Genomic DNA, 57,671 nt, shown 5'->3' on the forward strand with positions numbered 1-57,671 from the left:
TTCGACGCGCGAGCCTATGTTGGCGGTCGGCACCGGCGTCAGGTCGACAGTCAGCATGTCCATCGACACGCGGCCCACGATCCGCGTGCGCACGCCATCGACGATCACCGGCGTGCCTTCCGGCGCGACACGCGGATAGCCGTCCGCGTAACCGCATGCAACCACGCCGATGCGCATCGGCCCGCGCGCGGTGAACATCGAACCGTAGCCCACCGTGCTGCCTTCGCTGAGCGTTTGCACGGCGATCAGTTCCGATGCGAGTGTCATCGCGGGTTGCAGGCCCGTGCCCTCGATCGCGGCCGTCACGCCGGAAGGCGACGCGCCATACAGCATGATGCCCGGACGCACCCAGTCGAAATGCGCTTCCGGATGCCACAGCGTCGCGGCCGAATTCGACAGACTGCGCGCACCGGCGATGCCCTGCGCGCCGCGTTCGAACGCGTCCAACTGATGCGCGATGCCGCGTTCGCCATCGGCATCGGAGAAATGCGTCATCAGCGTGATCTGGCCGACGCCCTGGCAGGCGCGGGCGCGCTCCCACGCCGCGCGGAATTTTTCGACCGTGTAGCCGAGCCGGTTCATGCCGGTGTTCATCTTCAACTGGATGTTGACCGGTTTCGACAGACGCGCCATTTCGAGCATGCGCAGTTGCTCGTCCGAATGCAGCGCCGTGGTCAAACTGTAGCGGTCGATCACGTCGATATCGGTCGGACGAAAAAAGCCTTCCAGCAAAAGAATCGGGCCTGCCCAGCCCAATTCACGCAACTTCACCGCTTCTTCGAGGTCCAGCAATCCAAAGCCGTCGGTAGCGCGCAAACCCGGGAACACACGCGCGAGGCCATGCCCATATGCATTGGCCTTGACAACGGCCCAGATCTTCGATTTCGGCGCATAGCGCCTCGCGACAGCAAGGTTGTTGGCGAGTGCGGCGGTATGAATCGTGGCGGAAAGGGGGCGCGGCATGAGATTTTTTCGTAAAGACACTTGCGAATCAGCGGCTTACACGGCGTTTTCAGCGCTCGGCGGCCCGCTGGGCGGTGCGATCAAGGATTCTGCTAGTCTGAATCCACCTATTTTCATGATATAAAGCCGTGCGCACAACCCATTTCGATCGGCATAAGCCCGGACGCATTGCAAACGGCCGGGGCGGACAGACCGCAGCGAGGACAGCATCGCATCAGATGAAAAAAGGTTTTTACACCATCATGGCCGCGCAGTTTTTTTCGTCGCTGGCCGACAATGCGCTTCTGATCGCCGCTATCGCACTGCTGAAAGATCTTCACGCTCCGAACTGGATGACGCCGCTGCTCAAGCTGTTTTTTGTGCTGTCGTACGTCGTTCTTGCGGCCTTCGTCGGTGCCTTCGCCGACTCGCGCCCGAAGGGACACGTGATGTTCATCACCAACACGATCAAGGTGGTCGGTTGCCTGACGATGCTCAGCGGCGCGCATCCGCTGATAGCGTACGGCATCGTCGGCTTCGGCGCGGCGGCGTACTCGCCCGCCAAATACGGCATTCTCACCGAACTATTGCCACCTGACCGGCTCGTCGCCGCGAACGGATGGATCGAAGGCACCACCGTCGGCTCGATCATTCTCGGCACGGTGCTCGGCGGCGCGTTAATCAGCCCGCATATCGCCGCGCCGATTCTGAGATGGCATGTCCCCACCGTGAACACGCCCGCGGAAGCCGCGATGCTCGTGATCATGGGCATTTACGTGGTCGCCGCGCTGTTCAATCTGCGCATTCCCGATACCGGCGCGCGCTACCCGCGACAGGAGCACGGGCCGATCCGCCTGATCACCGATTTCGCCGACTGCTTCCTCGTGCTGTGGCGCGACAAGCTCGGACAGATTTCGCTCGCCGTGACGACGCTGTTCTGGGGCGCGGGCGCGACGCTGCAATTCATCGTGCTGAAGTGGGCCGAAGTGTCCCTGAACATGTCGCTGTCCGAGGCGGCGATCCTGCAGGCGGTGGTCGCGGTCGGCGTCGCGGGCGGCGCGATTCTGGCCGCCTCGCGCGTGCCGTTGAAGAAGTCCCTGTCCGTATTGCCGGTCGGCATCATGATGGGCCTCTCCGTGATGCTGATGGCGTTCTACACGCGCGATCTGTTTCCTCCGCACTGGGGCGTCTATTTCGGCCGCATGCACGTGCCGGCCTATCTGATCTTCGCGTATATCTTCCTGATGTTCGTGGGCGGGCTGTCGGGCTTTTTCGTCGTGCCGATGAATGCGCTGCTGCAGCATCGCGGGCATGTGCTGCTGTCGGCGGGCCATTCGATCGCCGTGCAGAATTTCAACGAGAATCTGTCCGTGCTCGTGATGCTGTGCCTGTACGCGGTGCTCGTGTGGCTCGACGTGCCGGTCACCGTGGTGATCGTGCTATTCGGCACCTTCGTGTGCGTGATGATGTGGCTCGTGATGCGGCGCCATCAGGCGAACCAGCGCGCGTTCGACTCGGTCGCGCTGATCGGCGAAGCGAAGCACTGACGAGCCGCACCGGACCGGCCGCGCCACACCGCGGCGCGCCCTCCTTCTTCCTCGCTTGACCATGACTCGACCGATTCCCAACGTGCTGACGATCGCCGGTTCCGATTCCGGCGGCGGCGCCGGCATCCAGGCCGATCTGAAGGCCTTCTCCGCGCTCGGCGCCTATGGCGCGAGTGTCATCACCGCACTGACCGCGCAGAACACGCGCGGCGTCACCGCGATTCACGCACCGGACCCGCGCTTCGTCACCGCTCAACTCGACGCGGTGTTCGACGACATCCGCATCGACGCGGTGAAGATCGGCATGCTCGCGAATGCGCCGATCGCGCGCGCGGTCGCCGACGCGTTGCGGCGCCACCGGCCGAAGCACATCGTGCTCGACACGGTGATGATCTCGAAGAGCAATCACGCGCTATTGCTGCCCGATGCGGTCGCAGTGGTACGCGACGAACTGCTGCCGCTCGCCGATCTGCTGACGCCGAATCTGCCGGAAGCGGCGGCGTTGCTCGGCACGCAGCCCGCCGGCGATGAAGCCGGCATGGTCGAGCAAGGCGAAGCGCTGCGCGCGCTCGGCGCGCGCGCGGTGCTGATGAAGGGCGGACATCTGGCCGCGGCCGATAGCCCCGACTGGCTCGTACAGGAGAGCGGCACGCTGCGCCTCGGTGGTCCGCGGGTACCGGTGAAGAACACGCATGGAACGGGCTGCACGCTGTCGTCGGCGATTGCGGCGCTGATTCCACAACGAGACGATCTGGCTGGCGCCGTAGCCGATGCGAAGATTTATCTGACGGGCGCGTTGCAGGCGAGCGAGCGGCTCGAGGTCGGCCACGGCGTGGGGCCGGTGCATCACTTTCATCGGTGGTGGTGAGCAGCGTCTCGGTCCGAACCGTCGCCGCTTCTGGCGACATTATTGCTTTGCGTAACGCCGCGCGTGATCGGGCCAGTCGTCGGGCACGATAAAGCCGCGCGAGCGTTCGAGCAGATGGCCCGAGTTGTCGTCGACGAATGCGGCGACCATCGTCGGGCCGTGTTGAAGTGATGTCTGCGCTGCGAGCGTGCTTGCGTCTACGCAGCCCGCATCGTCCGCGCCCGCTTGCGCCTGATATCGCGGCGCGAGCCATTCGAGCCGCGGCAACGCCCGCCACCTCTTCGCATGCGCCGCTGCAAAAGCCGGCCAGTCGCGACGCGTGACCCACCAGCCGCGACCATGCGCGGGGTCGAGTTCGGCGCGATCGAGGGGCTCATCGCCATGCCGGTAAAACAGCCAGCCTTTGACGAACATCTGCGGCGTCCACGCACCCGCGTAGCCCGTCGATGCAAATTCCGCGTGCGCGCTCAGCGGCAACTGATGATGGAGCAGATGCGCGAGCTTCAGATCGAAGCGATCCTTCAGATTGGGACCGACGTAATCGGCGAGACGCGCCGTCTCTGCGCCAAGCGCGTCGCCCCCATGCGTATCGCCCGCATGCAGATAGCACTTCACCGCGAGTTCCCAATGCAGTCGCGAACCTTGGCGCGTGCGCACGAGAAAATCGCATTCGCCGAGCGTGAGGCCGGCATGCCGCAATGGCACACCGGCTGCAATCAATTGCGCCGCCGGTCCATGCTGCAGGAAAAAACCAAGCAGGCGTTCGGCGTATCGGCCTAGTCGTGTGACGCGCGTTGCCGCGAGATCGCGATGCAGCGCCTCTGGGGCCGCGTCGATCACACGCAGCCAGGCGACCGTGGCCTGCAAGTCGTGAGGTGTGCCGAAGGGGTCGGCGAGCGCGCCTGTCGGCGGCTGGGGGCGCAACAGATCGGGACTGAGCAACAGCCATGCGAGATCGCGGACGGCGGGATCGAGCAGCGCATCGGCCGACAGATCGCCGCGCCCCCACAGTAACGCATCGAAAAACGCGGCGCGGCTGACAGACGCTGCGGGCATCCTCGCCGCCGGTCCGTCGGACATCGTCACTTTGATTCTTTCGACGGCGCGCCGCCGTTCGCAAGCCACGTCTCGCGGGCGAGGCACAGGTCCGCCCACGCCTTGGCCTTGTCGGGCAGGCTGCGCAGCAGATAGGCCGGGTGATAGGTGACGATCACCGGCACGCCCTCGTACGCATGCACGCGGCCGCGCAGCGACGAAATGCTCGCCTCGGTCTTGAGCAGGCTCTGCGCGGCGAAACGGCCGAGCGCGACGATCAGCTTCGGCTTCACCAGCGACACCTGACGCTTCAGATACGGCTCGCAACGCGCGAGTTCGTCCGGCTGCGGATTGCGGTTGCCGGGAGGGCGGCACTTGATCACGTTCGCGATATACACGTTGGTGCCGCGCGCAAGCGCGAGCGAGCGCAGCATGTTGTCGAGCAGCTTGCCAGCCTGGCCGACGAACGGCTCGCCCTGACGGTCCTCGTTCTCGCCGGGTGCTTCGCCGATCAGCATCCAGTCGGCCCCGCGATCACCGACGCCGAACACCGTGTTCGTGCGCTTCTCGCACAGCCGGCACGCTTCGCATCCGGCGACGCGCTCGGCGAGCGCGTCCCAGTCGAGCGTGTGGATGGCCGGCAGCGCAGGCGGGTCGCGGCGCGCTTCGACGGGTTCGGGGGCCGGCGCGTCTCTATCGTCGAACCACGCGAAGTCGTCGTCGGGCGCGGCGTCGAAAGTTGGCGGCGCCGGTACGTCGGCGGATGCACGCGTCGGTTCGTGCGAGGGCGGAGGCTCAGGCTCCGCGCGACGCTCGTCGCGAGCGTCTTCCCGCATGGATTGCAACGGCTCGTCCGCTTGCGTCGCCACTGCGCGACGCACCCACATCGGCGCGAGTCCGAATTCTTCGAGCACCGATTCATGCAGCGCCATCTGCGCCCTCCGTGGCAAACGATAGACGCATCACGATCGCGTCTTCCCGGCTGCGATGCCGCGCCGGATAATAATTTTTGCGCCGGCCGATCGACGCGAAGCCGAAGCGCTCGTACAACCGGATCGCCCGGTGATTCGACGGCCGCACTTCGAGCAGCAACCCCTCGAGCTTTTCCGCGCGCGTGATGCGCACCGCCTCACGCAGCAGGGCAAGGCCGGCGCCGGCGCCTTGCGCTTGCGGCGTGACGCACAGATTGAGCAGATGCATTTCATCGACGACCGGCATCAGCACGCAGTAGCCGATCAGCGTCCCCGTCACGTGACGCAGACAGACGCCGAAATAGCCGTTGCGCAACGAGTCGCCGAAATTGCCGCGGCTCCACGGAAACTCATACGCCAGCTTCTCGATCGCGGCGACTTCGTCCAGGTCGCTTTCGGTCATCGGCGACATGTAGCGGTCCGTGAGCAGCACGCCGCTCATCGACGCGCCTCGTCGGCGGAACGTCGGCCGGACGCGCCGTCGGACGTGCGCGGCGCGGACTGCTCGGCGGCGTGGTCCGCTTTGGCCGCGTTGACCGATCTCGCCGCTTTGTCGGCCATGCGCTCGGCGGTCGTCTGCGCGACCTTGTCGCGCACGTACTCGGGTGCGGCCTGGTCGGCGCGCACCGTGCGGCCCGCGTGAAACGCGCGCAGCGCCGCATACGCGAGCGGCAGCGCATGCGGTAGCGCTTCGCCATCGACGCTGCGCGCGGCCGCGACCGCCGGCAAGCGCTCGCCGAACGCGGCAGCCGCGTTGCCGGCGAGGGTGAACGGCACGTCGGGCAGCACCAGCCGCCCGGGCGCATCGAGCGACGCCGGGCGCACCGTGCGCCATTCGCGTTGCGCGTCGTCCCACGCGTAGTCGGCCCAGTAGATTTCGTCCATGCGCGCGTCGAGTGCGGCGAGCACGCGCGTCGTCGACGGATCGCGCAGGCGGGCGCTCTCGGCGCACACGAGCAGCGTGCCGATCGGCACGACCGGCAGGTTCAGGCCGAACGCGAGGCCTTGGGCAACGCCAGTCGCCGTGCGCAGGCCGGTGAAGGACCCCGGTCCGGCGCCGAACGCAATCGCGTCGCAGTCCGCGAGCGCGAGGCGAGCTTCGTCGAACAGTTCGCGGATTGCCGGCAGCAGGCGTGTGCTGGACACCGCGCCGGTCTGTTCGTGACGGACCCAGACGCGGGCTTCGGCGGCGGACTGACCGACGGCATCGGCGGACGCGGACACGAGCGCCGCCGAACAGAATTCGGTCGATGTATCGAGGGCAAGGAGCACTGTTTGAGTCATGGACCGTATTGTAATCGGCGCGCCGCGCGTGAATGGTGGTTTGCGCGTGGTCTGCGGGTCGTCTGCGAGGATGCGCGGCCCGGCTTCGCGGCCGCCACCGTTTGGAATGAGCCCTCGGTCCCACGACGGCAGTCAATTGTTATGATTTTCGGCCGATCTCATCTTTCCCGCGACGCGGGCCAAACGACCATGACCGACATCAACTCCCAGTTCGCGCAAGCCCAGGAAGACGTCAAGCAATTGCCCGAGCGTCCCGGCAACCTGACGCTGCTGCGTCTGTATGCGCTCTTCAAGCAGGCGAGCGAGGGCGACGTGCACGGCGACAAGCCAGGCTTCACCGACATCGTCGGCAAATACAAGTACGATGCGTGGGCCGCGCTGAAGGGCACGGCGCAGGACGCTGCGAAGCAACAATACGTCGAGCTCGTCGAATCGCTGAAGAGCGGCGCCGCGGCCTGACATTCCGACGCGCGATCATCTGCGGACTTGACCGTCCGGCAACGCTGTGACGGTCTCCCGGCGGCTTCGACGTCGAGGTTCCGGGCCGCCGCTTTGGCCGCCCCGCTTCATCCCGCACTTTTTTCATCGGAATTGTCCGAATAGTGGCGCAGTGCAACAAACCCCGCTATAATGCCGCCTGCGCTTCACTGCTTTGCCCGTTTTTCCAGCGGTCCTCGCGGCGCAGCGTGCCATAGCGTTTGCTCCAATCCAGTTTAGAACCTGTCCCCTTCTGCCTAGCCCCCTACGGGCTCAAGTCCCAGGCTGGCGACCCGCCATGTTGGCATGTCGCATCCGATACAGCTTCTAACGAAAAACTCGCCTTCATTGTCGCGAGTTGCCCCCGTTTTTCGATTTGCTCGCTGCTTTTTTGCTCGCTGAATCCGACGACTTGGGTATGCCGATTGGCGTTGACGTTTTCATCCAATGAACCTCCCAGGATCGTATTCAAGGATTCTCATGACTTTGAGCAACACCCCCAGCAGCCCGTTGAACGCCATCGCCGACGAAGCACTCGGTCTTACGCCCGCCGCTCCCGGAGCCGCCGCGCAAGCTGACGCCAAGCCGACCTTCGCGTCGCTCGGTCTGTCCGCGGAAGTCGTCTCCGCGCTGACCGCCGCCGGCTACGAGCACCCGACGCCGGTGCAGCAACGCGCGGTGCCGGCCGGTATCGCCGGCCGCGATCTGCTGGTTTCGAGCCCGACCGGCTCGGGCAAGACCGCCGCGTTCATGCTGCCCGCCATCGAGCGCTTCGCGCAGCTGCAAAAGGCCCAGGCAGGCCAGCCGCGCGAACCGCGCCCGGCCGACGGTGGCCGCGGCCGCCGGCCGCAGCCGGTCGCGCGTCCGACCATGCTGGTGCTGACCCCGACCCGCGAACTCGCGATGCAGGTCACGACCGCCGCCGCAACGTACGGCAAGCACCTGAAGCGCCTGCGCACCGTCAGCATTCTCGGCGGCGTCGCTTATGGCCAGCAGCTGATGCTGCTCGCCAAGAACCCTGAAATCCTCGTCGCGACGCCGGGCCGTCTGATCGACCACCTCGAGCGCGGCCGCATCGACCTGTCCCAACTGCAGATCCTGGTGCTCGACGAAGCCGACCGCATGCTCGACATGGGCTTCATCGACGACATCGACACGATCGTCGCGGAAACGCCAGCCTCGCGTCAGACCATGCTGTTCTCGGCCACGCTCGACGGCAAGATCGGCTCGCTGACCGGCCGTCTGCTGAAGGACCCCGAGCGCATCGAGATCGTGCAGCGCATGGAGCAGCGCACCAATATCGCGCAAACGGTCCACTACGTCGACGACCGCGACCACAAGGACCGTCTGCTCGACCATCTGCTGCGTGACGCCGGCCTCGACCAGGCTATCGTCTTCACGGCAACGAAGATGGACGCCGACCAGCTGGCCGGCCGTCTGGCCGACGCTGGTTTCGAATCGGCCGCGCTGCATGGCGACCTGCCGCAAGGTGCGCGTAACCGCACGATCCGCGCGCTGCGCGAGCGTCGCGTACGCGTGCTGGTCGCGACCGACGTCGCCGCTCGCGGAATCGACATCCCCGGCATCACGCACGTGTTCAACTACGATCTGCCGAAGTTCGCCGAAGACTACGTGCACCGTATCGGCCGTACCGGCCGCGCGGGCCGCTCGGGTGTTGCGGTGAGCCTCGTGCATCACGCCGAACAGGGCGCGCTCAAGCGCATCGAGCGCTTCGTGCGCACGCCGCTGCCGGTCAACGTCGTCGAAGGGTTCGAGCCGCGCAAGGCGCCACCTTCGGGCAATGGCCGTCCCGGCTTCGGCGGCCGCGGCCGTCCGGGCGGTAACGGTCGCCGCTTTGGCAGCGGTTCGGGCAAGCCGGGCGGCTTCGGCGGCTCGCGCAATGGCAACGGCAACGGCAACGGCAACGGCAACGGCAATGGCAACGGCGGCGGCTGGGGCAACAAGTCGGCCGGCGGTTCGCGTGACGGGTATGGTTCACGTGAAGGCTTCGGCGGCGGTTCGCGCGACGGTTACGCCTCGCGTGAGGGCTACGGCGCGCGCCGCAACGACGGTCCGCGTTCGGCACGCCGCGGCAGCTGATCGCGCGCAGCAGCCTGACAGCCTCGGACGGCTTCACGCCGTCCGGCAGTCGACAGGAAATGAAAACCGGTGCTCAGGCACCGGTTTTTTTTCGCCCGTTGGTTGCCAGCCCTCAATTTCACGATGTGGAAAAATTTTTTGCGTCGTAAAAAATCATGCTGCAAAGCACAAGAAGACGTGTTGCAACAGGGAAAATATCGTTTCACATCACGACATGTCGGATTCAACCTATTGATTTAATTGAAAAACAAATATTGGAAAAACGCTTGGCGGCGTCTATTGCGACCTCATCGATTTGCCTAGACTCTTATATAAGACTTCACGAAACAGAACGCCTCTTCGGGCGCTGCGCTTCGAGAAGAAAGAGTCACCCATCCTCCATAACTGGCATCGAAGGAGCACATCATGACCATGACCCGCGAACAGCAAGTGCAGCAACTGAAGCAGCAATGGGAAACGGACCCGCGTTGGAAGGGCGTCAAGCGCACCTACTCGGCTGAAGACGTGGTGCGTCTGCGCGGCTCGGTGCAGCCCGAGCACACGCTCGCAAAGCGCGGCGCGGAAAAGCTGTGGGCCGCCGTGAACAACGAGCCGTTCGTCAACTCGCTCGGCGCGCTGACCGGCAACCAGGCGATGCAGCAGGTGAAGGCAGGCCTCAAGGCAATCTATCTGTCGGGCTGGCAGGTGGCCGGCGATGCGAACGTCGCCGGCGAAATGTACCCGGACCAGTCGCTGTATCCGGCTAATTCGGTGCCGCTCGTCGTCAAGCGCATCAACAACACGCTGACGCGCGCCGATCAGATCCAGTGGTCGGAAGGCAAGAATCCTGGCGATGAAGGCTATGTCGACTACTTCGCGCCGATCGTGGCCGATGCGGAAGCCGGCTTTGGCGGCGTGCTCAATGCGTTCGAACTGATGAAGGCGATGATCGAAGCGGGCGCCTCGGGCGTGCACTTCGAAGATCAGCTGGCATCGGTCAAGAAGTGCGGCCATATGGGCGGCAAGGTGCTCGTGCCGACCCGCGAAGCCGTCGCGAAGCTGACCGCCGCGCGTCTGGCCGCCGACGTCTCGGGCGTGCCGACCGTGCTGCTCGCCCGCACCGACGCGGAAGCCGCCGACCTCGTCACGTCGGACATCGACGACAACGATCGTCCGTTCCTGACCGGCGAGCGCACCGTGGAAGGCTTCTACCGCACGAAGCCGGGCCTCGAGCAGGCGATCTCGCGCGGTCTCGCGTATGCCCCGTACGCCGACATGATCTGGTGTGAAACCGGCAAGCCGGACCTCGAGTTCGCGAAGAAATTCGCCGACGCGATCCACAAGGAGTACCCGGACCAATTGCTGGCGTACAACTGCTCGCCGTCGTTCAACTGGAAGAAGAACCTCGACGACGCGACCATCGCCAAGTTCCAGCGCGAACTCGGCGCGATGGGCTACAAATTCCAGTTCATCACGCTGGCCGGCTTCCACGCGTTGAACTACTCGATGTTCAACCTCGCGTATGGCTATGCGCGCAACCAGATGACCGCGTTCGTCGAGATGCAGCAGGCGGAGTTCGCGGCGGCCGAAAAGGGCTTCACCGCGGTCAAGCACCAGCGCGAAGTCGGCACCGGCTACTTCGACGCCGTGACGCAGACGGTCGAGCGGGAAGCATCGACGACCGCCCTGCACGGTTCGACGGAAAACGAGCAGTTCTTCGACAAGAAGGTCGCCTGAGATCAGCCGGTCGGGTTGTGCAGTCCCTTGGCCTGAACGCAGGAACGATCGGCAAACGTCGAGCGGCACCGCAGAGTGCCGCCGGCACAGGGAGGGCCGCGCCGTCCCGGACTGGCAGGAGCGTCACCGCGAATGCCGACGGCCGGACAGTCTGAGAGAAGCCAGCACGCGGCATGCGTGAGGCGAACCTGAACGCGCCGGTCTCACCGCCGGCGCGCTTTTTTTCGAAAGCGCGGTGCGCCGACACGCAACCGTCAGCGCGCCGTTTCAGCGATAAACGATCACGGGAATCTTCGTATGGGTGAGCACACGCTGCGTTTCACTGCCGATCAGCAGGCTGCCGAGCCCGCGCCGCCCATGTGATGCCATGAAGATCACGTCGCAGCCGCCCTGCTCGGCCGCTTCGATGATGCCGAGATACGGCGCCGGATGGACGCTCGTGCGGCTCTCGACACTGACGCCCACGCGGTGCGCCGCATGCTCGACTTCGCGCAGATGCACGCGCGCTTCGCGCTCGCTGCGTTGCAGGAACTCGCCGGGCGGTTCGACCGCGACGTCGGAGAACGGCGAGTACGGATATTGCGGCAGACACGCGTACGCGGTGACACGCGCGCCGACGGCCTGTGCGAGGCCGATCGCGCCCGCTATCGCCTTGCGTGACAGGTCTGAACCATCGGTCGGAACCAGAATGTGCCTGAACATCATGCCCTCCGTCGCCGGCTGCGCGCGGCGCGGCGTCAGCGTCCAACAAAGCGCGGGGTGCAGGCCGCTCGAAACGATTGTAGTGCGTGCGGATGGGGGTAGAGATCAGCTTCGCGCCTGCCTGGAGATAGGCGCCTCAGTCCCAGTAACCGGGTTCGCCGTAGGTATGCTTGAGAAAGTCCAGAAACAGCCGCACCCGCAGCGGCAAATGACGGCGCTGCGGGAACACTGCGTGAATGCCGATCGGCGGCGCGGCAAACTCGTCGAGCACGCTGACGAGACGGCCCGCGGCGATCTCCGCGCCGACCTCCCACCACGAGCGCCACGCGAGTCCGTGCCCGGCAAGACACCATTCGTGCAGCACCGCGCCGTCGGAGCACTCCATCGTTCCGGACACCTTGATCGACACCACCTTGCCGTCCTGCTGGAACATCCAGCCGCGCTGCTGATTGGCGCTCGCGCCGAGCGCGAGGCAGTTGTGGCGCGCGAGATCGGCGAGGCTGTGCGGCGCGCCGCGCCGGCTCAGATACGCGGGCGACGCGACGCATACGCGCCGGTTTTCGGCGAGCTTGAGCGACACCAGCGACGAATCGGGCAACTCGCCGAGCCGCACCGCGCAATCGAATCCTTCGTTGACGAGGTCGACGAGGCGATCGGACAGATCGAGCGTAATCGATACGTCCGGATGCGCGACCGTGAAGGCCGGCACCAGCGGCGCCACATGCCGGCGCCCGAAGCCGGCCGGCGCCGACAGCTGCAGATGGCCGCTTGCCTTCACGCCGCCGGCCGATACGCTCGCCTCGGCGTTCTGCATGTCGTGAAGGATGCGCTGGCAGTCTTCGAGAAACGCCGAACCTTCGAAGGTCAGCGTGATCTTGCGCGTCGTGCGCACGAGCAGCTTGGCGCCGAGGCGCTCTTCGAGCGCGTCGATGCGCCGGCCAATGATCGCGGGCGCGACACCCTCGGCGAGCGCCGCGGCGGACAGGCTTCCCTTGGCCGCGACGGTGGCGAAGGTCTCGATCTGCTTGAAACGGTCCATGGACGAGACGCGCCTTGGCGACGCGCAAAAGTGAGGGTCGCGCGTGAGATTAGGGATATGAAAGTAAAAGATCAAGTGATCTCTAGCCTATTTTTTAGCAACTAAGGTCACCAATACAATGAGCCCCGACCTCTGACAGGAGCGCATGGCAATGTCGGCCACAACAGCACCTTCCCCGCGAGCAGTCATTTTCGACGCCTACGGCACGTTGTTCGACGTGCATTCGGTGATCGCCGCCGCGGAACAACTGTTCCCCGGCCACGGCGACGCGCTGTCGCAGCTGTGGCGCCAGAAGCAGATCGAATACACGCAACTGCGCACGCTCGCCGCACGCACCGACCTGCCCGGCGAGCACTACCGCCCGTTCTGGGACATCACGCTCGACGCACTGCGCTTCGCCGCAAAAAGGCTGCAGCTCACGCTCGGCCGCGCGGCCGAAAAACGTCTGATGGACGAATATGCGTGCCTGTCCGCGTTTCCCGATGCGGTGCCCGTGCTGCGCGCATTGCGCGAGTCCACCGCCGCGCCGCGCATGGGGCTTGCGATTCTGTCGAACGGCAATCCGCAGATGCTCGACATCGCGCTCAGGAGCGCCGGCATGAACGCCCTCTTCGATCACGTGCTGTCAGTCGACGCGGTACGCGCGTACAAACCCTCACCCGCCGCGTATGCGCTCGGCCCCGACGCGTTCGGCGTGTCCGCCCGCGAAATCGTGTTCGTGTCGTCGAACGGCTGGGATGTGGCGGGGGCGACATGGTTCGGCTTCACGACCTTCTGGCTGAACCGGCAGAACCTGCCCGTCGAGGAACTCGGCGTGACGCCGCATGGCACCGGCGGCGGCATGAACGATCTGCTGGGCTTTGTGCAGACGCTCGCGGCGGCGTCTCAAGCGACCGGCGGCCGTCGCACGGAAACTCGTGGCAGCGGCAGTCGCAAGCGCGCCCGCCCGCGCGTATGACGGCGGCCCTCGTCTCCGGCAACCCACTCACCCTTTTTCAACCTTCGCATTTCTCAATCTGACCGACCAAGGAGAAAACATGGCTCATTCGCTGTCGCTGCCGCAGGGCATGGAAATCACCGGCGAGATCAAGCCCGGCTTTGAAGCGATCCTCACGCGCGACGCGCTGGAACTCGTCGCGGCGTTGCATCGCACGTTCGAGCCGCGCCGCCAGCAGTTGCTGCAAGCCCGCGTCGAACGCACGAAACGGCTCGACGCCGGCGAGCGGCCCGGCTTCCTCGCCGCCACGAAGAGCGTGCGCGAAGGCGATTGGAAAATCGCACCGCTGCCGCAGGACCTGCAATGCCGGCGCGTCGAGATCACCGGTCCCGTCGAGCGCAAGATGATCATCAACGCGCTCAATTCGGGCGCGGACTCCTACATGACGGACTTCGAGGATTCGAATGCGCCGAGCTGGGACAACCAGATCACCGGGCATATCAATCTGAAGGACGCGGTGCGCCGCACGATCTCGCTCGAACAGAATGGCAAGTCGTACCGGCTCAACGACAAGACAGCCACGCTGATCGTGCGTCCGCGCGGCTGGCACCTCGACGAGAAGCACGTGAAAGTCGACGGCAAGCGCGTGTCGGGAGGCATCGTCGATTTCGCGCTGTACATGGCGCACAACGCGAAGGAACTGATCGCGCGCGGTTCGGGCCCGTACTTCTATCTGCCGAAGATGGAGAGCCATCTCGAGGCTCGTCTGTGGAACGACATCTTCGTCGCCGCGCAGGAAGCGCTCGGCGTTCCGCGCGGCACGATTCGCGCGACGGTGCTGATCGAGACGATCGTCGCCGCATTCGAAATGGACGAGATCCTGTACGAGCTGCGCGAACATAGCTCGGGCCTGAACGCCGGTCGCTGGGACTACATCTTCTCGGCGATCAAGAAGTTCAAGAGCGACCGGGACTTCTGCCTCGCCGACCGCTCTCAGATCACGATGACCTCGCCGTTCATGCGCGCGTACGCGTTGCTGCTGCTGAAGACCTGCCATCGCCGCAACGCGCCGGCGATCGGCGGCATGAGCGCGCTGATTCCGATCAAGAACGATCCGGCGGCGAACGACAAGGCGATGGCCGGCGTGCGTGCGGACAAGGCGCGCGACGCGCGCGACGGCTACGACGGCGGGTGGGTCGCCCATCCGGGCCTCGTGCCGCTCGCGATGGAAGAGTTCGTCAAGGTGCTGGGCGACAGGCCAAATCAGATCGGCAAGCAGCGCGACGACGTGCTCGTCACCGCGACCGATCTGCTCGACTTCCGCCCGGAAACGCCGATCACGGAAGCGGGTCTGCGCAACAACATCAACGTCGGCATTCACTACCTCGGTTCGTGGCTCGCCGGCAATGGCTGCGTGCCGATTCACAACCTGATGGAAGATGCCGCCACGGCCGAGATTTCGCGCTCGCAGGTCTGGCAATGGATCCGCTCGCCGAAGGGCAAACTCGACGACGGCCGCAAGGTGACGGTCGAACTGGTGCGCGAGCTCGCGGTGCAGGAACTGCACAAGGTCAAACAGACGGTTGGCGGCGATACAAAGCCGTATGAGCGTGCCGCTCAGATCTTCGAGCAGATGTCGACCGCGGAGCAGTTCACCGAGTTTCTGACGCTGCCGCTTTACGAAGAAATTTGATGGTGCTGATCATGAGGTGCGAGCGCGTCAGGCGCGATCGAGCCACATGATCGCATCGAGTCAAGCTCAATGACGGCGCGCCGGGGACGGCCTCGCGCGCCGTTTGTTTGCGTGTGCCCGGTCAGCGCGTGCGCCGATGTTCGATCCAATCTCCCGAGCGGATTTCGGGCAGCCCTTTGACCGCGTTCGGTGCGACCGGATAGAAGCGGCAGTTCACGACGTTGTCATCCACTTTGACCATCACCTCGCGCGCCAGAAAACGATCCTCGACGCCCGGATACACGGCCTCGATTTCGTCGAGCACCGCAACGAGCGCATCGTCGATTTCATAGACCTCGCCGCGCACGTCGATGCCAGCCTCGTCGGCGACGAGGCCGGGATAGTCGCCAAAATCGAACAGATGACCGCGCACGGTGGTGCTGCCGAGCAGGCTCGGCGCCGGAAGGTCGTTGCGCGCGGCGGCTTCTCTGATGTCATTCGCTTCACCGGCACGCAGCGTGCCGTAGACAAAGACGGTCTGCATCGTTGTCGAGTCTCCCTGGTCTGAGGTGGTGTTGGTGGCTCGGGAATCAGCCCATTATGCAACGCAGACCCGTTGGCAACACCAACGGGGCACGCTCTAAAATGGCTCAAGCCCACGACGGCGACAGGCAGTGACACACTTCGCCGCCCCTTCGCACCGTTATCCGACCGACCTTGCCATGACCTCGTCCGCCGACTCCGACCTGTCGAGCCGCGTGCGTTTCGCCGATATACCGCCGGAGTTCGCGCCGAACGACACGCATCCGATCCGCGTGCGCGCGCGGCCGATGCCGGCCGGCTCGCACATCGCGCGCCATACGCATGCGTGGGCGCAGGTCGCCTATGCGTCGCGCGGCGTGCTGCGCGTCGCGACGACGGGCACGACGTGGATGGTGCCGCCGTCGCGCGCGATCTGGCTGCCCCCGCACGTGACGCACGAAGTAATCGCCGTCGAGGATGCGTTCCTGCGCACACTGTACATCACCGAGAGCACGGCGCCGCCCGCACTCGATACGCCGCGCGTCGTCGAAGTATCGAACCTGTTGCGCGAGGTGATCGCCGCGCTCGATATGCCTGGTCTGTCCGCCGCGCGCGAGCAGCTGCTCGGCTCGCTCGCGCTCGACGAACTGACGCGCTCCGAGCCGCTGCCCCTGTCCGTTCCGATGCCGGGTGAAAAGCGGCTGCGCGCGCTCTGCGAGGCCGTGATCGCCGATCCGACGCATGGCGAGTCGCTCGAACAGTGGGCGTCGATGGTGGGTGCGAGCACGCGTACGATCGCGCGACTGTTTCGCCAGGAACTGGGGGTGAGTTTTTCGCAGTGGCGTCAACAGGCGATTCTCGCGCGCGCCATTCCGCTGTTAAGCCAGGGACGGCCGCTGTCGCACGTTGCGCAGGAATTGGGTTATCAGAGCCAGAGCGCCTTTTCGGCGATGTTCCGGCGAGCGTTCGGCGCGAGTCCACGCGCGTTTATCGAGCGAGGCGCCGAGCATCGCGCGGGCAACGGCGAGCATGACGATACGCACGAGGATGATGAAACGGCGCAGGAACAAGCTAGTTCGGTAGATGTGGGGCAGCGGTGAATGGCGATGACGAGCGGCGCGCGAAGCGCGTTCGACGCAGACCCGCCTCAAACTCGCCGCGCCAGATGACGGATTGCGCCTAGCTGCGCGAGCCGCGGCCCGGCGAGCCGATAGCCCTTGCGTTGATACAGCCGCGCCGCCGGATTGTCGACGAACACGCGCAACTGCAACTCGCGCAGCCCGCGCTCGCGCGCCCATTGATGCGAGATGTCGAGCAGAAATGTACCCGCGCCGAGCCGCCGATACCCTTCGGCAATCTGCACGTCGCGGATATGCAGCGAATCGCCCTCCTCGGTGATACGCAGCACACCCATCGGCACGCCGTCCACTTCGAGAATGAAATTCTCCGATTCGTGCCAACTGCCGAGAAACAGATCACTGCGCCAGACCAGATGATGCCGCCGATAGTAGCCGCCCATGTTGTTGCGCGTCAGCGCCTCGGCAAACTCGAAATCGTCCATGCTAGCCGTACGCAAATGGAACGGCGACGGAGCTTCGGTGGGATCGAACATGGCGGGACCGCTAGAATGAGTCGGATCAACGGTAAAACAGGCCGGGCACGCTGGCAATGGCTGTTTGTCCCGAGCCTTCCGGGTCCCGGCCGGGATGGGCAGGGGAAACAAAAAAGCCCACTTCGTACGAAGTGGGCTTTCTCAAATCTGGCGGAGCGGACGGGGCTCGAACCCGCGACCCCCGGCGTGACAGGCCGGTATTCTAACCAACTGAACTACCGCTCCAGATTTTATATCGCAAGCTAGGAGCTATGCTCGCAGCCTGATGCACCGTTCCAACTTCCAACCGAACGACGCCGATATTCTGGCGTCCCCTAGGGGATTCGAACCCCTGTACTCACCGTGAAAGGGTGATGTCCTAGGCCTCTAGACGAAGGGGACAACGTACTGCTTACATCTTTAATGAAAAAGCCCGTTCAGTTTTGTGTGAACGGGCTTTGTCTGGCGGAGTGGACGGGACTCGAACCCGCGACCCCCGGCGTGACAGGCCGGTATTCTAACCGACTGAACTACCACTCCAGTCTTTACACCCTGCTTGCGAGCGTCGGTTAAGTCTCTGCAAGCTGCGCTGCTCTATTACTCCTCGAATACTAAAGCGACGCTGATGTTTGGCGTCCCCTAGGGGATTCGAACCCCTGTACTCACCGTGAAAGGGTGATGTCCTAGGCCTCTAGACGAAGGGGACAAAATCTTTTCAGATCCGTCTCAATTCGCTATTAACTTTTTCAACTCACGCTAACTTTTCAGTTAAATCGCCAAGTCGTTTCAGTCAATTGCGAAGACCGCTATTTTAACTACATTTCAGCGATTTGGGAAGTCTTTTTTTCTACAACTCACAGACTTCTTAACCACTTTAACTTCTCTACTCTGTTGGTGGAGGTAAGCGGGATCGAACCGCTGACCTCTTGCATGCCATGCAAGCGCTCTCCCAGCTGAGCTATACCCCCCGTGCACATCAGAGAAACGAGATTCTAGAGGGCGATCTGCGCTTTGTAAATACCCTTTGAGCAATTACATGCGAATTTTTTCGGACGACATGAGAATCCTCTCACGCGCGCCCCGACTGATCAGCCAAGCGCTTTTTCGATACGGCTAACGACGACGTCGCGACCGAACAGCATCAGCACGCTATCGATCGACGGCGTATGCGTCGTGCCCGCCACCAGCAGACGCACCGGCATCGCGAGTTGCGGCATCTTCAGCTTGTGCGCGCCGAGCGTCGCTTTCAGCGCCACGGCGATCGCTTCCTTGGTCCACTCCACCGTCTTCAACGCCGCGGCCAGATCGGCGAGTGCAGGACGAACCGCATCGGTCACGTGCTGTGCGAGCGACTCGGCATCGGGGGCCGGCGTGCGATAGAACATCGCGCCGTTCTGCGCGATCTCCTTCACCGTCGACGCACGATCCTTCATCAGACCCACTACGCCGACCAGATCCGGACCCGCCGCGAGCGTGGCTTCGTCGATGCCAAGCTCCGCGAAGAACGGCTTCGCCAGTTCGGCGAGGCGCGCATTGTCAGCTTCCTTGATGTAGTGCGCGTTGAGCCAGTTCAGCTTGTCGTGGTCGTACTGCGCCGGGGACTTGCCGAGATGCTCGAGATCGAACCACTCGATGAACTGCTCGCGCGTGAAAATCTCCGCGTCGCCATGTGACCAGCCGAGCCGCGCCAGATAGTTGACGACCGCCTCGGGCAGATAACCCGCATCGCGATACCCCATCACGCTCATCGCGCCGTGGCGCTTGCTCATCTTCTCGCCCTGCTCGTTCAGCACGGTCGGCAAGTGTGCATACACCGGCGGCTCGCCGCCGAGCGCGCGGAGAATGTTGATCTGGCGCGGCGTATTGTTCACGTGGTCATCGCCACGGATCACATGGGTGATGCGCATATCGAGATCGTCGACGACGACGCAGAAGTTATACGTCGGCGTGCCGTCCGGTCGCGCGATGACGAGGTCGTCGAGCTCTTCGTTCGAGATCTCGATGCGGCCTTTCACCGCGTCGTCCCACGCGACCACACCGGTCAATGGGTTGCGAAACCGCAGCACCGGCTGCACACCCGCGGGCGGCTGCGGCAGCACCTTGCCTGGCTCTGGTCGCCACGTGCCGTCGTAGCGCGGCTTTTCGCCCGCTTCACGCTGACGCTCGCGCAGCGCGTCGAGTTCCTCGGTCGACATGTAGCACGGGTAGACGAGCCCCGCTTCCTGCATCTGCTTCAGCACTTCACGGTAACGATCCATGCGCTGCATCTGGTAGAACGGACCTTCGTCGTAATCGAGGCCGAGCCACGCCATGCCTTCGAGAATCGCGTCGACGGATTCGGTCGTGGAGCGCTCGAGGTCAGTGTCTTCGACTCGCAGCACGAAGGTCCCTTTCATCTTGCGCGCGAATGCCCACGGATACAGCGCGGAGCGGATGTTGCCCAAATGGATAAAGCCGGTGGGACTCGGTGCGAAACGGGTGCGAACGGAGGTGGTCATTAGCGGTTACTCGAAAAACGGGCGCCGGCGCTCAGGCGGACATGACTGCGAAGCGCGGCAGCGAAACGTGACCGTGCTGCGCTCGACGTTGCGCACGGCCACGAAAGAAATAGATGCAAGGGTCGAATTATACCGTTCGCAACCGGTTGCCGCCCCCGCCCGAATGGCCTGAGGCGCTTGGGCGAACGGTGTCCGGCCGATTGCGCACGCGCCTTTGCTCCGCGCGCTCATTCCAATTTGAAAAAAACGCGCCAATTCCGAATGCTTCCTCTGCAACGTTTCATTACAGCGGACAGCGCGAGCTGATCGTTTGCTTTAAGATGTGCGCGCGCTGCAATGGAGGCCGGTCCGCACATCAATCCGGTACGGAGTGGTCCCCTCCTCCCGGCGCGCGGAATCGCCGCCGGCGATCCGCCTGGCCTGACCTCAGCCTGATCACGGGACGCGCGACGCCGCCTGCGTCGCCCGAACCGTTGCTGGAGAATCCGTTGAAATCCTCATCCCCCCGTTTGAGCCGCCGCAACTTTTCGCTGGCAGCCGCATCCGCGGTGCTTGCCGCCTGCACCACGACCGGCGGCAAACTCAATGGCGATCCGATCACCGCGACACCCATTGTTCCCCCGCCGCCGGAAAAAGCGCAACAGAAGCCGGTGCGCGTCGCGCTCGCACTCGGCGGTGGCGCCGCGCGCGGATTCGCGCACATCGGCGTCATCAAGGCGCTCGAGGCACGCAACATCCAGGTCGATCTGATCGCCGGCACGAGCGCCGGCTCGGTGGTCGGCGCGCTGTACGCATCGGGCATGAACGGCTTCGCGCTGAACAAGCTCGCGTTGTCGATGGACGAAGCGTCGATCAGCGACTGGGCGATGCCGTTTCGCACGCGCGGCTTCCTGCAAGGCGTCGCGCTGCAGAACTACCTGAACACGACCCTGAACAACCGTCCGATCGAGAAGATGGCGAGGCCGCTCGGCGTGGTTGCGACCGATCTGCAAACCGGCCAGCCGATCCTGTTCCAGCGCGGCAACACCGGCATAGCGGTGCGCGCCTCATGCAGCGTGCCGTCGATTTTCGAACCGGTGAAGATCGGCGGTCACGAGTATGTGGATGGCGGCCTCGTGAGCCCGGTGCCCGCATCTTTCGCGCGCAAGATGGGCGCGGATTTCGTGATCGCGGTCGATATCTCGCAGCGAGCGGAAACCGGCGTGACGGCAAGCTCGTTCGATGTGCTGATGCAGACTTTCACGATCATGGGCCAAACGATCAAGGCCTACGAACTCGACAAGTATGCCGACGTGGTGATCCGGCCGAATCTCGCCGCAATGAGCGGCAGCGACTTCACCCAGCGCAATGCGGCGATCCTCGCCGGCGAGGAGGCGGTCGCGAAGATCATGCCGGAACTGCAGCGCAAGCTCGCCGCGCGGCGGATGGGCGCCTGAAAGCGGTCCGGGCGCCGCGCTGTTACAGCGCGCCACCATCGCAATAATGCGCGCCTCAAACGCAAAAAGCCTGCTTCGAGCGAAGCAGGCTTTTTTATCGCCAGTTCAGCGCGGAATCAGTTGTTCCCGCCGATCGTCGCGGTCACGCGCTTGCGCAAATCGTCGGCCTGATACGAAGTCTCGATCCGGCGCGCGCCTGTGAAGCGCTTTTCCCAGTAGCCGTCATCCATGTCGTCGACGCGGATCGTGCTGCCGGTCGACGGCGAGTGCACGAATTTGTTGTCGCCGATATAGATGCCAACGTGCGAAAACGTACGGCGCATCGTATTGAAGAACACCAGATCGCCCGGCTTCAGGTCGCTCACGCGTACCTTCTCGCCCATGCGGCTCATTTCCTCGGCACGACGCGGCAGCGCGAGGCCGAGCGTGTCCTGGAACACGTAGCGCACGAAACCACTGCAATCGAGCCCCGAATCCGGCGTATTGCCGCCCCAGCGGTAGCGCACGCCGATCATGTTCAGCGCGCCGACCACCACGTCGCCCGCCTTGCCGGCCATGCCCGAAAGGAACGATTTGGCGCCGCCGCTATTGCTGTCGGCAGCGCGGGGTTGCGGAGTGAGGAGGGAAAGAGGATCCGAGCCGTTGGAGGCCGGATACGAGGCATTCTGATTAATACTGCCTGCTTCCTCGGCGAAGGCGCCGGAAGCTGCTGCCATCAAGACGCCAATGAACATCCCGGCGACGACGCGCGTGCAAGCCTGGGTGAAGTTTCCTTGCTGCATTGGTCGATAGTTTTTGCTAAGAAATCAGGGGTCTACGAAAAAAGTTTGATCGATACTAGCCAGTAAGTATTTGCGTGTCAAAAGGAATAGGAAAATTCAATCGACTTACGCACCCAATTGGGGAACAGGTGAAAAATCAACGATCAAGCGCGGCTTTCAGTAGCTTTCGCGTGTAAGGATGCGACGGTGCCGCAAAAATCTTCTCAACTTCGCCGGTCTCGATGATCGATCCGTTTTGCATCACCACCACGCGGTGCGCCATCGCCCCGATCACCTCGAGATCGTGGCTGATGAACACGAAACCGAGGTTGTATTTGTGCTGCAGGCCGGTGAGCAGTTTGAGCACCTGCTGCTGGATCGAGACATCGAGCGCGCTGGTCGGTTCGTCGAGGATCAGTACGCGCGGCTCCAGTACCAGCGCGCGCGCGATCGCGATGCGCTGGCGCTGGCCGCCCGAAAATTCATGCGGATAGCGATACAGGGCCGTCCGGTCGATGCCGACTTCGCGCAGCACCGCCACCACCTTGTCGCGCCGCGCCTGCGGCGTCATTTGCGGCCGGTGCAGCGCGAGCCCCTCGCCGACGATTCGCTCGATCGTCTGCCGCGGCGAAAGCGAACTAAAAGGATCCTGAAAGACGACCTGCATGTTCGAGCGTAACGCCGTTTTTTCGGCGCCGCGATAGCTCGCGAGCGGCCTGCCCTGAAACTCGATCTGACCCTGCGCGGTGCGCTGCAGACCGAGCAGCGCCATCGCAAGCGTCGACTTGCCCGAGCCTGATTCGCCGACGATCCCGAGCGTCTCGCCCTGGCGAACCGACACGTTCGCCGCGTCGACCGCGCGAAACCGGCCCGAACCGAACCAGCCACGTAGCCCGGGTAGCTTCGTTTTGAAGTCGACCGACACGCCGCGCGCTTCGAGCAGCACCGGCGAGATCGGCAGCACCGGTGCGACCTCGCGCTGCGGCCGGCTCGCGAGCAGCCGCTGGGTATACGGATGGCGCGGCGCCTCGAACACCTGCTCGACCGCGCCGGTTTCGACCAGCACGCCCCGCTCCATCACCGCGACGCGCTGGGCGAAGTGACGCACGAGGTTCAGGTCGTGCGTGATCAGCAGCACCGCCATGCCGCGCTTCTGCGCTTCGTCGCGCTGCAATTCCAGCAGCAGCTCGACGATCTGCGCGCGGATCGTCACGTCGAGCGCGGTGGTCGGCTCATCGGCTAGCAACAGGCGCGGCCGGCAGGCGAGCGCCATCGCGATCATCGCGCGCTGCCGCTGTCCGCCCGAGAGCTGATGCGGGTAACTGTTCACGCGCTTCTCCGGCTCGTTGATGCCGGTGCGCGCGAGCAGCGCGACCGCGCGCTTCGCTGCCTCGGTCGCGCTCACGCCATCGTGCACGACGATCGTCTCCGCAATCTGGTCGCCAATGGTGTACAGCGGATTGAGCGCGGTCATCGGCTCCTGGAAGATCATCGCGATGTCCGAGCCACGCAGGCCGCGCATCGCGCGCTCGCTCTTCGCGAGCAGGTCCTCACCATCGAAGCGGATCGCGCCGCTCACCTGTGCGTCGGAGAGCAGGCGCAGCACCGACAGCGCGGTCACGCTTTTGCCCGAGCCCGACTCACCGACGAGCGCGACGCGCTCGCCGCGCGCGATCGCGAGCGTGACGTCGTCGACGGCCACCGTGTCGCCGAACGCGACGCGCAGATGGTCGAGTTCGAGCAGCGGCGTATCCCTCGATTGCGGATCGATGTGCGGCAGCGCGCTCATTGACCACCTCCGGCGTGTATCGCATCGGAGATACGCGTGTCGAGCGCGTTGCGCAGCGCGTCACCCATGAAGGTCAATAGCAGCAGCATGGCCACCAGCACGCCGAAGGTCGACACCGAGATCCACCACGCATCGAGATTCGCCTTGCCCTGTGCCAGCAGTTCGCCGAGGCTCGGGGTCGGCGGCGGCACGCCGAGCCCGAGGAAATCGAGACTCGTCAGCGCGAGAATCGCGCTGCTCATGCTGAACGGCAGGAACGTGATGACCGGCGTCAGACTGTTCGGCAACACGTGACGCCAGATGATCTGCCCATGCGACAGGCCCATCGCGCGCGCGGCGCGCACGTAATCCTGCTGGCGATTGCGCAGGAACTCCGCGCGCACGTAATCCGACAGCCCGATCCAGTTGAACAGCGACAGCAGCACGATCAGCAGCGCGAAGCTGCGCTCGAAGATCGACGAAAAGATGATCAGCAGATAGAGCTGCGGCATCGCGTTCCAGATCTCGATCAGACGCTGCCCGACGATATCGGTTCGTCCTCCGAAGTACCCTTGCACCGCCCCTGCGGCAATGCCGACTATCGTGCTGATCACGGTCAGCACGAGGCCGAACGCGACCGACACCCCAAAACCGTACAGCAGACGCGCGAACAGATCGCGGCCGCGGTCGTCGGTGCCGAGCCAGTTTTCGCGCGACGGCGGTGCCGGATTGGGCGCTTTCGAGAAGTAATTGAGCGTGTCGTAGTAGTAATGATTCGGCGGATAGAGCGCGAAGTTACCCGGTGCATCGAAGCGATGGCGGATATACGGATCGAGATAATCGGTCGGCGTGGGGAAGTCGCCGCCGAAGGTGGTCTCGGCGTAGGTCTTGACCAGCGGGAAATACAGATGACCGTCGTAGCGCACGACAACCGGCTTGTCGTTCGACCACAGCGGCCCCACGAGGCTCGCCGCGAACGCGACGACGAAAATGACGAGGCTCCAGTAGCCCAGACGCTGCTGGCGAAAACGCTGCCACACGCGGCGCGCCGGCGACGGCGAGATCAGGGCGCGAGCAGGTTCGGCGCGCGCCGCCGCATCGGCGGAAAGATGGGCTCGATTCATCAGCGCTCCAGTTGTTCGAATTGGATGCGGGGATCGACCCATACGTAGCAAAGGTCGGAAATCAGCCGCGTGACGAGGCCGATCAGCGTAAACAGATACAGCGTGCCGAGCACGACCGGATAGTCGCGCCGCATCACCGATTCATACGAGAGCAACCCGAGCCCGTCGAGCGAAAACAGCGTTTCGATCAGCAGACTGCCGGTGAAAAACGCGCCGATGAACGCGCCGGGGAAATTGACGATCAACGGCAAGAGCGCATTGCGAAACACGTGCTTCCACAGCACGCGCCTCTCGGACAGCCCTTTGGCGCGCGCGGTCAGCACGTATTGCTTGCGGATTTCGTCGAGGAACGCATTTTTCGTCAGCATCGTGACGACCGCGAAGCTGCCCACCACCGACGCCGTGATCGGCAACGTGATGTGCCACAGATAGTCGAGGATCTTGCCGACGAGGCTCAGTTGGTCCCAGTTGTCGGAGGTGAGGTTGCGCAGCGGAAAGAGCTGCAGGAACGAGCCGCCGCCGAACAGCACCAGCAGCAGCACGCCGAGCACGAAGCCCGGAATCGCGTAGCCGACCAGTACGACGAGGCTCGTCGCGAGATCGAAGCGCGAGCCGTTGCGCACCGCCTTCGCGATGCCGAGCGGCACCGATATCAGGTAGGTCAGAAAGAACGTCCACAGGCCGATGCTGATCGACACCGGCAGCTTCGAGACGATCAACGACCAAACGCTCTGATGACGGAAATAGCTCTGGCCGAGATCGAAGGTCGCGAAGCGCTTGAGCATCAGCACGTAGCGCTCGAGCGGCGGCTTGTCGAAGCCGTACAGCTGCTTCAGTTGCGCCACCTGTTGCGCGTCGACGCCGCTATGCGGGCGCAGCCCGAACGGCGAGGCGCCCTCCGCGCCCTTGCGCAGTTCGTGCGTCATCTGCTCGACAGGGCCGCCCGGCACGAACTGGATCACGACGAAGGTCAGCGTCAGCACGCCGAGCAGCGTCGGGATCATCAGCAGCAGGCGTTTGAGGATGTAGCTCCACATAGGCGGTGTTCCGGTGCGACGGCGTTGTTCGGGGCGATCGGTCCGCGGATCAGTCGGCGATGTCCGAGTGCGCACGCGCCTGCGGATCCTCGTACCACCACATCGTCGTGATCCAGCCTTCCGCGCCATAGTACAGCGGTAAAGTCTTCGGCCACGCGAGCCCGCGCCTGAACGCGACGCGATGCGTGCCGCTGTACCAGTGCGGCACCACATAGTAGCCATGCATCAGCAGACGGTCGAGCGCGTGTGCGGCGTCGGTCAGCTGCTCGCGCGTTTGCGCATGGACCAGCGCGTCGAGCACCGCGTCGACGGCGGGCGACTTCAGGCCGATCGCGTTGTCCGAGCCGGGCGTATCGGCGGACTTGCTGCCGAAGCGGGTGATCTGCTCGGCGCCGGGCACCTGCACGTCGGGCATGCGAATCGTCGTCACGTCGAAGTCGAATGCATCGAGCCGCTTCTGATAGACGGCGAAGTCGGTGGTGCGGAAGTTGACGGTAATGCCGAGCTTCTGCAGATTGCGCGTGAAGGTCGCGATGATCGGCTCCATCGACGAGGCCGAACCCGAGTCGTCGAGTATCTCGAACTGGAACGGCTCGCCCTTCGCGTTGCGCAGCGCGCCGTCGCGGTAGGTCCAGCCGGCTTGCTGCAAAAGATCGCGCGCCTGCAGCAGGTTCGCGCGCAGCGAGCCGGGCGGATCGGTATCGGGCTGCTTCGGCATCGGCCCGAATACCGCCGGGTCGAGCTGGGCGCGAAACGGCTCGAGCAGCGCGAGCTCGCCTGGCGAAGGCAAGCCCTTCGCCTGCCATTCGGTGTTGGCGAAAAAGCTGTCGATGCGCGTGTACTGGCTGAAAAACAGCTGGCGGTTCAGCCATTGAAAGTCGAGCGCGAGATCGAGCGCCTTGCGCACACGCACGTCCTGAAACAGCGGCCGGCGCGTGTTGAGGAAAAAGCCCTGCATGCCGGTGCCGTTGTGCTGCACGAACTCGCGCTTGATCAACTCGCCGCTGTCGAACTTCTTGCCGACGTCGCGCCGCACCCAGTTGCGCGCGATGTATTCGACGAGCGCATCGTACTCGCCGGCCTTGAATGCTTCGAGCCGCGCGGTGCTATCGGCATACAGCTTGTAGACGATGCGATCGAAGTTGTTCATGCCGGCGCGCACTGGCAGATCGGCGCCCCAGTAGTGCGGATCGCGTTTAAACGTGATCGTGCGGCCGTTGTCGAAGCTATCGATCAGGTACGGCCCGCTGCCGATCGGCTTTTCGAACGCGATTTGATCGAACGGAATGCGGCTGCCGTCGGGCTTCATCCCCCACTTGCGCGAGAACACCGGCATGCTGCCCGCGAGCAGCGGCAACTCGCGATTGCGCTCGCGAAACTCGAAGCGCACCGTGGCCGGATCGACGACGACCGCGCGCTTGATCTCACCGAAAATCGACGCGTATTGCGGCGCGGCTTGCGGGCTCTTCAGCGTGTCGAGCGAGAACTTGACGTCGTCGGCGGTGACCGGGTCGCCGTTCGAAAAACGTGCACGCGGGTTGATATGGAACGTAACCGACAGGCCGTCGGGCGCGACGACGATGTCGTCGGCAAGCAGTCCGTAGGCCGACGCAACCTCGTCGCTGCTGCCGATCGTCAGGCTCTCGAACATCAGCTCGAGGCCGGGCGCGGTATTGCCGCGCAGCGTGAACGGATTGAACTTGTCGAAACTCGTGAGGCGGCTCGGATTCGCGAGCACGAGCGTGCCGCCTTTCGGCGCATCGGGATTGACGTAATCGAAGTGCTTGAAGCCGGCCGGATATTTCGGCTCGCCGTACTGGGCGATCGCATGCGCGGCGTGCGCCTGCGGCGCGACGAGCAGACTCGCGCATAGCAGCGCGGCGGCGAACGCGGCGCGCAAGGGTCCATGAATCACGCTGTGTCGAAGCGCATGAGGCGTTTGAACCCGTCGCGAGCCAGTTGTCATGGAGTCTTGCTGGAAAGTGGGCAGTGGCGATGTGGGGGATTCTACCCAATTACCTTGCTCGATCCGGCGGCTGACTGCGACCAAATGCCCGACGGACCTGGGTGCCCGCACAAAAAAAACCGCCCTCGAGGGGCGGTTTGGTGCCTGCTTGTGGCAGATCGGCGCGCTTCAGGGCCGACTCAGTGCCAGCCACGATGCTCGTCGTGGTGACCGCGCCCATAGCCGTGGCCCGGCGGATGGTGGCGATACCAGTCGTCACGCTCCCAGTAGCGACGGCCGTCCCAGTAACGATCGCCATGCCAGCCGATCACGATTTGCGGGCCGCCGTAGTACACGGGTGCCGGCTGATAGACGACGGGCGGCGGCGGAGGCGGCGGCGGTGCGTAGACCGGAGCCGGTGCGACATAGACCGGCGCGGGAATGCCGATATTGACCCCGACGTTGAGCCCGGCAGCCATTGCGGCACCCGATGCGGCTAACGTCAACACCCCGAGCATAAGCGGAACAGGACGAGCGGACTTCATTGATCACCTTTGGAGGAACACGTTTTGTTGGCGGAAATATAACGCAAGGCAGCAAGCCTCGTATTTCAACTTTGTAATAACTGCTGCTGAAAATCGCCCTGCGGCGCAGGCGTAACGCGCGGTTACATCCGCCTGACGGCGGGGATAAAAATGCCGCGTGCGGGCCGAGGAACATTCCCCAAACGATTCCCGCAAACGAACATTTTCCATGTTCGAAAGAACATTTTCATTCGATGCCAAGATGACATGTCATCCGATCACATAATCTGAATCGGCCGAATCCCAGCAATTTATCCCGAAAAATCAAGGAATGAATCGCCATCAACTATGGTTTCCCCGGATATCGAGGCGCCTCTCGGGTGGTAGGATGACTGGCAGTGAAAACCAATAAATGTTCGAATTCGCGCATGCCCGGCCGTTACCTCGAAAGCAACGGCTCGATGCGCCACGGAGACTGATCTTGAAAACCATCAAGGGAATGCGCTGGTGGATCATCGCCCTCGTTTGCGCGGGGACGATCGTCAACTATCTGTCGCGCAACGCGCTCGGCGTGATGGCGCCCGAACTGATGAAGCTGCTTCACATGAGCACGCAGCAGTATTCGTACGTGGTCGGCGCGTTTCAGGTCGGCTATACGGTGATGCAACCCGTCTGCGGTCTGATCATCGACCTGATCGGCCTGCGTCTCGGCTTCGCCCTGTTTGCATGCCTGTGGTCGCTCGTGGGCGTGTTCCACGGTTTCGCGGGCAACTGGTTTTCGCTCGCGGCGCTGCGCGGCTTCATGGGTCTGTCCGAAGCGGTGGCGATTCCGGCCGGCATGAAGGTCGTCGCCGAATGGTTTCCCGATCGCGAAAAGTCCGTCGCGGTCGGCTACTTCAATGCGGGCACCTCGCTCGGCTCGCTGCTTGCGCCGCCGCTCGTCGTGTTCCTTTCCCTGCGCTACGGCTGGCAAAGCGCGTTCGCGGTCACCGGCGCGCTCGGTTTCGTGTGGGCCGCCGCGTGGTTCGCGCTGTACCGCTCGCCCGCCGAGCACAAGCGCGTGAGCGATGCCGAGCGCACCGCGATCGTCGAAGGCCAGGCACCGCCCGCCGCGCGGCGCGCGAGCGTGCGTGAAGTGCTGCGCACGCGCCGCTTCTGGGCGATCGCGCAAGCGCGCTTTTTCGCGGAGCCCGCATGGCAAACGTTCAGCTTCTGGATTCCGCTCTATCTCGCCACCCAGCGTCATATGGATCTGAAGCAGATCGCCATGTTCGCGTGGCTGCCGTTTCTCGCCGCGGACCTCGGCGGCCTGTTCGGCGGCTATCTGTCGCCGTTCCTGATGAAGCATTTTCGCGTGCCGCTGATCTGGTCGCGCATCTCGGGCGTCGTGCTCGGTGCGCTGATGATGCTCGGCCCGGCGTCGATCGGTCTCGTCGCATCGCCCTATCAAGCCATTGCCCTCTTCTGTGTCGGCGGCTTCGCGCACCAGATGATCTCAGCGCTCGTCAACACGCTCGCGGCCGACGTCTTCGATCCGGGCGAAGTCGGCACCGTCGCCGGCTTCGCGGGGATGGCCGCGTGGATCGGCGGCCTCGGCTTCTCGCTGATGGTGGGCGCGCTCGCCGATTCGATCGGCTACACGCCGCTGTTCGGCGCACTCGGCGCATTCGACATCATCGGCGCGACGCTGCTGATCGTCCTGATGCGTGGTGTGCCGCGCCACGGCCGCGCGCGCCGCGTCGACCTCGGTGTGAAAACCGCTGCGTGACCTCCCTCGAAGACTCATCATGCGCTCATTGATCAATCTCAAGCATCCGCCGCGCTTCGCGCTCGCCCCCAACGCGGGCAACCCGGTCGTGCTGACCGCACAGCCGGATTGCCGCATTGAACTGTTCGTGCTCGCCGAAGACATCATCCGCGTGCTCGTGTTGCCGCACTGCGAGATCCGCGGCCCGCGCACGTGGGCGATCGCGCCCGGCGCGGACGACGTGCCGCTCGAAGGCCGCGAGCGCCGCGACCTGAGCGGCTTCACGCTGCCGCCGTTCACGGTGAAAGAAGCAGCCGGTCAGGTCGTGATCGAAACGGCGCGCGTGCGGGTGAGCATCGCGCTCGAAGGAGGCGCATGCGCATGGGACATCCTGCACGAAGGCGCCTGGCAGCGCGTGATGAGCGACCGCAAAACCCAGGCGTATAACTTCGGCTGGTGGGACTCGCGCGTGTATCACTACGTGGAGCGGCGCCGCGACGAAATGTACGTGGGCCTCGGCGAACGTGCCGGCTCCCTCGATCGCGCGCAACAGAGCTACGAGATGCGCAACATCGACGCAATGGGCTACAGCGCGCGCACCACGGACCCGCTGTACAAGCACATCCCGTTCTACGTGACGTGGCAGCCGCAAACGTCGACGGGCTTCGGCCTCTTCTACGACACGCTGGCCGATTGCCGCTTCGACATGGGCCGTGAGCTGGACAACTATCACGGCCACTACCGGCACTTCATCGCCGAGCATGGCGATCTCGACTACTACTTCATCGCGTCGCCCGGCTCGCCGCTCGACGCGGTGCGCCGCTTCACGTGGCTCACCGGGCGTCCCGCATGGATGCCTAAGTGGGGCCTCGGCTACTCGGGCTCGACGATGAGCTACACCGACGCGCCGGATGCACAGCAGCGGATGGGCGAATTCATCGAACGCTGCCGCGAGCACGACGTGCTGTGCGATTCGTTCCATCTGTCGTCCGGCTATACGTCGATCGGTCCGAAGCGCTACGTGTTCAACTGGAATCACGAGAAGTTTCCGGACATCGACGGCTTCGTGCAAAGCTATCTCGATCACGGCGTGCGTCTGTGCGCGAACATCAAGCCGTGTCTGCTGCAGGACCACCCAGCGTTCAACGAAGTCGCCAAGGCCGGCCTGCTGATCGAAGCGCCCGATGGCGACCCCGCATGGGTACAGTTCTGGGACGAAGTCGGCGCGTATCTCGACTTCACGAATCCCGCCACGATCGACTGGTGGAAATCGCGCGTGAAGGACGCCCTGCTCAAGTACGGCATCGCGGCCACGTGGAACGACAATAACGAGTTCGAGATCTGGTCGCCGCAGGCGATCGCGCACGGCTTCGGCAAGCCTTATCCGGCGCATGAGGCGAAGGTACTGCAGACGCAGCTGATGATGCGCGCGTCGCACGACGCGCAGCGCGAGCATGCACCCCACAAACGCCCGTTCCTCGTGTCACGCTCGGGCGGCGTCGGCATGCATCGTTACGTACAGACGTGGTCTGGCGATAACTACACGTCGTGGGAAACGCTGCGCTTCAACCTCAAGATGGGGCTCGGGCTCGCCATGTCGGGCGTGTCGAATAGCGGCCATGACATCGGCGGCTTCGCGGGTCCGGCGCCTGAGCCGGAGCTGTTCGCGCGCTGGGTCGCGTTTGGCATCTTCCTGCCGCGCTTTTCGATTCACTCGTGGAACGACGACGGCACTGTCAACGAGCCGTGGATGCACCCTGAAGTCACGCGGCACGTCGCCGACCTGATCAAGCTGCGTTATCGCCTGATCCCCTACCTGTACAAACTGCTGTGGCAATCGCATAGCGCGTACGAGCCGGTATTGCGGCCGCTGTTCGCGGAGTTTCCGCACGATCCGCGCTGCCTCGTCGATGGTGACGACATGATGCTCGGCTCGTCGATGCTGGTCGCGCCGGTGGTCGTTCCAGGCCAGAGCACGCGCGACGTCTATCTGCCGGCCGGTTCGTGCTGGGTGTCGTACTGGAGCGGCGAAGCGTTCGACGGCGGCCAGACCGTCACGCTGCCCGCACCGTTCGAGCGGCCGGTATTTCTCTTGCGCGAAGGCAGCGTGATTCCGCTGAACGTCGCCGAGCAGCACTTCGGCCGTCGCGCCGACGAGCGTGCGTTTCTCGCGGTGCCCCATGCCGGCGCGGGTATCGCGCAAGGCGGCTCGATCGAGGACGACGGCGAGACCGAAGCCTGGCGACACGGCGCGCAAGGCCGCTGGAACGTCGCGCTGACAAGCGACGAGACCACGTTGCGCGTGACGCTCGAGCGTCCGCAATGGATGCCCCACGCGCAGCCTCAAGTGCGTCTGTTCGTGCCGATACACGAAACGCGCGCGATCGTTTGCACGAACGGCACGCTCGTAGCCGACCACAACGCGGACGGCTGGCGCTGCCTGACGATTGCGCTGCCGCACTGAAACATAAAAGCACTGACTTTCGTTACCAGGTACTGAACTACAAACCGCACCGGCCGGGGATCCGGCCGTGCACATAGTCTGGAGACGTCCCAATGAAAACCACCCAGCGCGCGCGCACCCGCGTGTTCGCCCTCTGCTGCCTGCCGTTTGCGGGCGCTGCCTTATCGACCGGCGCGTCGGCGCAAAGCAGCGTCACGCTGTACGGCGTCGTCGACAACGCGTTCGCCTATGTCAGCAACCAGAAAGGACATTCGAACTTCTACATGAGCCAGGGCAACCTGCAGGCAAGCAAGTTCGGCTTGCTCGGCGCGGAAGATCTCGGCGGTGGCACGAAGGCGATCTTCCGGCTGGAGAGCGGCTTCAATTCGCTGACCGGCGCGCAAAGCACCGCGGGCTATCTGTTCAACCGCCAGGCCTATGTCGGCCTCGCGAACGCTCGCTACGGCACCGTCACGCTTGGCCGCCAGTACACGCCCTACTTCAACATGGTCGGCGCACTCGGGCCAACCGGCGTGCTGACCGGGGCAACCGGCGCGCACCCGGGTGATCTCGACGCACTCGACACGACGCTGCGCTTCAATAATTCGGTGACCTACCTATCGCCGACGATCGCTGGCCTGCAGGCCAGCGCGCAGTACGGTCTCGGCGGCGTGCCCGGCAGCATCGCGAACGGCAGCCTGTTCAGCGCGGCGTTGCGTTACGACTACCAGCCGGTGTCGCTCGCGGCGGGCTACGTGAAGCTGAAGGACATCGCGACGAGCGCGGCGCTCGGCAGCTTCGCGATCAACTCGCCGGTCAACAACGGCTACGCAAGCGCGCGCAGCGCGCAGCTGTTCGCGGCGGCGGGCCGCTATACGTGGCACGACCTGATGGTGGGCCTCAACTACTCGAACGTGCAATACATACCGGGCCACGGGTCGCTGTTCTTCGACAAGGCCGTGTTCAACACGTACGGCGCGATTGCGACGTACCGGATCACGCCGAGCGTGACCTTCGGCGGCGGTTACAGCTTCACGCAGGCAAGCCGGGCGAACGGCATCACCGATCCCGCGCGCTATCACCAGATCTCGCTCGAACAGACCTACAACCTCTCGACGCGCACCACGCTGTACGCGCTCGAAGCCTATCAGCACGCAAGCGGCAAGTCGCTGATCGCGTCGGGCACCGGCGTGACCATCGCCGACGCGGTCGCGGTGGTCGGCGACTCGCAGAACACGACGCCGTCGTCGGGGCCGTCGCAGTTCGTTGGCATGGTGGGGCTGCGGCACGCGTTCTAGGCGGCGAGCCAACGAAACAGAAATGGAGAGGAGTATCCCGCGAAAAAACAAAAACCCCGCAAAGCCTGGACTTTGCGGGGTTTCGCCGCCATTGCTGGCGGAGACGGAGGGATTCGAACCCTCGATCCAGGTTTTGGCCCAGATGCTCCCTTAGCAGGGGAGTGCCTTCGACCTCTCGGCCACGTCTCCCAAACTTTCTGCCGCACAGGGAGTCAGTGCGACGAAGCCAAGATAATAGCGGGCCGAGCCGCGTAGGTCAATGTCTGAGGAACATATTTTGTGCCAGCGTGGGGCATCGCGACGCAATTCGTTCACGCAACCGCCACAAAACAAACGGGGCGCTCTCGAGCGCCCCGTTTTTCCCGCCATTTACGCCTGATCGAGTTCGAAGGCCTTGTGCAGCGCGCGCACCGCGAGCTCCATGTACTTTTCGTCGATCAACACCGAAATCTTGATTTCGGAGGTCGAGATCATCTGGATGTTGATGCCCTCTTCCGACAGCGTGCGGAACATCTTGCTGGCGATGCCGACATGCGAGCGCATGCCCACGCCGACCACCGACACCTTCGACACCTTCGGGTCGCCCAGCACCTGCTCGGCCTGCACGTGCGCCTTCACGGTGCCGGTGAGGATCTCCATGGCGCGCGCGTAGTCGCCGCGGCCGACCGTGAACGTGAACGCCGTCTTGCCCTCGACGCTCTGGTTCTGAATGATCATGTCGACGTCGATATTCGCGTCCGCCACCGGGCCGAGAATCTGGTACGCGATGCCCGGCTTGTCGGGCACTCCCATCACGGCGATACGAGCTTCGTCGCGCTGGAACGCGATGCCCGAGATGACTGCTTTTTCCATGGTCTCGTCTTCTTCAAAAGTAATCAGGGTGCCCGACTTCATTTCTTCGTCGAGCGGCATCAGCGGATCGGTCAGGCTCGACAGCACGCGCGTCTTCACCTGATATTTGCCGGCGAATTCCACCGAGCGGATCTGCAGCACCTTCGAACCCAGGCTGGCCATTTCCAGCATTTCTTCGAACGTCACGCGATCGAGCCGGCGCGCTTCTTCAACGACGCGCGGGTCTGTCGTGTACACACCGTCGACATCGGTGTAAATCAGGCACTCGTCGGCCTTCAGCGCGGCCGCAACTGCGACCGCCGACGTGTCCGAACCGCCGCGGCCCAGCGTGGTGATGTTGCCGTCCGGGTCGATACCCTGAAAGCCGGTGATCACGACCACCTTGCCGGCCGCGAGGTCACGCGTGACGCGCTCGCCGTCGATGTCGCTGATGCGCGCTTTCGTGAATGCGCTATCCGTTTTGACCGGCACCTGCCAGCCTGCGTAGCTGACCGCGTCGACGCCGGCTTCCTGCAGCGCGATCGCGAGCAGACCCGAGCTGACCTGCTCGCCGGTGGCGGCGATCATGTCGAGTTCACGCGGGCTCGGTTGAGTCGTGATTTCTTTCGCGAGGCCGAGCAGGCGATTGGTTTCGCCGGACATTGCCGAGGGCACGACGACCATCTGGTGGCCAGCCTTGTGCCATTTCGCGACGCGCCTGGCGACGTTCTTGATGCGCTCGACCGAGCCCATCGAGGTGCCGCCGTATTTATGTACGATGAGTGCCATTGTCGTTCTGAACTGGAAGAGAAACCGCGCTGGCGCGCTGGAGACGACCGCACAGAAGCACAGGGGCGCAACGTCTCGTGAACGGCGGCAAAGTGTGTGGCGGCGTAAATGCAGCACGCGTGCAGCACGCGCGGATTTGCCCGGGATGAGATCGCAAATGACTGATCGGAATGGAACGGCGACGACGGATCACGCTCGCCAGCCGACACTGACAACCGACAGCGACAAAAGCGACGGCGAAATCGGATCGGGCAAACAAGCTAAATTACCCGATTGGGCTCGAAAAGACAAGACGCAACGGGCGTCCAAATGCTCCAAATCGGACCCGCAATCGCCTGTTTTATCGTTGATTTACGTCCAATTTCGCAATTTCGACTTTTGCGCGTAACGGCTTCGCGGCTATCCGCCCCGCCCGTCAGGCAATCAACAGATCCTCGCGCCAGGCGATTTTCACGCGCGCTTCGCCGTGATGGGATGCGTTGCGCGCAGCCGCGTGATTCACACCGATCAGCGGCACGAACAGCAGTTCGTCGCCGATATAAAGCAGCGGCACGTCGCGCTTCCACGCGGGAATGCCGCGCTCCTGAAACAGGTTCTTCAGCGTGCGGCTCGGCGCGTTCGACGTGCCGATGCGCATGCGTTCGCCGCCGCGGCGCGCTCGCGCGTTCAGCGATGCGCGTTGCAGAACGCTGACGGCAATGGTGTCGGACGCTTCGTCGCGCGATGCTTCGCGCGCTTCGTGTGATGCCTCGCCAACGTGGAACGCAGCGGTTGCGTCCACCATCGTGAACACAAACGTGCCGCGCCACTGCGGCAAGTGCCAGACCTCCTGCCCCTGCCATACGAGTTTGCTGATCTCGCGCTCGACCAGCGCGGTTTCGTCGGCGGGCTCGCTGCTCTCGCCTGCTTCCCAGTAGACAAGGCCGCGATAGCTGCGCAACGCATGCCCCGCATGATCGATGCGCAAACGATGCCCGTCCTGTCCGGCGCCGACTTCGCGCAACTGCCGAAGCGCATCCGCGACACGCGCGCTCGATGCCGCGACGAAGCCAAGCGTGCGCATCCAGTAGCGCAGCAGATTCAACGCGCGATCGTCATCGAGTGCGAGCAGCGCATCGTGCGCGAGCGCGCGTCCTTCGTCGCGCGACGCGCTCTCCATGTCGGCGCGCGCGAGCGTATCGAGCAGGCGCTGTGCCGATGCCGCATGCGCGGCCGTGCGCGCGAGCGCATCGCGAAAACCGGGGAAATGCACCGCGAGCGCCGGCATCACTTGATGACGCAATGCATTTCGCGCGTAGCGCGTATCCGCGTTCGATTCGTCGTCGATCCAGCGCAGCTTGCGCGCGCTGGCATAGTGTTCGAGTTGCGCGCGCAGCAGATGCAGCAGCGGCCGCACGCGTGCCGCGCGAGCGCCCGCGCGCAGCGAATCAGGCGCCATCGCCGCGAGACCCGCGAGCCCCGCGCCGCGCAGCAGTTGCAGCAGCACGGTCTCGGCCTGGTCGTCCGCATGCTGCGCGAGCCATAGCGTATGGATACCATGCGTTTCACACATCGCGTCGAGCGCGCGATAACGCACGTCGCGCGCCGCGGCTTCGATGCTCACGCCTGGCGCGCGCGATACGTCGACACGTCGCGCGTCGAATTCGACGCCACGCTCGCGCGCGAATGCCTCGCAATGCGCGAGCCATGAATCGGCATGCGGGCTCAGACCGTGATGCACATGCAGGGCGATACAGCGCGACGCACCCGCGACGCGCGCCGCCGCATCGAGCAGGACGCTCGAATCGACGCCACCGCTGAACGCGATGGCGATGCGGACGTCCGGATCAAGCCCGGACAACGCCGCGCCGAGCGCCTCGATCACGGGGCGCTCGGCGGATGGGTTGGCGGTAGCGGTCACGTCGTTAGCGCGGGACGCGCTGGTGGACCAAAGAGACAGGCCAACGCGCGCGGGCTTATGCGCCCGGGGTCGTTTCCTTGAATTTGCCGTACGCCATCAGCCGTTCGAAACGGCGTTCGCGCAGGTCGTTGGTGCTCATGCCCTGGAACTGGCGCAGCGAATCGGCGAGCGCGCGGCGCAGCATCGCGGCCATGCCCTTCGGATCACGATGGGCGCCGCCGAGCGGCTCGTTGACGATCTTGTCGATCAGACCAAGCGCCTTCAGACGATGCGCGGTCAGGCCGAGCGCTTCCGCCGCTTCGGGGGCCTTCGCGGCGCTCTTCCATAGGATCGACGCGCAGCCTTCCGGCGAGATCACCGAGTAGGTCGAGAACTGCAGCATCAGCACGCTATCGCCGACCGCGATCGCGAGCGCACCGCCCGAGCCGCCCTCGCCGATGATCGTCGCGATCAGCGGCGTCTTCAGTTCGGCCATCACGTACAGATTGCGGCCGATCGCTTCGGACTGGCCGCGCTCTTCCGCGCCGATGCCCGGGTAGGCACCCGGCGTATCGATGAACGTGAAAATCGGCAGGCCGAATTTCTCGGCGAGGCGCATCAGACGCTCGGCCTTGCGATAGCCTTCCGGACGCGGCATGCCGAAGTTGCGCAGTGCGCGCTCCTTGGTATCGCGGCCCTTCTGATGGCCAATCACCATGCACGCCTGACCGTTGAATCGCGCGAGACCGCCGACGATCGACAGATCGTCCGCAAAGTTGCGGTCGCCATGCAACTCATGGAAGTCGGTGAACAGCTCGTTCACGTAGTCGAACGTGTACGGACGCTGCGGATGACGGGCGATTTGCGAAACCTGCCACGGCGTGAGGTTCGCGTACAGATCTTTGGTGAGCTGCTGGCTCTTTTTGGACAGCCGCTCGATCTCTTCCGAAATATCGACGGCCGAATCGTCTTGCACGAAGCGCAATTCTTCGATCTTTGCTTCGAGTTCCGCGATCGGCTGTTCGAAATCCAGAAAGGTGGTCTTCATTGGTTGTAATCCTTGGACTTACCGGGCAGCGCGTATTCTAACCGCGTCCGCCGATGTCAAAGCCATTTCTCAACTATCGACATCATATACGCGATAGTCCTTGAAACGGCCTCGTTTCCTGTTCTTCTTCAGTAGTCGACCGGCAACGGATCGAGACTACGCCACATATACCAGGTCGCGACAGTACGCCACGGCTCCCAGTTGGCGGCAACCTCACGCGCTTCGCTGCGCGTGACCGGTTCGCCGCTGAAATAATTGACGCTGATCGCGCGGATCAGGCCGAGGTCGTCGAGCGGCAGCACATCGGGACGCGACAGGTTGAAGATCAGGAACATCTCCGCAGTCCAGCGGCCGATGCCGCGAATCTGCGTGAGTTCGGCGATCACCGCCTCATCGTCCATTGACGTCCATTTGCCGACGTGCAACGCACCCGACACGAAATGCTGCGCGAGATCGAGCACGTATTCGGCCTTGCGCTTGGACAAACCACACGCGGTCAGCTTCTCGAGGCCGAGCTTGATGAACTGCTGTGGCACGAGCTTCGGACACGCGGTCTCGACCCTCCCCCACACGGCCTGCGCGGCCGCGACCGAAATCTGCTGGCCGACAACCGAGCGCGCGAGCGTGACGAACGGATCGCCACGGCTCAACAGATGCACGGGGCCGAACTTCGGAATCAGCTTCTTCAGAATACGATCGCGCTTGACCAGATCCGCACATGCCTTATCCCAATACGCGGGACGCGTGACCTCGGGCGCAAGACCGCCGATCTGCACCGGCACCGCGACTTCGTTCGCGAGCGATGCGACACCGGCCGCCTCGCCGCTCGCGCTCGCCGTACTCGCCGAAGCGGCCGACACGCGCGTCTTGCGCACAACTTCGCCCGCATTGGTGTCGCGCGCGAGTTCCTGTACTTCGCCGGCGAGCTCAGCCGCGAGTTTGGCCGGCAATGCGCCATTGCCCTTGGCACGCGACGCCGTTTTCGCGCGCTTCGCAGCCGGCGCATGCGCAGCTTCAGTGAGCGCGTCACCCCCGCCATTTAGCGAGCGTTTGGTCGCGCTCTTCTTCGCCGCGGCCGAGTCGGCTTTCGTCACCGCCCCGCCCGCCTTCGACGATGCCTTCTCTATCGCGCCGCCGCTCGCGCGAGTCGACGCGCGCGCCGCCTTAGCCGCGCCAGCCGACGCTGCGGCTGCCGCACTGGTTTGAGACGCCGCGCGTTTAGCCGGCGTCTTCGTGGCCGTTGCCATCCTGCCTCCTGCCTGGCGAGTCGATCAGAGGGAAGTACGAGGTGCGCTCACACGCGCCGCCACTCGGTCAACCCGCCGGGTTTGTCTTCAAGGGCAACGCCGGCATCGAGCAATTCAGCCCGGATCCGGTCTGCTGCCGCATAGTCCTTTGCCTGCTTGGCCGCGATGCGCGCGGCGATCTTCGCTTCGATCGCGGCGGGCTCGAGCGCGCCTTCAGCCGCAGCACCCGCTGCCTGCTGCAGATATGCACGCGGTTCGCGTTCAAGCAGCCCGAGCACCGCGCCAAGCGCGCGCAATTGACGGGCCAGCGCGGGGTCGCGCGTGCGGTTCACTTCCGTGGCCAGTTCGAACAGCACCGACACGGCCAGCGGCGTATTGAAGTCGTCGTTCATCGCCGCCTGGAAACGCTGAGCGTGTGCTTCATTCCAGTCGAGCGCGGCGGTATCGGGCGTGAGATCCTTCAACGCCGTGTACAAACGCCCAAGTGCATTGCGCGCGTCGTCGATATGCACATCGCTGTAGTTCAGCGGCGAGCGATAGTGCGCACGCGCGATGAAAAAGCGCACCACCTCTGCATCGTACTGCGCAAGCACTTCGCGAATCGTAAAAAAATTGTTCAACGACTTCGACATCTTTTCATTGTCGATCTGTACGTAGCCGTTGTGCATCCAGTAATTGACGAACGTCCGTCCGGTCGCGGCTTCGCTCTGCGCGATTTCGTTTTCGTGGTGCGGAAACTGCAGATCCTGGCCGCCGCCGTGAATGTCGAACTGTTCACCGAGCAGCGTGCATCCCATCGCCGAGCATTCGATATGCCAGCCGGGACGACCACGCCCGTACTTCGAATCCCAGCCGGTATCGGCGGGTTCCTCGGGCTTCGCCATCTTCCACAGCACGAAGTCGAGCGGATCCTGTTTCGCATCGTTGGCCGCGACGCGTTCGCCCGCGCGCAGGTCTTCCAGCGACTTGCCCGACAGCTTGCCGTAGCCCGCGAATTTGCGCACCGCATAGTTGACGTCGCCGTCACTTGCCTGATAGGCGTAGCCGTTCTTCTCGAGCGTCTCGATCATGCCGAGCATCTGCGGAATGAAGTCCGTCGCGCGCGGCTCGATGTCCGGACGCGCGATGCCGAGCGCGTCCGCATCTTCATGCAACGCCGCGATGAAACGATCGGTCAGCGATTTGATGGTTTCCCCGTTCTCGACTGCGCGCCTGATGATCTTGTCATCAATATCGGTAATGTTGCGCACGTAGGTCACGTTGTAACCGAGCGTGCGCAACCAGCGCTGCACGATGTCGAACACGACCATCACCCGCGCATGACCGACGTGACAATAGTCGTATACGGTCATCCCGCAGACGTACATCCGCACGACCCCTTCGCGCAGCGGCACGAAAGTCTGTTTGTCACGCGCGAGCGTGTTGTAGATGCGCAGAGATTCCATAGAGAACGGTGCGTGGGCCGAAAGAATCCGCTTTGTGCTTCATGCGCGCCGTGACCCGCGAAACGAACAGGACAACGGGTGCATCGCATACAGCTGAAACCGGCGCACCTCGTGCGGCGATCAGGCTGCAGATGAAGCTGCGAACCGGGCGGAGACGGCCACGAGTGGCGAAAAGACAGTCGGCGGTTCGACGGAACGCGCAGACCTTTTGTTAGAATGGCTCGGAGTATAACATCCAGACCTGAGCCTATGAAACACTCCAGCGGCCGCGCGCGCAGCGCTGCGACCCTCGCCGCGACTGCGTTTGGCGGCGTTCCCGGCGGCGTTACTTTCGAAGCGGCGCGCGCCCTCGCGTGGCGCGTCACCGTGGTTGCCGCGCTTGCCGTGGTGCCGGTCGCGAGCGTCTATGCGCAGAAGGCCGCGGTGATGCCGCAAGGCCCCGCCGTGCGCGACAACACGCCGGAAATCGACGCCTCCATCGCCCAGAAGAACTGGCAAGCCGCACTGACCCAACTCGATGCACGCATCGCCGCGAATCCGCGCGACGCGCAGGCGAAATTCAAACGGGCAAACGTCCTCGTGCATCTGAATCGCGACGACGAGGCGATCGCGGCGTTCACCGAACTCACGCAGCTTTATCCAGAGTTGCCCGAGCCGTACAACAACCTCGCGACGCTCTTTGCAAGGCAGGGTCGCCTGATCGAAGCGCGCACCGCGCTGGAGATGGCCACCCAGGTCAATCCGAACTACGGCCTCGCCTTCGAGAATCTTGGCGACCTCTATCTGCGCCTTGCCGACGCGGCATACCGCCGTGCACAAAGTCTCGGCAAGACGAGCCCGACGACCGCGCAGCGTCTCGCGGAGATCCAGAAGGTCGTGTCGCCGACGACGCCTGCCCCCGCGGCCTCGCAGCCCGCCGCCGAGGAGACGATCGCACCCGCCGCGCACCCTACCTCGAACATCACGAACAGCCCGAGCTTCCAGTTCGGCGGCCCGAATGGCTCGCTCGCCATGCCGCCGTACATGGCGCCGTCGCGCTGAACGCCGGGCTCGTTACCTTCGCCCAAGGTTTTCTCCAACCCCGAGGATTTTCATGAAATGGTTGATGTTGGCGCTCGGCAGCGCCGCCCTGATCGCAAATGCACCCGCCTTTGCGCAGGCCGGGTCGCAGGCCGCTCATCCGTCCGTGCTGTTCAAGACGTCGGAGGGTGACATCCGAGTCGAGCTGTATCCCGAGAAGGCGCCGAAGACAGTCGCGAATTTCCTCGACTATGTGAAGGCGGGCCAATACAGCGGCACGATCTTTCATCGCGTGATTCCGGGCTTCATGATTCAAGGCGGCGGCTTTACGCAGAGTTTCGTCGAGAAGCCGACGCGCGCGCCGATTCCCCTCGAAAGCCGCAGCGGTCTGAAAAACACCACGGGCACCATCGCGATGGCGCGCACCAGCGACCCGAATTCGGCCACCGCGCAATTCTTCATCAACACGGTGGACAATGCGAATCTCGACTACCCGAATCCGGACGGCAACGGCTACGCGGCGTTCGGCAAGGTCACGAGCGGCATGGACGTCGTGAAGCGCATCGAAGCCACGCCCACCACCACGCGCGGTCCGATGTCCGACGTGCCGCAGAAGGCCATTGTGATCCAGTCGGCGACGGTAGTGAGCAAGTAACTACGAACAAGCGAGCGAACGAGCAAGCGAACCCGCGCGGCCGCTGCCCGCAAGCGCAACCCACGCCCCGGCGCGGCCTGTCGTCAGGGCATGACGACGCGCCGCGCCATTTATCCACCTGAACATCCAAGGATCCCATCATGGTTGAACTGCATACGAACCACGGCGTCATCAAACTCGAACTGAACGCCGAAAAAGCGCCGAAGTCGGTCGAGAACTTCCTGAACTATGTGAAGGCCGGCCACTACGACAACACGGTGTTTCACCGTGTCATCGACGGCTTCATGATCCAGGGCGGCGGCTTCGAACCCGGCATGAAGCAGAAGCCGACGGCCGAGCCGATCACCAACGAAGCGAACAACGGTCTGAAGAACGAAAGCGGCTCGATCGCAATGGCGCGTACCAACGACCCGCATTCGGCGACCGCGCAATTCTTCATCAACGTGAACGACAACGACTTCCTGAACCACTCGTCGCCGACGCCGCAAGGCTGGGGCTACGCAGTGTTCGGCAAGGTCGTCGAAGGCATGGACGTCGTCGAGAAGATCAAGAAGGTCAAGACCGGCTCGAAGGGTTTCCATCAGGACGTGCCGGTCGACGACGTGGTGATCGAAAAGGCGGTCGTCGTCGACTAAGCCGCGAGTGAGTCGCGCCTCATGCGGGCGTCGACTCGTTTGAACTGACATCAGGCACCTTCAATGCTGCAAGAAACGCCGCTGCGAAGCGTCGCCGCGGGCGTGCCTGGCGAGGGCCGACGCCCGCACGCCGCGCGCCCGTTCTTCTTTCTCTCCGATCTGCATCTGAGTGAGGATATTCCGCGCACGGTCGCCGCGTTCGAGCATTTCGTCCGCGTAAACGCCGAAACGGCCGATTCCGTGTTCATCCTCGGTGATCTGTTCGAATACTGGGTCGGCGACGACATGCTGAGCGAGCCGTTCGTCGCACGGATCGCGGTGTTGCTGCACACGCTTTCCGAGCGTGGCATCGCGCTCTACATCATGCACGGCAATCGCGACTTCCTGCTGGGAAAGCGCTTCATGAAAGCCGCCGGCGCGATCTGGCTACCCGACCCCTTCGTCATCACCGCGTTCGGCACGCGTATCGCGCTCGCGCATGGCGATGGTCTGTGCACCGCAGATCACGGTTATCAGCTGTTCAGGCGCTTCGCGCGCAATCGACTCGCGCAAACGCTGTTTCTCGCGTGGCCGTTTCGCTGGCGGCGCAAGCTCGCCGAGAACATGCGCTCGAAGAGTGAGCACGGTCGCATGCGGCCAATGTCGATCAGGTATGACGTAACGGCGAAAGGCGTCGCCGCGCTGTTCAAGAAATCGAAGACGGCGACGATCATTCATGGGCACACTCATCTGCCCGCGCGGCATCGCGAGCCGGGGGGCACGCGCTGGGTCCTGCCGGACTGGGATCTCGATCACGGCCAGCGCCGTGGCGGCTATCTGAAGATCGATGCCGAAGGGATCCGGTCGCTGCCGCTGGATTGACGCGTTGCGTTCGGCTTGCGCCTTGCGCTGCCGCCGCGCAGATACCTAGCGCTCCGCCGCCACCCCGTCCACCTTCCCCGCAATCGCCGCCGATAGCCGCCGCAGGTCGAGCAACGCAGCATCGGCGCCTTGCAGCCCTTCGAGGCTCGAGCCGAGCCGCTCGAGCGCATCGACGATTTCATCGATACGGCGCGCCTGGGTAGCCGCATGATCGATCAGGCCGTGAATTGCGAGCGACACTGGATCGTCCGCGTTCGGCGTGATGCCGTACGCGCAGAACGCGCTGCTTTCACTGCCGCGCTTCGCGTCGCGCGCGGCATGGCTCGACCGGGCGTTCGCACCGCTCGCGGCCTCGGTGACCGGCGCCGCCGGCACGATGATCCGCGCCGGATTGCCAACCGCCGTACCACGGGCGGGCACCGGTTTCGTCACGACTGCGTTCGAGCCGATCTTTGCGTCCGCGCCGACCGTGAAGCCGCCGAGCACCTTCGCGCCCGCACCGACGATCACGCCACGCTCGAGCGTCGGATGCCGCTTCGCGCCGCGCGTGAGCGACGTGCCGCCCAGCGTCACGCCCTGGTAGATCGTGCAGTCGTCGCCGACTTGCGCAGTTTCGCCGATCACGACGCCCATGCCATGATCGATGAAAACGCGCCGTCCGAGCGTCGCCCCCGGATGGATCTCGATGCCGGTCATGAAGCGCGCCATCTGCGACACGAAACGGGCAAGCCAGCGGCGCTTCGCGCGCCAGCACGCATGCGCGAACCGATGCAGCACGAGCGCATGCAGCCCCGGATAACACGTGAGCACTTCCCACGCGCCCCGGGCGGCGGGATCGCGCTCGCGGATCGTGGCGATATCTTCGCGAAGTCTCGTGAACATGGCAGGGATCGTGTTGTGGGGGAAAACCGTCTGCGTGAGCCGGTCCGCGCGCTTAGCACCGCGGCAGCTTTGCTTCCAACGTTTCGTGGATTGTAGGATGGTTGCGCGAAACGTGCCGGAAGCCCCCGCGGACTGCAAGGTTGTCGTCAGAGTCAGACGAAGGCAGCGCAGGCAAGACGCCGCGCCGGACCGATCGATGGACCGTCAGTCGGTCCGCTTCGTCTTCAGCAGGATATGTTTGGCGATGCCGCGCACGATGTTGACCTCCTCGCGCTCGAGGCCCGAGCGTGCGAAGAGCCGGCGTAGCCGTGACATGAGCTTTTTCGGATTGGCCGGATCAAGGAACTCGAGCGCGACCAGCGCGCTTTCCAGATGCGCGAACATGCTTTCGATCTCGTCGCTCGCCGCCATCGGCGCGCGCGTAGCGGCGGGTTCGGCCTGCGCTGCACCCGCTCCCGCAGCGGGCGTGCTCCCGGTCGTTCCGTCATCGGCGAGATAGGCGGTGCGCAGCTCGTAGGCAAGCACCTGCACCGCCTGCGCGAGATTGAGCGAGCTGTAGGCGGGATTGGCCGGAATATGCGCGAGCGCGCTGCATCGCTCGACGTCCTCATTCGACAAACCCGTGCGCTCGTTGCCGAACACCAGCGCGATCTCGCCGTGTCCCGCCTCTTCGTGCGCGGCGGCGGCGGCCGCGCGCGGCGTCCATTGGGGCGGTCCATATTCGCGCAGCCGCGCGGTCAGCGCGACCGACCAGTGGACGCCGGTCAGTGCATCGGCGAGCGTCGGCACCACGTGCACGGAGGCGAGCACGTCGTCGGCACCACTGGCCATCGCGATCGCTTCGGGATCGTTCTGTACGTTCGGCACGCGCGGCGACACCAGCACGAGCCGCGAAAAACCCATCGTTTTCAGGGCACGCGCTGCGGCGCCGACATTGCCCGGATGGCTGGGCTCGACGAGCACGAAGCGCGTCGAGGTAAAGCCGCCGCGCAAATCGGCCACGGCGGGGTTGGAAGAATGGGGCGTGTGATCCACGATGAAACTCTGCTGGCCAAGGAGTCAAGACGCGTATGGTAGCGCCAACGGGCGCTGCTGCCGAATCGTGCCGCTGCGAGGCGACCCGCGCCGGCACGCCCGGACTCAGGTAAAATACCGCTCTTCGCGTCCGGCGCCGGCATTCGCCCCAGGCTTACGCTGAACCGGCCGCACCGTTCTTATTCAATTCGTCTCCGTCGACGGAATGCGCTCCGGCGTGATAGCCGGCTGGCGTTCCGTGCTGTATTTGCGTCGTTGCGGCGCCCGTCGGCGCAGGTTTCGCGCTCATTTTCCGGCCAGCAGCCGCGCTGCCCCGGCACAAGGATCCGTTTATGCATCCCATGCTCAACATCGCTGTGAAGGCCGCGCGCCGCGCAGCTCAGATCATCAACCGCGCATCGCTCGATCTCGACCTGGTCCAGGTCAGCAAGAAGCAGCACAACGATTTCGTCACGGAGGTCGACAAGGCGGCCGAAGCGGCAATCATCGAAACGCTGAAGACCGCCTATCCCGATCACGCCATCCTCGCCGAAGAGTCGGGCAAGTCGGACAACGAGTCCGAGTACCAGTGGATCATCGATCCGCTCGACGGCACCACCAACTTCATCCACGGCTTCCCGTACTACTGCGTGTCAATCGCGCTCGCGCACAAGGGCGTCGTCACGCAAGCCGTCGTCTACGACCCGAACCACAATGATCTGTTCACCGCATCGCGCGGCCGAGGCGCGTTCCTCAACGATCGGCGCCTCCGCGTCGCCAGGCGTGACCGCCTTGCCGACTGCCTGATCGGCACCGGTTTCCCGTTCCGCGCGCAGGACAGCCTCGAATCGTACGGCCGCCAGTTCGCCGCCATGACCGAAGCCTGCGCGGGTCTGCGCCGTCCGGGCGCCGCCGCGCTCGATCTGGCCTATGTGGCGGCGGGCCGCATGGATGGCTTCTTCGAGCAGGGCCTGAGCCCGTGGGACATGGCGGCGGGCAGCCTGCTGATCACCGAAGCCGGCGGTCTCGTCGGCAACTACACGGGCGATTCGGAGTTCCTGCACGTCGGCGAAGTCGTCGCGGGCAACCCGAAGGTCTACGCGCAGATGATTCCTATCCTGTCGCGCTTCAGCCGCACGCGTCAGCAGTCGGCTTGAGGGGCGCCGCCGCGGCCGGTCCGCGGCAACGCGCGATGGTTTGTGCGGAAAAGCGGCTTCGGCCGCTTTTTTCGTTGGCGGCACTGCAGCGCGCGAGGCTTCGTGCTACAACGCAGGCAGTTACGCGATCAGAACTTGACCGGGACCGTTCCCTGCTTCAGGTTGCGTTGACCCGGCCCGACTCCCGCCCCCGCGCAGCCCCCCACCTGCCCATGAAGAAAGGCTTCCATACAATCATTGCGGCACAGTTTATTTCGTCGCTGGCCGACAATGCGCTGTTGATCGCAGCCATCGCTCTGCTTTCCGTGATTCGCTCGGCCGCGTGGGTCACACCGCTGCTGCAGATTTTCTTCACGATCTCGTACGTGCTGCTCGCGCCGTTCGTCGGCGCGTTCGCCGATGCGATGCAAAAGCGCCACGTGATGTTCATCTCCAACGCGCTGAAAGCAAGCGGCTGCCTGATGATGATCCTTGGCGTTCATCCCATGATTGCCTATGGCGTGGTCGGCTTCGGCGCGGCCGCGTATTCGCCCGCCAAGTACGGCATCCTCACCGAGTTGCTGCCCGCCGAAAAGCTCGTGCAGGCGAACGCGTGGCTCGAATCGGCGACCGTGCTCTCGACGATCGTCGGCACGATGCTCGGCGGTGCGCTGATCAGCACCGTCGTCGGGCATTTCGTCGCGCGTGTGCATATGCCGCTGATCCGCTCCGCCGCTGATCTCGCGATGGGCGCGGTGATGTTCACCTACGCGATCGCCGCCGCGATCAACATCTTCATTCCGGATACCGGCGCACGCTATCCGAACCGCCTGACCGAGCCAGGGAAGCTGGTCGGCGATTTCCATCACTGCTTCCGTGTGCTGTGGGCCGACAAGCTCGCGCAGATCGCACTGTGGGTGACCACGCTGATGTGGGGCGCCGCGGTGACGATGCAGTTGCTGGTGCTCAAATGGGCGAACGTGAACCTCGGGCTGTCGTTGTCGAAAGCGGCGGTGATGCAGGGCGTGACCGGCTTCGGCATCGCGATCGGCGCCGCGGGGGCGGCCGCGCTGATTCCATTGCGCCGCTCGCTGAAGGTCTTGCCGGTCGGCGTGCTGACGGGCATGGTGGCGATCGCGATGGCCTTCTACAACAAGGACCTGTTCCCGGCGGGCGCCGGCCTGCGCTTCGGTATGCACGTCGCGCCCTATTACATTCTGCTCGCCTATCCGCTGATGATCGTGCTCGGCGCGCTGTCCGGCTTTTTCATCGTGCCGATGAACGCGATTCTGCAGCATCGAGGCGCGACCCTGCTGTCGGCCGGCCACTCGATCGCCGTGCAGAATTTCAATCAGAATCTCGCGGTGCTGCTGATGCTCGGCGTGTACGCGCTGTTGCTCACCGCGAAGATGCCGGCGCAGTGGATCATCGTCGTGTTCGGCAGCTTCATTACGCTGCAGATGTGGCTCGCGAAACGCCGCAGCGCCGCGAACGAACGCAGGGTGGACATACGGGCGATGATCGAGGAATGAATGCATCACAGTGCTCCGGCAATGACAGCGCGAGGCGCGGCTCGACAAGCCTGACGTGCCGTTACGGCGCGAAACGCAGGCTGCGATCGGTTCAATCATGCTGCCATATGGCTCGTGCATTGGGCATCGGCCGATCGGCCAGGGTCCGCACGCCGCGCCGGCGGGTTAAACTCACGCCCTGAGCATCTACCGCAAGAAGACACGAAGGATGGGCATTCAAACCGCAGCGGCCAACGACGTCGCACAACACACGCCAATGATGCAGCAGTACTTGCGTATCAAGGCGGAGCATCCGGGCACGCTGGTGTTCTACCGGATGGGCGACTTCTACGAACTCTTTTTCGACGACGCGGAGAAAGCCGCGCGCCTGCTCGACCTGACGCTCACGCAACGCGGCGCGTCGGCGGGCAATCCGATCAAGATGGCCGGGGTGCCACATCACTCGGTCGAACAGTATTTGGCCAGGCTCGTGAAGCTCGGCGAATCCGTCGCGATCTGCGAACAGATCGGCGACCCGGCCACGTCGAAGGGCCCGGTCGAGCGCAAGGTCATGCGCGTCGTCACACCAGGCACGCTGACCGATGCCGCGCTGCTGTCCGACAAGAGTGACGTCTATCTGCTCGCGCTGTGCGTCGCGCACAATCGCCGCGGCGTCGCGACGAGCGTCGGTCTCGCGTGGCTCAACCTCGCGAGCGGCGCGCTGCGCCTCGCCGAAGTCGCGCCGGATCAGGTCGCGGCTGCACTGGAGCGCATCCGTCCCGCGGAAATTCTCGTCGCCGACGCCCCCGCCGATTCGACCAGTTGGACTCCACCTGTCAATGCCAACGCGCTCAAGCGTGTACCGGCCTGGCACTTCGATATCACGTCGGGCACGAAACGCCTGTGCGATCAGCTCGAAGTCGCGAGCCTCGACGGCTTCGGCGCGCATTCGCTCAGTTGCGCATGCGGCGCGGCCGGCGCGTTGCTGCTATACGCGGCGTCCACGCAAGGCCAGCAGTTGCGCCACGTGCGCAGTCTGAAGGTCGAAAACGAATCGGAATACATCGGCCTCGATCCGGCCACGCGCCGCAACCTTGAACTCACGGAGACACTGCGCGGCACCGAATCGCCGACGCTGTGCTCGCTGCTCGACACCTGCTGCACGACGATGGGTAGCCGCCTTCTGCGTCACTGGCTGCATCATCCGCCGCGCGATCCGGCCGTGGCGCAGGCGCGTCAACAAGCCATCGGCGCATTGCTCGACGCGCCGCCGGGCGCCGATCTCGATACGCTGCGCCAGGCGTTGCGGCAGATTTCGGACATCGAACGGATCACCGGACGTCTCGCGCTGCTGTCGGCACGGCCGCGCGATCTGTCGAGCTTGCGCGATACCTTCATCGCCCTGCCCGCGCTGCGGGCGCAGCTCTCCGGCATTGCATCGAACGCGGATTCGCTCGCGCGCATCGACGCGGCGCTCGAACCGCCGCGGGCGTGCGTCGATCTGCTCATTCGCGTGGTCGCGCAGGAGCCGGCCGCGATGGTGCGCGACGGCGGCGTCATCGCGCGTGGATATGACGCCGAGCTCGATGAACTGCGCGATATTTCGGAGAACTGCGGACAGTTCCTGATCGACCTCGAAACACGCGAACGCGCACGCACCGGCATCAGCAATCTGCGCGTCGAGTACAACAAGGTGCACGGCTTCTATATCGAAGTCACGCGCGGCCAGACCGACAAGGTGCCCGACGACTATCGCCGCCGGCAAACGCTGAAGAACGCCGAGCGCTACATCACGCCGGAGCTGAAGACGTTCGAAGACAAGGCGCTGTCCGCGCAGGAACGCGCCCTCGCGCGCGAACGCGCACTGTACGACGCGTTGCTGCAATCGTTGCTGCCGTTCATTCCCGACTGTCAGCGGGTCGCGTCGGCGCTCGCGGAGCTCGATCTGCTGGCCGCGTTCGGCGAACGCGCCCGCGCGCTCGACTGGGTCGCGCCGACGTTCTCGGTAAACGCCGGTATCGACATCGAGCAAGGCCGTCATCCGGTCGTCGAGGCGCAGGTCGAGCAGTTCATCGCCAACGACTGCTCGCTTTCGGCCGAACGCAAGCTGCTGCTGATCACCGGTCCCAACATGGGCGGTAAGTCGACCTTCATGCGCCAGACCGCGCTGATCGCACTGCTCGCATACGTGGGCAGCTACGTGCCGGCGCGCCGCGCGGCCTTCGGACCGATCGATCGCATCTTCACGCGCATCGGCGCGGCCGACGACCTCGCCGGCGGCCGCTCGACCTTCATGGTCGAGATGACCGAAGCGGCCGCAATCCTCAACGACGCGACGCCGCAAAGCCTCGTGCTGATGGACGAGATCGGCCGCGGCACGTCGACGTTCGACGGCCTCGCACTCGCGTGGGCGATCGCGCGCCATCTGCTCGCGCACAACGGTTGCTACACGCTGTTCGCCACGCACTACTTCGAGCTGACGCAACTGCCCGCGGAGTTTGCGCACGCGGCCAATGTGCATCTGTCGGCGGTCGAGCATGGGCACGGCATCGTGTTCCTGCACGCGGTCAACGAAGGGCCGGCCAATCAGAGCTACGGCCTGCAGGTCGCACAGCTCGCCGGCGTGCCGAACGCGGTGATCCGCGCGGCACGCAAGCATCTCGCACATCTGGAACAGCAATCGGCCGCGCGGCCCGCGCCGCAACTCGATCTGTTTGCCCCGCCGTCATCGATGCTCGTCGAAGACGCCGACGCCGATTCCAGCGCAACATCAACGTCACCTGCAATGCAGACACTCGTCGAGCGCCTCCGTGGCATCGACCCGAACGAGCTGCGGCCGCGCGACGCACTCGATCTGCTGTACGAATTGCATGAACTGGCCGTCGCGCCGGATGCGGACCACTGACGTCTCCAGGCGCCAACTGCACCCGCGCGGGCTTCGCGCGGCGCTGCGCGACGTGCTCGCGTCAACAGGCGGCATCGTTGTGCTCGCGGCAGTGTGCGGGTGGACTGCGCCGGCGCACGCCGAAGCCTCGCACTTCGCCTTCGCGGTCATCTCCGACACGATGCGCAGCCCCGCCGACGAAGCGGCCACTCAACGGCTGCTCGAGGCGATCGGGCGCGAGCGCGACGTGCGCTTCATTGTCTACAACGGCAATCTGAAGGGGCCAAAAGAGGTATGCCGCGACGCGGTGTTCGAGCGCCGTCACGCGCTGCTCGACAGCTCGCGCACTGCCCTCTTCTTTATCCCCGGTCAGCATGACTGGGCCGATTGCGGCACGGCCGAAGCCGGCGGCTTCGATCCCGTCGAGCGGCTCGACCAGTTGCGGCAGACGATGTTCGCCGATCCGACATCGATGGGGCAGAACCCGATCGCGCTGACGCGCGAAAGCGAGGTGTCGCGCTTTCGACCGTTCCGCGAAAACGTGCGCTGGGTCGTGAACGACAAAGCGAACGACAAAGGCGGCAGCATCGTCTTCGTCGGCCTGAATGCGCCGGGTCCGAACAATCACTACCTGAGCGCGGGCGGCCGCAACGGTGAGTTCGAAGATCGTGCGATCGCCAACGCATTCTGGCTCGAGCACGCAGGCGAATATGCGAAGCGCCGAGATGCTCGTGCGATTGTCGTGTTCATTCAAGGCGACTTCGACCCCGAGCGCTACGAGCGGCCCGAACGGTTCGCATGGCTGCACTTCGCACACAGCCCGCGCCGCGACGGCTTCCTCGAGTTCAAGCGCAGTCTCGTCAAGCTCGCGCAGATTTTCCCCGGACCCGTGGTCGTCATTCACGCCGACGGCGAACGTGCAGCGGGTGGCTTTGTCATCGATCAGCCGCTACGCAACGACAAGGGAATGGTCGTGACGAATCTCACGCGGGTTGCACTTGCGCCGCGTGATCGTCTTAACCAGTGGATTCAGATTGAAGCGGATTTCGGCAGGAGGACGCCGTTCAGAGTCAGCGTGCGCGACGTGCCGAAGCAGATGCCCCTTCCTGCCACGCCACCGGTCTTGCCGCCCGTCTCGCCACGCGACGAATCCGGCGCGTCGATACCGGGTGCGCCGGAGATGCCGAATGTGGAAGGGTTCGGGCCGGCGTCGCAAGTGCCGCCGGTATTGCAGACCCCCGGAGAGTCGCCGGACCAGCAGCCGCGCATCCCGCCCGACCAGGGTGGCGGCGACTACGGGCCCGCGATTTCGATGCCGCCGGGGTCGATACTGCCTGCGTCGCCAGCCTTGCCGGCTTCGGTGCCGCCTGCCCCCGCGACGACACCGCGCATGCCCGCAAGCTCAGTGCAGGGTCGGTTTTGAATCGTCTTCTTCGTCCTCGTCTTCATCGTCGTCAAGGACTTCGAGGCCGTCCGCGCCGTGCGCGTGCTCGTGCTCGATTTCGTCTTCGGTAGCCGGACGCACGTCTTTCACGGTCAACGCGAAACGCAGCGCCATGCCGGCGAGAGGATGATTGCCGTCGAGCACGACCTTGTCTTCCGCGACGTCGGTCACCACGTACACCAGCGAATCGATTTCCTCGTCGCCGTCTTCGGGTGTGCCTTCGAACTGCATGCCGACTTCCAGCGGTTCGGGGAAGCGATCGCGCGGTTCGATCTTCACAAGCTCGGGATCGTACTCGCCGAAGGCGTCTTGCGGCTCGAGCTGGATCTGGGTCTCGAAGCCGGCCTCGTGGCCGTCGAGCTCTTCCTCGATCTTGGGGAACGTGCCATCATAGCCGCCGTGCAGATAGACCATCGGCTCTTCGCTTTCCTCTATCAGATTGCCCTGCGCATCCGATAGCTTGTAGGCGACCGACACGACGGTGTTCTTTGCGATTTTCATTCGACTCTCCAGAATACAACTCACATTATACGATGCCCAGGCGGCCCAACCATCTCCCGGCCGATGCAGCTTCGGCACGCAATTCGTCGTCTGCTGCAAAGCCGGCCAGGCAACCTGTCGTTCGCCCCTCGCCCGACATTCCGACCGCACTGCTCGGCAATCTGAGCCCGTCGCAATTCATGCGCCGCTACTGGCAGAAGAAGCCACTGCTGATCCGTCAGGCCGTTCCCGGCATCGAAGCGCCGATGTCCCGCGACGAACTATTCGAGCTCGCCGATCAGGACGACGTCGAAGCGCGCCTGATCACGCACTTCCGCAACAAATGGCAGTTGGAGCACGGCCCGTTCGCGCCCGACGAACTGCCGTCGGTCGAGCAGCGCGCGTGGACGCTGCTCGTGCAGGGCGTGGACCTGCACGACGACCGTGCGCGCGCGTTGCTCGACCGCTTCCGTTTCGTGCCGGACGCCCGCCTCGACGACCTGATGATTTCGTATGCGAGCGATGGCGGTGGCGTCGGCCCCCACTTCGATTCCTACGATGTGTTTCTTTTGCAAGTAAAGGGCAAGCGCCGCTGGCGCATCAGCGCGCAGAAGGACCTGGCATTGCAACCCGGTTTGCCCTTGAAAGTTTTACAGCGCTTCGCGCCCGACGAGGAGTGGGTGCTCGAGCCCGGCGACATGCTGTACCTGCCGCCGCACATCGCGCACGACGGCATTGCCGAGGGCGAATGCATGACCTGTTCGATCGGTTTTCGCGCACCGTCCGAGAGCGAGCTGACCGCGCAGTTCCTCTACCATCTGGCCGAGCGAGGCGAGGCCGCGGGCAAGGCCGGCGCGCTCTACCGGGATCCGCAGCAGGCCGCCGTCGAGCGGCCGGCCGAGCTACCGGCGGCGCTCGTCGAACGGGTCGGCGCGATCCTTGCAAAAGTGCGATGGAATGAGCAGGACATAGCATCGTTCCTTGGCACCTACCTCAGCGAACCGAAGCCGAGCGTCGTCTTTGATCCGCCGCAACGGCCACTCAACGAAACCCGTTTCGCCGGCGCGGCGTCGAAATCCGGTCTGCGCCTCGATCGCAAGACTAACCTGTTGTATGAACGTCGCTTTTTCTTCGTAAATGGAGAAGAAATATCGTGGAGCGGCGCCAAAAATTGGCTGTTTGATCTCGCAGATTCGCGGTGCATGAGTGCGAAACGCTTTGTAACACTATCACACGATTCATCGGTGACAGCACTGCTACACGAGTGGTATCGTGCGGGCTGGATACAGGTGGGCGAGGTTGCGTAACTCTGCCCGCGTGCTATACCGTACAGTGAAATTTTGTATGAGAAAGACAACGTATTGACCCCGGATTTATCGACTGTCAGTACGAAAGTGCATATAATTTCCGCCCAAGCCGTAGGGAAGATTCCAGCTCGTCAAAAGAGCATCTCCACCAGCGGCCCAGGTCGGTGTTGGAGCACATTACCGGTTTTATTTTGCGCTGTTGCTTACCTTTAAACCATAAAAGGACGTGATCATGAAGAAATCCCTCCTCGTAGCATCCCTGTTGGCAGCTGTGGCACTCGCTGCATGCAACAAGAGCAGCGAACAGGCCGCTGCCCCGTCGGATGCTGCGTCGGCACCGGCTGCAGCATCGCCTGCTGAAGCAGCTTCGCCGGCAGTTGCAGCATCGCCGGCAGAGGCAGCATCGCCTGCTGAAGCAGCATCGCCGGCCGAAGCAGCTTCGCCGGCTGAAGCAGCATCGCCGGCAGCAGGCGCAAGCCAGTAAGCCGCGACTGTTCGGCGCTGTAGCGGCTCCCGCTACAGCGCTTGCACGAAACGTTTGAGGGCTGACCGGAAACGGTGCCGGCTGCAAACGCAAAGAAAAACGCCACGGATTCACATCCGTGGCGTTTTGTCATTCAGGGCCGCTTTCCGAAGCGAAGTTCGTCGCATGTGTGAAACACATTTCCCTATCGAACCGGCACCGCCGGGCCAGCGTTCTCTTCGAAAAATTCGCGGACCACGTCGATCTCCCGGGTCCGCTTGAACGGCGGCAGACTCTGCCAGATGCGACGGCCATACGGCTTATCGACGAGACGCGTATCGCAGATCATCAGCACGCCGCGATCGGTCTCCGCGCGAATCAGCCGGCCCGCGCCCTGCTTCAGCGTGATCACGGCCTGCGGCAGCTGATGCACGGCGAACGGGCTCAAGCCCTTCTTCGTCAGTGCATCGAGCCGGGCGGCCAGCACGGGATCATCCGGTGGCGCGAACGGCAGCTTGTCGATGATCACCAGCGACAGCGCGTCGCCGCGCACGTCCACGCCCTCCCAGAAGCTCTGACTGCCGACCAGAATCGCATTGCCGTATGCGCGAAAGCGGTCGAGCAATTCGGTGCGGCTCGCATCGCCCTGCACGAGCAGCGGATAGTCCCAGCCGCGCGCCTCGATTGCGTCGCGCAGCTTGGTCGAGATACGGTCCACCGCGCGCAGCGTCGTGCACAGCATGAATACGCCACCACCGGAGGCTTCGATGGCCGGCAACGCGGCATCGAACACGGCGTCGGTGAACGCCGGCGATGAGGGTTGCGGTAGATTGCGCGGCACGTAGAGGAGCCCTTGCGTCGGATAGTCGAACGGGCTCGGCAACGTCATCGAGCGCTTCGCGTTCAAACCCATCTGCGCCGCATAGTGCGTGAAGTCGCCGCGCACCGACAACGTTGCCGACGTGAAGATCCACGCGCGCGGCACTCCGGCGCGCTGCTTCGCGAAGATCGGCGCGACCGAAAGCGGCGTTTCGTGCAGCTGTACCGTGTGCGAGAACACCTCGATCCAACGCACTTTTTCGTGCGGATCGGCGCGCTCCGCGTTGGCGTCACCCTCGCGCGTGGCAACCCCATCGCGTTCGGCGCTCGGCGGCGGCGTGGTCCAGCCGCCCAGCACGTCCTGCAACTCGCGCGCGCGACGCAGACAGGAGCCGAGCGATTCGGCTCGCTCGGCCTGCCCCGCCAATGCCGAGGCCAACGCGTCAAGCTCGGCCTCGAGCGTTTCCAGCGCGGGGAACAGCGGGTGATCATCGGGCAACTGGCCGATCGACAGTCGCACCGTGTCTTCCTTGAAGGCGAGCCGCACGTCGCGTGCCGCGCGTTCGAGCGTCGCGCCGAGCTTGACCCAGTCGAGCGCATCGCGTGCGTGGCCGAGACCCTCGGCCACCGAATCGCGCGCGAGTTCAAGAAACTGTGCAGTCGACAACGTCTCGCCAAAAAACAGCGTAGCGGTTTCGGGCAGCTGATGCGCTTCGTCGAAGATGACCGTGTTCGCGGTCGGCAGCAGTTCGGCCATGCCGGTATCGCGCAGCATGATGTCGGCGAAAAACAGATGATGGTTGACCACCACGATATCGGCCTGTTGCGCTTCTCGGCGTGCCTGCATGACGAAGCAGTCCTTGTAATGCGGACACTCCTGGCCGAGACAGTTGTCGCGCGTCGACGTGACCATCGACCACACCTGCGCGGTCTCCGGCACGCTCGCGAGCTCGGCCTTATCGCCGGTGCGCGTGATCTTCGCGAAGCGCACGATGTCCTGCAGATACGAGGTTTCCTGGCGCGACGGCAAACGGCCGTTGTCGGCGGTGCGTTGCAGGTAGTAGTGGCACAGGTAGTTCGCGCGGCCTTTCAGCATCGCGACCGACACCGGTACCGCAAGCGCGTCGCGCACGGTCGGAATGTCGCGCTGGAACAGCTGATCCTGCAGATGCTTGGTACCGGTGGAGACGATCACCTTGCCGCCCCACAGCATGGCCGGCACGAGGTACGCATAAGTCTTGCCGGTACCGGTACCCGCTTCGACGATCAGCGTGTTGTCACCGCCTTGCACCCCATCAGTCTCGGCGCTATCCCCGCTCGACTCCGAGGCGGCGTCA

48 protein-coding genes and 6 tRNA genes (2 of these 54 cut by a window edge) are annotated in these 57,671 nt (G+C 64.1%); 22 read left to right on the forward strand and 32 right to left on the reverse strand.

Annotation, left to right across the window (positions count from 1 at the left end; all coding sequences use genetic code 11):
* A protein-coding gene (gene alr, locus LJ655_RS23025; protein ID WP_230563524.1) for an alanine racemase crosses the window boundary here: on the reverse strand, positions 1-963 show its 5' portion. It extends 108 nt beyond the left edge of the window; the window shows 963 of its 1,071 coding nt (coding positions 1-963); its start codon is at positions 961-963; the stop codon falls past the left edge of the window.
* A gap of 218 nt (positions 964-1,181) precedes the next feature.
* On the opposite strand from alr, the gene lplT (LJ655_RS23030) reads away from it, so the two are divergent.
* On the forward strand, positions 1,182-2,489 hold the full coding sequence (gene lplT / locus LJ655_RS23030) for a lysophospholipid transporter LplT (RefSeq protein WP_230563525.1): 1,308 nt from the start codon (positions 1,182-1,184) through the stop codon (positions 2,487-2,489).
* 61 nt (positions 2,490-2,550) lie between these two features.
* The gene (gene thiD / locus LJ655_RS23035) at positions 2,551-3,357 is read left to right on the forward strand and encodes a bifunctional hydroxymethylpyrimidine kinase/phosphomethylpyrimidine kinase (protein WP_230563526.1); all 807 of its coding nucleotides are present in this window, start codon (positions 2,551-2,553) and stop codon (positions 3,355-3,357) included.
* Positions 3,358-3,396: 39 nt separating this feature from the next.
* On the opposite strand, the gene LJ655_RS23040 is transcribed toward thiD, so the two are convergent.
* Genes LJ655_RS23040 through tsaB form a run of 4 tightly spaced genes read right to left on the reverse strand, consistent with a single transcriptional unit; the run spans position 3,397 to position 6,647 of the window.
* Positions 3,397-4,413: a DUF1853 family protein gene (locus LJ655_RS23040; protein WP_230563527.1), complete on the reverse strand. Its 1,017-nt coding sequence runs from the start codon at positions 4,411-4,413 to the stop codon at positions 3,397-3,399.
* 26 nt (positions 4,414-4,439) lie between these two features.
* Positions 4,440-5,324 (reverse strand): uracil-DNA glycosylase, encoded by an 885-nt coding sequence (locus LJ655_RS23045; RefSeq protein WP_230563528.1) that lies wholly within the window; start codon positions 5,322-5,324, stop codon positions 4,440-4,442.
* A complete protein-coding gene (gene rimI, locus LJ655_RS23050) occupies positions 5,311-5,805 on the reverse strand; it encodes a ribosomal protein S18-alanine N-acetyltransferase (protein WP_230563529.1) in 495 nt (164 codons plus the stop codon). The genes LJ655_RS23045 and rimI overlap by 14 nt, the downstream gene beginning before the upstream one ends.
* The gene (tsaB, locus tag LJ655_RS23055; protein WP_230563530.1) at positions 5,802-6,647 is read right to left on the reverse strand and encodes a tRNA (adenosine(37)-N6)-threonylcarbamoyltransferase complex dimerization subunit type 1 TsaB; all 846 of its coding nucleotides are present in this window, start codon (positions 6,645-6,647) and stop codon (positions 5,802-5,804) included. The genes rimI and tsaB overlap by 4 nt, the downstream gene beginning before the upstream one ends.
* 189 nt (positions 6,648-6,836) lie before the next feature.
* On the opposite strand from tsaB, the gene LJ655_RS23060 reads away from it, so the two are divergent.
* A complete protein-coding gene (locus tag LJ655_RS23060; protein WP_230563531.1) occupies positions 6,837-7,106 on the forward strand; it encodes an acyl-CoA-binding protein in 270 nt (89 codons plus the stop codon).
* Positions 7,107-7,389: 283 nt separating this feature from the next.
* Here LJ655_RS23060 and LJ655_RS23065 read toward each other — a convergent pair whose 3' ends face one another.
* On the reverse strand, positions 7,390-7,596 hold the full coding sequence (locus LJ655_RS23065; RefSeq protein WP_230563532.1) for a hypothetical protein: 207 nt from the start codon (positions 7,594-7,596) through the stop codon (positions 7,390-7,392).
* Between the two features lie 8 nt (positions 7,597-7,604).
* Between LJ655_RS23065 and LJ655_RS23070 the strand changes: the two genes are divergently transcribed.
* Positions 7,605-9,224 carry a DEAD/DEAH box helicase gene (locus LJ655_RS23070; RefSeq protein ID WP_230563533.1) on the forward strand — a complete coding sequence of 540 codons (1,620 nt, stop codon included), beginning with the start codon at positions 7,605-7,607 and terminating at the stop codon, positions 9,222-9,224.
* 411 nt (positions 9,225-9,635) lie between these two features.
* A complete protein-coding gene (gene aceA / locus LJ655_RS23075) occupies positions 9,636-10,940 on the forward strand; it encodes an isocitrate lyase (RefSeq protein ID WP_230563630.1) in 1,305 nt (434 codons plus the stop codon).
* A gap of 267 nt (positions 10,941-11,207) precedes the next feature.
* On the opposite strand, the gene LJ655_RS23080 is transcribed toward aceA, so the two are convergent.
* Both LJ655_RS23080 and LJ655_RS23085 read right to left on the reverse strand, forming a co-directional pair.
* A complete protein-coding gene (locus LJ655_RS23080) occupies positions 11,208-11,642 on the reverse strand; it encodes a universal stress protein (protein ID WP_230563631.1) in 435 nt (144 codons plus the stop codon).
* Positions 11,643-11,778: 136 nt separating this feature from the next.
* On the reverse strand, positions 11,779-12,681 hold the full coding sequence (locus tag LJ655_RS23085) for a LysR family transcriptional regulator (RefSeq protein ID WP_230563534.1): 903 nt from the start codon (positions 12,679-12,681) through the stop codon (positions 11,779-11,781).
* Positions 12,682-12,832: 151 nt separating this feature from the next.
* On the opposite strand from LJ655_RS23085, the gene LJ655_RS23090 reads away from it, so the two are divergent.
* Together LJ655_RS23090 and aceB are read left to right on the forward strand one after the other, a co-directional pair.
* A complete protein-coding gene (locus tag LJ655_RS23090) occupies positions 12,833-13,639 on the forward strand; it encodes a haloacid dehalogenase type II (protein ID WP_230563535.1) in 807 nt (268 codons plus the stop codon).
* A gap of 79 nt (positions 13,640-13,718) precedes the next feature.
* Positions 13,719-15,311, forward strand: coding sequence for a malate synthase A (gene aceB, locus LJ655_RS23095; RefSeq protein WP_230563536.1), 1,593 nt, complete (start codon positions 13,719-13,721; stop codon positions 15,309-15,311).
* 121 nt (positions 15,312-15,432) lie between these two features.
* Here aceB and LJ655_RS23100 read toward each other — a convergent pair whose 3' ends face one another.
* Entirely contained in the window at positions 15,433-15,834 is a 402-nt protein-coding gene (locus tag LJ655_RS23100; RefSeq protein ID WP_230563537.1) for a gamma-glutamylcyclotransferase family protein, read from the reverse strand.
* A gap of 178 nt (positions 15,835-16,012) precedes the next feature.
* On the opposite strand from LJ655_RS23100, the gene LJ655_RS23105 reads away from it, so the two are divergent.
* Positions 16,013-16,912: an AraC family transcriptional regulator gene (locus tag LJ655_RS23105; RefSeq protein WP_230563538.1), complete on the forward strand. Its 900-nt coding sequence runs from the start codon at positions 16,013-16,015 to the stop codon at positions 16,910-16,912.
* A gap of 47 nt (positions 16,913-16,959) precedes the next feature.
* Here LJ655_RS23105 and LJ655_RS23110 read toward each other — a convergent pair whose 3' ends face one another.
* The 7 genes from LJ655_RS23110 to gltX all read right to left on the reverse strand — a co-directional run bounded on the left by LJ655_RS23110 (position 16,960) and on the right by gltX (position 19,901).
* Positions 16,960-17,424, reverse strand: coding sequence for a GNAT family N-acetyltransferase (locus LJ655_RS23110; RefSeq protein WP_230563539.1), 465 nt, complete (start codon positions 17,422-17,424; stop codon positions 16,960-16,962).
* Between the two features lie 148 nt (positions 17,425-17,572).
* Positions 17,573-17,649 (reverse strand) — tRNA-Asp (locus tag LJ655_RS23115).
* A gap of 80 nt (positions 17,650-17,729) precedes the next feature.
* A tRNA-Glu gene (locus LJ655_RS23120) sits at positions 17,730-17,805 on the reverse strand.
* A gap of 61 nt (positions 17,806-17,866) precedes the next feature.
* A tRNA-Asp gene (locus tag LJ655_RS23125) sits at positions 17,867-17,943 on the reverse strand.
* Between the two features lie 90 nt (positions 17,944-18,033).
* A tRNA-Glu gene (locus LJ655_RS23130) sits at positions 18,034-18,109 on the reverse strand.
* A gap of 186 nt (positions 18,110-18,295) precedes the next feature.
* Positions 18,296-18,371: transfer RNA gene (locus LJ655_RS23135), tRNA-Ala, on the reverse strand.
* 120 nt (positions 18,372-18,491) lie between these two features.
* Positions 18,492-19,901: a glutamate--tRNA ligase gene (gene gltX, locus LJ655_RS23140; RefSeq protein WP_230563540.1), complete on the reverse strand. Its 1,410-nt coding sequence runs from the start codon at positions 19,899-19,901 to the stop codon at positions 18,492-18,494.
* A gap of 488 nt (positions 19,902-20,389) precedes the next feature.
* Between gltX and LJ655_RS23145 the strand changes: the two genes are divergently transcribed.
* Entirely contained in the window at positions 20,390-21,337 is a 948-nt protein-coding gene (locus LJ655_RS23145; RefSeq protein WP_230563541.1) for a patatin-like phospholipase family protein, read from the forward strand.
* 116 nt (positions 21,338-21,453) lie between these two features.
* Here LJ655_RS23145 and LJ655_RS23150 read toward each other — a convergent pair whose 3' ends face one another.
* From LJ655_RS23150 to LJ655_RS23175, 6 genes are all read right to left on the reverse strand, one after another.
* Entirely contained in the window at positions 21,454-22,119 is a 666-nt protein-coding gene (locus tag LJ655_RS23150; RefSeq protein ID WP_230563542.1) for a C40 family peptidase, read from the reverse strand.
* Positions 22,120-22,255: 136 nt separating this feature from the next.
* Entirely contained in the window at positions 22,256-23,887 is a 1,632-nt protein-coding gene (locus tag LJ655_RS23155) for an ABC transporter ATP-binding protein (RefSeq protein WP_230563543.1), read from the reverse strand.
* Positions 23,884-24,990, reverse strand: coding sequence for an ABC transporter permease (locus LJ655_RS23160; protein ID WP_230563544.1), 1,107 nt, complete (start codon positions 24,988-24,990; stop codon positions 23,884-23,886). The genes LJ655_RS23155 and LJ655_RS23160 overlap by 4 nt, the downstream gene beginning before the upstream one ends.
* Positions 24,990-26,027, reverse strand: a complete 1,038-nt coding sequence (locus tag LJ655_RS23165) for a microcin C ABC transporter permease YejB (protein ID WP_230563545.1) — start codon at positions 26,025-26,027, stop codon at positions 24,990-24,992. Before LJ655_RS23165 ends, LJ655_RS23160 begins: the two co-directional genes overlap by 1 nt.
* A gap of 49 nt (positions 26,028-26,076) precedes the next feature.
* Positions 26,077-27,993 carry an extracellular solute-binding protein gene (locus tag LJ655_RS23170; RefSeq protein ID WP_230563546.1) on the reverse strand — a complete coding sequence of 639 codons (1,917 nt, stop codon included), beginning with the start codon at positions 27,991-27,993 and terminating at the stop codon, positions 26,077-26,079.
* A 179-nt stretch (positions 27,994-28,172) separates the two neighbouring features.
* A complete protein-coding gene (locus tag LJ655_RS23175) occupies positions 28,173-28,517 on the reverse strand; it encodes a hypothetical protein (RefSeq protein WP_230563547.1) in 345 nt (114 codons plus the stop codon).
* Between the two features lie 460 nt (positions 28,518-28,977).
* Between LJ655_RS23175 and LJ655_RS23180 the strand changes: the two genes are divergently transcribed.
* From LJ655_RS23180 to LJ655_RS23190, 3 genes are all read left to right on the forward strand, one after another.
* Positions 28,978-30,264 (forward strand): MFS transporter, encoded by a 1,287-nt coding sequence (locus LJ655_RS23180; protein ID WP_230563548.1) that lies wholly within the window; start codon positions 28,978-28,980, stop codon positions 30,262-30,264.
* Positions 30,265-30,283: 19 nt separating this feature from the next.
* Positions 30,284-32,707: a glycoside hydrolase family 31 protein gene (locus LJ655_RS23185; protein WP_230563549.1), complete on the forward strand. Its 2,424-nt coding sequence runs from the start codon at positions 30,284-30,286 to the stop codon at positions 32,705-32,707.
* A 92-nt stretch (positions 32,708-32,799) separates the two neighbouring features.
* Positions 32,800-33,984: a porin gene (locus tag LJ655_RS23190; RefSeq protein WP_230563550.1), complete on the forward strand. Its 1,185-nt coding sequence runs from the start codon at positions 32,800-32,802 to the stop codon at positions 33,982-33,984.
* A 95-nt stretch (positions 33,985-34,079) separates the two neighbouring features.
* Here LJ655_RS23190 and LJ655_RS23195 read toward each other — a convergent pair.
* From LJ655_RS23195 to cysS, 6 genes are all read right to left on the reverse strand, one after another.
* Positions 34,080-34,173 (reverse strand) — tRNA-Ser (locus tag LJ655_RS23195).
* Between the two features lie 180 nt (positions 34,174-34,353).
* Positions 34,354-35,604: an aspartate kinase gene (locus LJ655_RS23200; RefSeq protein WP_230563551.1), complete on the reverse strand. Its 1,251-nt coding sequence runs from the start codon at positions 35,602-35,604 to the stop codon at positions 34,354-34,356.
* Positions 35,605-36,019: 415 nt separating this feature from the next.
* A complete protein-coding gene (gene tilS, locus LJ655_RS23205) occupies positions 36,020-37,504 on the reverse strand; it encodes a tRNA lysidine(34) synthetase TilS (RefSeq protein ID WP_230563552.1) in 1,485 nt (494 codons plus the stop codon).
* A gap of 55 nt (positions 37,505-37,559) precedes the next feature.
* A complete protein-coding gene (locus LJ655_RS23210) occupies positions 37,560-38,531 on the reverse strand; it encodes an acetyl-CoA carboxylase carboxyltransferase subunit alpha (RefSeq protein WP_230563553.1) in 972 nt (323 codons plus the stop codon).
* A gap of 128 nt (positions 38,532-38,659) precedes the next feature.
* Positions 38,660-39,778, reverse strand: coding sequence for a DNA-3-methyladenine glycosylase family protein (locus LJ655_RS23215; protein ID WP_230563554.1), 1,119 nt, complete (start codon positions 39,776-39,778; stop codon positions 38,660-38,662).
* 47 nt (positions 39,779-39,825) lie between these two features.
* Positions 39,826-41,223, reverse strand: a complete 1,398-nt coding sequence (gene cysS / locus LJ655_RS23220; protein ID WP_230563555.1) for a cysteine--tRNA ligase — start codon at positions 41,221-41,223, stop codon at positions 39,826-39,828.
* A 249-nt stretch (positions 41,224-41,472) separates the two neighbouring features.
* On the opposite strand from cysS, the gene LJ655_RS23225 reads away from it, so the two are divergent.
* The 4 genes from LJ655_RS23225 to LJ655_RS23240 all read left to right on the forward strand — a co-directional run bounded on the left by LJ655_RS23225 (position 41,473) and on the right by LJ655_RS23240 (position 44,394).
* Positions 41,473-42,264 (forward strand): tetratricopeptide repeat protein, encoded by a 792-nt coding sequence (locus LJ655_RS23225; RefSeq protein ID WP_230563556.1) that lies wholly within the window; start codon positions 41,473-41,475, stop codon positions 42,262-42,264.
* A 52-nt stretch (positions 42,265-42,316) separates the two neighbouring features.
* Complete coding sequence (locus tag LJ655_RS23230) at positions 42,317-42,898, forward strand: peptidylprolyl isomerase (protein WP_230563557.1); 582 nt, start codon at positions 42,317-42,319, stop codon at positions 42,896-42,898.
* 140 nt (positions 42,899-43,038) lie between these two features.
* Positions 43,039-43,533, forward strand: a complete 495-nt coding sequence (locus LJ655_RS23235; protein WP_230563558.1) for a peptidylprolyl isomerase — start codon at positions 43,039-43,041, stop codon at positions 43,531-43,533.
* 63 nt (positions 43,534-43,596) lie between these two features.
* Positions 43,597-44,394 (forward strand): UDP-2,3-diacylglucosamine diphosphatase, encoded by a 798-nt coding sequence (locus LJ655_RS23240; RefSeq protein ID WP_230563559.1) that lies wholly within the window; start codon positions 43,597-43,599, stop codon positions 44,392-44,394.
* A gap of 45 nt (positions 44,395-44,439) precedes the next feature.
* Here LJ655_RS23240 and cysE read toward each other — a convergent pair whose 3' ends face one another.
* Complete coding sequence (cysE, locus tag LJ655_RS23245; RefSeq protein WP_230563560.1) at positions 44,440-45,276, reverse strand: serine O-acetyltransferase; 837 nt, start codon at positions 45,274-45,276, stop codon at positions 44,440-44,442.
* 204 nt (positions 45,277-45,480) lie between these two features.
* Complete coding sequence (locus LJ655_RS23250; protein WP_230563561.1) at positions 45,481-46,311, reverse strand: RNA methyltransferase; 831 nt, start codon at positions 46,309-46,311, stop codon at positions 45,481-45,483.
* 332 nt (positions 46,312-46,643) lie between these two features.
* On the opposite strand from LJ655_RS23250, the gene LJ655_RS23255 reads away from it, so the two are divergent.
* The 4 genes from LJ655_RS23255 (at position 46,644) to LJ655_RS23270 (ending at position 53,244) form a co-directional block, all read left to right on the forward strand.
* Positions 46,644-47,447 (forward strand): inositol monophosphatase family protein, encoded by an 804-nt coding sequence (locus tag LJ655_RS23255; RefSeq protein WP_230563562.1) that lies wholly within the window; start codon positions 46,644-46,646, stop codon positions 47,445-47,447.
* 212 nt (positions 47,448-47,659) lie between these two features.
* Positions 47,660-48,958, forward strand: a complete 1,299-nt coding sequence (gene lplT, locus LJ655_RS23260; RefSeq protein ID WP_230563563.1) for a lysophospholipid transporter LplT — start codon at positions 47,660-47,662, stop codon at positions 48,956-48,958.
* Between the two features lie 208 nt (positions 48,959-49,166).
* The gene (mutS, locus tag LJ655_RS23265; RefSeq protein WP_230563564.1) at positions 49,167-51,842 is read left to right on the forward strand and encodes a DNA mismatch repair protein MutS; all 2,676 of its coding nucleotides are present in this window, start codon (positions 49,167-49,169) and stop codon (positions 51,840-51,842) included.
* Positions 51,829-53,244: a hypothetical protein gene (locus tag LJ655_RS23270; RefSeq protein ID WP_425605833.1), complete on the forward strand. Its 1,416-nt coding sequence runs from the start codon at positions 51,829-51,831 to the stop codon at positions 53,242-53,244. Before mutS ends, LJ655_RS23270 begins: the two co-directional genes overlap by 14 nt.
* Here LJ655_RS23270 and LJ655_RS23275 read toward each other — a convergent pair.
* A complete protein-coding gene (locus tag LJ655_RS23275) occupies positions 53,224-53,766 on the reverse strand; it encodes an FKBP-type peptidyl-prolyl cis-trans isomerase (protein WP_230563566.1) in 543 nt (180 codons plus the stop codon). The genes LJ655_RS23270 and LJ655_RS23275 overlap by 21 nt on opposite strands.
* A gap of 32 nt (positions 53,767-53,798) precedes the next feature.
* On the opposite strand from LJ655_RS23275, the gene LJ655_RS23280 reads away from it, so the two are divergent.
* Complete coding sequence (locus LJ655_RS23280; protein ID WP_230563567.1) at positions 53,799-55,052, forward strand: cupin domain-containing protein; 1,254 nt, start codon at positions 53,799-53,801, stop codon at positions 55,050-55,052.
* A 232-nt stretch (positions 55,053-55,284) separates the two neighbouring features.
* Positions 55,285-55,536, forward strand: a complete 252-nt coding sequence (locus LJ655_RS23285; protein WP_230563568.1) for a hypothetical protein — start codon at positions 55,285-55,287, stop codon at positions 55,534-55,536.
* 184 nt (positions 55,537-55,720) lie between these two features.
* Here LJ655_RS23285 and yoaA read toward each other — a convergent pair whose 3' ends face one another.
* Positions 55,721-57,671, reverse strand: partial view of a DNA repair helicase YoaA gene (yoaA, locus tag LJ655_RS23290; protein WP_230563569.1) — the 3' portion only. The gene runs 299 nt beyond the window's last position; only the last 1,951 of its 2,250 coding nucleotides appear in the window; its start codon lies off the right edge, out of view — the gene reads right to left on this strand; it ends in the stop codon at positions 55,721-55,723.

This window comes from Paraburkholderia translucens, assembly GCF_020881035.1.
Taxonomy (GTDB): Bacteria; Pseudomonadota; Gammaproteobacteria; order Burkholderiales; family Burkholderiaceae; genus Paraburkholderia; species Paraburkholderia translucens.

Excerpts from the sequence above, each read along its gene's own strand:
- lplT (WP_230563525.1), top strand. The coding sequence starts at position 1,182 with ATGAAAAAAGGTTTTTACACCATCATGGCCGCGCAGTTTTTTTCGTCG.
- thiD (WP_230563526.1), top strand. The coding sequence starts at position 2,551 with ATGACTCGACCGATTCCCAACGTGCTGACGATCGCCGGTTCCGATTCC.
- LJ655_RS23040 (WP_230563527.1), bottom strand. The coding sequence starts at position 4,413 with ATGCCCGCAGCGTCTGTCAGCCGCGCCGCGTTTTTCGATGCGTTACTG.
- LJ655_RS23045 (WP_230563528.1), bottom strand. The coding sequence starts at position 5,324 with ATGGCGCTGCATGAATCGGTGCTCGAAGAATTCGGACTCGCGCCGATG.
- rimI (WP_230563529.1), bottom strand. The coding sequence starts at position 5,805 with ATGAGCGGCGTGCTGCTCACGGACCGCTACATGTCGCCGATGACCGAA.
- tsaB (WP_230563530.1), bottom strand. The coding sequence starts at position 6,647 with ATGACTCAAACAGTGCTCCTTGCCCTCGATACATCGACCGAATTCTGT.
- LJ655_RS23060 (WP_230563531.1), top strand. The coding sequence starts at position 6,837 with ATGACCGACATCAACTCCCAGTTCGCGCAAGCCCAGGAAGACGTCAAG.
- LJ655_RS23070 (WP_230563533.1), top strand. The coding sequence starts at position 7,605 with ATGACTTTGAGCAACACCCCCAGCAGCCCGTTGAACGCCATCGCCGAC.
- aceA (WP_230563630.1), top strand. The coding sequence starts at position 9,636 with ATGACCCGCGAACAGCAAGTGCAGCAACTGAAGCAGCAATGGGAAACG.
- LJ655_RS23080 (WP_230563631.1), bottom strand. The coding sequence starts at position 11,642 with ATGTTCAGGCACATTCTGGTTCCGACCGATGGTTCAGACCTGTCACGC.
- LJ655_RS23085 (WP_230563534.1), bottom strand. The coding sequence starts at position 12,681 with ATGGACCGTTTCAAGCAGATCGAGACCTTCGCCACCGTCGCGGCCAAG.
- LJ655_RS23090 (WP_230563535.1), top strand. The coding sequence starts at position 12,833 with ATGTCGGCCACAACAGCACCTTCCCCGCGAGCAGTCATTTTCGACGCC.
- aceB (WP_230563536.1), top strand. The coding sequence starts at position 13,719 with ATGGCTCATTCGCTGTCGCTGCCGCAGGGCATGGAAATCACCGGCGAG.
- LJ655_RS23100 (WP_230563537.1), bottom strand. The coding sequence starts at position 15,834 with ATGCAGACCGTCTTTGTCTACGGCACGCTGCGTGCCGGTGAAGCGAAT.
- LJ655_RS23105 (WP_230563538.1), top strand. The coding sequence starts at position 16,013 with ATGACCTCGTCCGCCGACTCCGACCTGTCGAGCCGCGTGCGTTTCGCC.
- LJ655_RS23110 (WP_230563539.1), bottom strand. The coding sequence starts at position 17,424 with ATGTTCGATCCCACCGAAGCTCCGTCGCCGTTCCATTTGCGTACGGCT.
- gltX (WP_230563540.1), bottom strand. The coding sequence starts at position 19,901 with ATGACCACCTCCGTTCGCACCCGTTTCGCACCGAGTCCCACCGGCTTT.
- LJ655_RS23150 (WP_230563542.1), bottom strand. The coding sequence starts at position 22,119 with ATGCAGCAAGGAAACTTCACCCAGGCTTGCACGCGCGTCGTCGCCGGG.
- LJ655_RS23155 (WP_230563543.1), bottom strand. The coding sequence starts at position 23,887 with ATGAGCGCGCTGCCGCACATCGATCCGCAATCGAGGGATACGCCGCTG.
- LJ655_RS23160 (WP_230563544.1), bottom strand. The coding sequence starts at position 24,990 with ATGAATCGAGCCCATCTTTCCGCCGATGCGGCGGCGCGCGCCGAACCT.
- LJ655_RS23165 (WP_230563545.1), bottom strand. The coding sequence starts at position 26,027 with ATGTGGAGCTACATCCTCAAACGCCTGCTGCTGATGATCCCGACGCTG.
- LJ655_RS23170 (WP_230563546.1), bottom strand. The coding sequence starts at position 27,993 with ATGACAACTGGCTCGCGACGGGTTCAAACGCCTCATGCGCTTCGACAC.
- LJ655_RS23175 (WP_230563547.1), bottom strand. The coding sequence starts at position 28,517 with ATGAAGTCCGCTCGTCCTGTTCCGCTTATGCTCGGGGTGTTGACGTTA.
- LJ655_RS23185 (WP_230563549.1), top strand. The coding sequence starts at position 30,284 with ATGCGCTCATTGATCAATCTCAAGCATCCGCCGCGCTTCGCGCTCGCC.
- LJ655_RS23190 (WP_230563550.1), top strand. The coding sequence starts at position 32,800 with ATGAAAACCACCCAGCGCGCGCGCACCCGCGTGTTCGCCCTCTGCTGC.
- LJ655_RS23200 (WP_230563551.1), bottom strand. The coding sequence starts at position 35,604 with ATGGCACTCATCGTACATAAATACGGCGGCACCTCGATGGGCTCGGTC.
- LJ655_RS23210 (WP_230563553.1), bottom strand. The coding sequence starts at position 38,531 with ATGAAGACCACCTTTCTGGATTTCGAACAGCCGATCGCGGAACTCGAA.
- LJ655_RS23215 (WP_230563554.1), bottom strand. The coding sequence starts at position 39,778 with ATGGCAACGGCCACGAAGACGCCGGCTAAACGCGCGGCGTCTCAAACC.
- cysS (WP_230563555.1), bottom strand. The coding sequence starts at position 41,223 with ATGGAATCTCTGCGCATCTACAACACGCTCGCGCGTGACAAACAGACT.
- LJ655_RS23225 (WP_230563556.1), top strand. The coding sequence starts at position 41,473 with ATGAAACACTCCAGCGGCCGCGCGCGCAGCGCTGCGACCCTCGCCGCG.
- LJ655_RS23230 (WP_230563557.1), top strand. The coding sequence starts at position 42,317 with ATGAAATGGTTGATGTTGGCGCTCGGCAGCGCCGCCCTGATCGCAAAT.
- LJ655_RS23235 (WP_230563558.1), top strand. The coding sequence starts at position 43,039 with ATGGTTGAACTGCATACGAACCACGGCGTCATCAAACTCGAACTGAAC.
- LJ655_RS23240 (WP_230563559.1), top strand. The coding sequence starts at position 43,597 with ATGCTGCAAGAAACGCCGCTGCGAAGCGTCGCCGCGGGCGTGCCTGGC.
- cysE (WP_230563560.1), bottom strand. The coding sequence starts at position 45,276 with ATGTTCACGAGACTTCGCGAAGATATCGCCACGATCCGCGAGCGCGAT.
- LJ655_RS23255 (WP_230563562.1), top strand. The coding sequence starts at position 46,644 with ATGCATCCCATGCTCAACATCGCTGTGAAGGCCGCGCGCCGCGCAGCT.
- lplT (WP_230563563.1), top strand. The coding sequence starts at position 47,660 with ATGAAGAAAGGCTTCCATACAATCATTGCGGCACAGTTTATTTCGTCG.
- mutS (WP_230563564.1), top strand. The coding sequence starts at position 49,167 with ATGGGCATTCAAACCGCAGCGGCCAACGACGTCGCACAACACACGCCA.
- LJ655_RS23270 (WP_425605833.1), top strand. The coding sequence starts at position 51,829 with ATGCGGACCACTGACGTCTCCAGGCGCCAACTGCACCCGCGCGGGCTT.
- LJ655_RS23275 (WP_230563566.1), bottom strand. The coding sequence starts at position 53,766 with ATGAAAATCGCAAAGAACACCGTCGTGTCGGTCGCCTACAAGCTATCG.
- LJ655_RS23280 (WP_230563567.1), top strand. The coding sequence starts at position 53,799 with ATGCCCAGGCGGCCCAACCATCTCCCGGCCGATGCAGCTTCGGCACGC.
- LJ655_RS23285 (WP_230563568.1), top strand. The coding sequence starts at position 55,285 with ATGAAGAAATCCCTCCTCGTAGCATCCCTGTTGGCAGCTGTGGCACTC.